Source organism: Amycolatopsis sp. TNS106 (genome assembly GCF_019330265.1).
Taxonomy (GTDB): domain Bacteria; phylum Actinomycetota; class Actinomycetes; order Mycobacteriales; family Pseudonocardiaceae; genus Amycolatopsis; species Amycolatopsis lurida.
In genome coordinates this window covers 8,316,762-8,373,058 of the sequence record NZ_CP024972.1, presented here as the reverse complement: position 1 = coordinate 8,373,058, position 56,297 = coordinate 8,316,762, and the positions used below count along the sequence as shown (strand labels likewise).

Genomic DNA, 56,297 nt, shown 5'->3' with positions numbered 1-56,297 from the left:
ACATCCCACGATCGTCGTGGGGTGACAACGAACACATCGCGAAGTCGCCCGTGAATGTGTCACCTTTCGCAGAAGAAACCGATTTCTTGTCACCATCGTGACAAAATCACGGGTCATCCCTGAATTTTGATGACAAGTGCCCGGCAAACGCCTCGCGCGGTACGTACGAACGGCCGATGAATACGGAGCGTCACTGCTTTCCGGTGAGCAATTCCCCGAGTGCTTCGAGCACCGGCTCCAGCACGCGGACCTCCGTACCGGCGCATTCGGTGATCCCCGCACCGACGACTTCGAACGCGCTCAGCCCGCGAAGCATCGCCACCAGGCTCTCGATCGTCAAGCCACCGGGCTCCGGATAGTTCAGCCCGTCGAACTCCGCCGGGTCGAGCACGTCGAGGTCGAGATGGACATAGACCTTGTCCGCGCCGGACAGCCCGGCGGCGACGTCGGCCGTCTCCACGACGAGCCCGCGGTCGACCACGGCTCGTTCGGCGTCGTCGAAAGCCCTCGTCCCCGCGAGGACGACACGTCCGGGTTCGACCGGCGGGTTCGCGGCGAACTCCGGGTCGCCCTCGCCGAGCAGCGACCGCAGCACCATGCCGTGGAACGCGCCCGACGGCGACGTCTCCGCGGTGTTGAGGTCGGAATGCGCGTCGAACCAGGCGACACCGAGGCCCGGCCCGAAGCGGTAGCGCGCGACCCCGATCGGGATCAGCTCGACGCCGCAGTCCCCGCCGATGGTGAGCACCGGCCCGCCCGGCGCCTCGAGGGCGGCGAGCTGCGCGGCCCGGTTCGCGCCGGTGAGCACGGCGCGGTTGGCGACGCCGTCGACCGCAGGCGACGTCTCGCGGGTCTGCCGGATGTGGTGCACCGGTACGCCCAGCACGTGGCCCGCCAGCTCGGCGAGCGCGACGCAGCCTTCGGGCAACTCCGGCGCGCGCTCGGTCAGAGCGCCCTGGAACTGGGGTACGGCGTTGATCAGCACCCGGTCCACGTTAGCGACGGCCGCAAGCGCGTGAAGGCCCCCTTCACGCGGCTGAGCCGAGTGAAGGGGGCCTTCACGCGCGAATCACTCCAGGACGAGCAGCAGGTCCCCGCCTTCCACCTGCTGGACGGCGTTGATCGCGCGCCGCGCCACCTTGCCGCCGGTCGCCGCGGTGATCGACGCCTCCATCTTCATCGCCTCGATGGTCGCGACCGTCGCGCCGGCCTCCACCTCGTCGCCCTCGGACACCTGCAGCGTGACCACGCCCGCGAACGGCGCGGCGATCTGCTTCGGGTCGCCCTTGGCGGCCTTCTCCGTCGCCGGGATGTCCGACGCGATCGAGGTGTCGCGGACCTGGATCGGGCGCAGCTGGCCGTTGAGCGTGGACATCACCGTGCGCAGCCCGCGCTCGTCGGCCTCACCGATGGCCTCCAGCTCGATCAGCAGCCGGACACCCTGTTCCAGATCGACCGAATACTCCTCGCCCGGCCGCAGGCCGTAGAAGAAGTCCTTGGACGGCAGGACGGAGGTGTCGCCGTACTGCTCGCGGTGCGCCTCGAAGTCCTTCGTGGGCCCGGGGAACAGCAGCCGGTTCAGCGTCGCGCGCCGGTTCTCGGCCAGCCCCTTGTGGTCCTCTTCGGACAGTTCTTGCACCGGCTTCGGCCGCGCCCGGCCTTCGAGGGCCTTGGTGCGGAACGGCTCCGGCCAGCCCCCGGGCGGGTCGCCCAGTTCGCCGCGCAGGAAGCCGATCACCGAGTCGGGGATGTCGAACTTGTTCGGCTCCGCCTCGAAGTCGGACGGCGAGACGCCCGCGCCGACGAGGTGCAGCGCGAGGTCACCGACCACTTTGGACGAAGGCGTGACCTTGACCAGGTGCCCGAGGATCTTGTCCGCGGCCGCGTACATGGCCTCGATGTCCTCGAACCGCTCCCCGAGGCCGAGCGAAATCGCCTGGGTGCGCAGGTTCGACAGCTGACCGCCCGGGATCTCGTGGTGGTAGACCCGCCCGGTCGGCGAGGAGAGCCCCGCCTCGAACGGCGCGTAGATCTTGCGCACGCTCTCCCAGTACGGCTCCAGGTCACCGATCGCCTGCAGGTCGAGCCCGGTCGGCCGGTCCGAGTGGTCGGTGGCCGCGACGAGCGCCGAAAGCGACGGCTGCGACGTCGTGCCCGCCATGGAAGCGACGGCACCGTCGACGGCGTCCGCCCCGGCCTGGATCGCGGCGAGGTACGTCGCCAGCTGCCCACCCGCGGTGTCGTGCGTGTGGATGTGCACCGGGAGGTCGAATTCCTTGCGCAGAGCGGAAACCAGCCGCACCGCCGCCGGCGCCCGGAGCAGGCCCGCCATGTCCTTGATGGCCAGGACGTGTGCCCCCGCCCCGACGATCTGCTCCGCCAGCTTGAGGTAGTAGTCCAGCGTGTACAGCTTCTCCGACGGGTCCGACAGATCCGACGTGTAGCAGAGCGCGACCTCGGCGACGGCGGTCCCGGTCTCGCGGACGGCTTCGATCGCCGGGCGCATCTGCTCGACGTCGTTGAGGGCGTCGAAGATCCGGAAGATGTCGATCCCGGTCGCCGTTGCCTCCTCGACGAAGGCGTTGGTCACCTCGGTGGGGTACGGCGTGTACCCGACCGTGTTGCGGCCGCGCAGCAGCATCTGCAGGCAGATGTTCGGCACCGCTTCCCGCAGCTTCGCCAGCCGCTCCCACGGGTCCTCCGCCAGGAACCTCAGCGCGACGTCGTAGGTCGCGCCGCCCCAGCATTCCAGCGAAAGCAGCTGCGGCGTGGTCCGCGCGACGACCGGCGCGACCGCGAGCAGGTCCTTCGTCCGCACGCGGGTGGCGAGCAGCGACTGGTGCGCGTCACGGAAGGTGGTGTCGGTGACGCCGATGGTCGGCGACTCCCGCAGCCAGCGGGCGAACCCGGCCGGACCGAGTTCGGTCAGCTTCTGCTTCGACCCGGGCGCCGGTTCGAGATCCTTCGGCAGCTTCGGCAGCTTGAGCTGCGGGTCGAGGGTGCGCGGACGTTCGCCGTGCGGTTTGTTGACCGTCTTGTCGGCGAGGTAGGTCAGCAGCCTGGTCCCGCGGTCGGCCGAATGGCGCGCGGTGAGCAGATGCGGGCGTTCCTCGATGAACGACGTCGTGACGCGGCCTTCGCGGAAGTCCGGGTCGTCCAGGACGGCCTGCAGGAACGGGATGTTCGTGGCCACACCGCGGATCCGGAACTCGGCGACGGCGCGGCGGGCGCGGCCGACGGCGGTCTTGAAGTCGCGGCCGCGGCAGCTGAGCTTCACCAGCAGCGAGTCGAAATGCGCGCTGATCTCGGTGCCGGCGAACGCCGTCCCGCCGTCGAGGCGGATACCGGAACCGCCGGGCGAGCGGTACGCGCTGATCATCCCGGTGTCCGGGCGGAAACCGTTGGCGGGATCCTCGGTGGTGATGCGGCACTGCAGCGCGGCGCCGCGCAGGTACACCTTGTCCTGCGACAGCCCCAGGTCGTCGAGTGTCTCGCCGGAGGCGATGCGCAGCTGAGACTGGACGAGGTCGACGTCGGTGACCTCCTCGGTCACCGTGTGCTCGACCTGGATCCGCGGGTTCATCTCGATGAAGACGTGGTTGCCGTCCCGGTCGAGCAGGAACTCGACGGTGCCGGCGTTGCGGTAGCCGATCTGGCGGGCGAACTTCACCGCGTCGGCGCAGATACGGTCCCGCAGTTCGGACGGCAGGTTCGGCGCCGGGGCCAGCTCGACGACCTTCTGGTGCCGCCGCTGGACCGAGCAGTCGCGCTCGTAGAGGTGGATCACGTTGCCCTCGCCGTCGGCGAGGATCTGGACCTCGATGTGGCGCGGCTCGACGACGGCCTTCTCGATGAACACCGTCGGGTCGCCGAAGGCCGACTCGGCCTCGCGCGCGGCTGCCTCGATGGACTCGCGCAGCTGCGCGGGGTCCTGGACGCGGCGCATACCGCGCCCGCCACCGCCGGCGACGGCCTTCACGAAGACCGGGAAGCCGATCTCCTCGGCGGCGGCGATCAGCGCGTCGACGTCGGAGGACGGTTCGGAAGAGCCCAGCACCGGCACCCCGGCGTCGCGCGCGGCCTTGACCGCGCGGGCCTTGTTGCCGGTGAGCTCGAGGATGTCCGCGCTCGGTCCGACGAAGGTGATGCCTTCGTCCTCGCACGCGCGCGCGAGGTCCGGGTTCTCGGAGAGGAAGCCGTAGCCGGGGTAAACGGCGTCCGCGCCCGCCTTCTTGGCGGCCGCGACGATCTCCTCGACCGACAGATAGGCCCGCACCGGGTGACCGGGTTCGCCGATCTCGTAGGCCTCGTCGGCCTTCAGCCGGTGGAGCGAATTGCGGTCTTCGTGCGGGAACACAGCCACCGTGCCCGCGCCGAGCTCGAATCCGGCGCGGAACGCGCGGATGGCGATCTCACCCCGGTTGGCGACCAGTACCTTGCGGAACATGCCGGTCCTTCCCATCATCGGATCGGTAGGTGAGGCACGTTACCTGTTCGCTCCCGCAGGGCGGGAGCTGTTGCCCAGGTGATGGACATCATCCCTGGCCGAGTTGCGCGCCCGGGCTCTGCAGCACCCGGTTCGCGGTGCCCTCGTGGACACCGGTCAGCACGTCGACCGCGGCGAGGTCCACGAGCGCCTTCGCGACGTCCGGCGCGGAGACCGCGGGGTGCAGGGACCGGTACAGCGCGGCCACCCCGGCGACATGCGCGGCAGCCGACGACGTGCCGCTGAGCACCCTGCCGCCACTGCCCCCGGCGTTAGGTCCCGGCACGTCGACGCCGGGAGCGAACAGGTCGACGACCTCGCCGTGGTTCGACGTCGACCCGACCTGATCGCTCGCGTCGGTCGAGCCGACGGTGAGCGCTTCGGTGACCCGGCCGGGCGAGAACTTGCCCGCGTCGGTGGCTTCACCGCCCGCGGGGAGGGCGACCGGGACGACCGCCGCGAGCGCGCGGACGGCGGCGTCGAGCTGGTCGTTGGCCGTGCCGCCGATACCGAGGACGGCGACGGCGGGCTGCTGTGCGTTCTGCGTCACCCAGTCGATACCCGCGATGATCTTGTCCGTCGCGCCGCCACCCTGTGCGTCGATCACCCGGACCGGGACGATCTGTGCCCCCTTCGCGACCCCGAAGGTCCTCGACGCGGCGACACCGGCCAGGTACGTGCCGTGACCGTTGGTGTCGGCGGTGTCCGTGCCACCGTTGAGGAAGTCCTTACCGGCCTTCACCCGGCCGCCGAAGTCCGGATGCGCCGCGTCGACCCCGCTGTCGATCACGTAGACCGTGACGTCCTTCGCTTCGGTCTCGTAGTGGTAGAGCTGGTCGAGACCCGTTCGCTGGTCGATCCGGTCCAGCCCCCAGTTCGGCGGGTTCTGCTGGACTTCCGTCGCGGAGGCGGGCGGCGCCACCAGCACCAGGAGCGCCAGCGCGGCCATGACCCGTACCAGTCGAATGATCATGCCTTGGCTCTACGCCTCCGCACCGGGGGCGGCAACCCCGGAGTGTCACCCGTTCGACTGGTCTTGGCCGATATGCCCGCTGACCGTCGACTTCGGGAAGCAGACCAGCGCATCGAAGGCATCGACGACGGCGACGGGGTTGAACAGATGCGCGTGCCGGATGCTCTGGGGTCCCGTGGTTCCCCGTCGTGCGCGGAGGTCGACCAGCCCGGGGCCTTCCGCCTCGACGCTGCCGTCCGCGGGCGCTTCCAGTTCTTGGCGGTACACGGTGAAGCCGAGCCGCGCGGCCGGATCCGGCTTGAGCCCGGTGGTCTCGCCTTCGACTGCGGTGAGCCCGAGCGCGAAATAGTCGTCGCCGAACTCGGCGGCCAGATGCGTGCCCGCCGACGGCGAGGTGAGCCCGGGGAACGGCGAGAACGGCACGCGCTGGAGGTGTCCGTTGTGGAGCATCACGACGATCTTCGTGTCGTCGCCGTGCAGCCGCCGGACCAGCCGGACCGTGTCGGCCATGTACGCGTCGCGCGAACCGCTCTGCAGGGCGGGCGCGTCGCCGGGCATCATCGCGGCGACTTCGGCGAGGTACGCGTCGAGGCGCAGTGCGCCTTCGACGTGGTGCTCCGCGACGGCGGTGTCCCCGTAGACGGGGCGCAACGAGGTCAGATGCGTTTTGAGCCGGGCGAGCGCCGCGGTCGCCTTGTCCTTCGCGGCCGCGTCGAGGGCGGCGTACTTGGCGGGCGCCTCCGCGCTGCTGACCGACGCGTACTCCTTGGTCGCCTCGATCGCCGCGTCGACCAGGCTCGTGGCGGCGCCGTCCACAGTGGACAGATAGGCGCGGACCGCGTCGAGCGACGGCATCGGCGAACCCGCGGAACTCGGCACGTCGAGGCCGTAATAGCGGACGTCGCCCCGCTCGCGGAGCCACGTGAGCATTTCGTGGGCCTCCGGCGACTCCCCGAGCGAGAAGGTGAGGCCGTCTCGGCCGATGTCGGCGACGTCGCCCGGGGCGCCCTTCAGCCAGTCCTCGACAAGCTTTCCCTCGGCGAAGCCGGATTCGAAGGCCACGACCCGGAAGCCGTGCTCCTCGACGAGATGCCGGAGCAAACGATTGCGCAGGTCGCCGAATTCGTGGATGTGGTGGTTGTTCTCACCGATGGCGACGATCTTCGCGTCTCCGATGAGTTCGGCGATCTTCGCTGGATCTGACATACTGCCCACACTAACGCAACAGGAGTAGCAATTGGCAACCTCCGGCACCCAGCGGCCCGGCGGCCGGACCGAACGGACCCGCCAGGCCGTCCTGCACGCCACCCTCGATCTGCTGGCCGAACGCGGGTTCGGCGAACTGACCGTGGACGCGGTCGCCGAACGGTCCGGGGTGCACAAGACCACGGTGTACCGGCGCTGGTCGTCGCCGGACGGCCTCGTCGCCGCCGCGCTGCAGATGGGCGCGGAGGACGACTGGACGGCGCCCGACACCGGTTCACTCGAAGACGATCTGTACGAAGTGGCCGCGGAGGTCGTGCGGTACTTCACCGAGCCCTCGCTGAAGGAACTGCCCACGGCGTCGGTGCTGGCTGCGTTCCAGTCGCCCCAAGCGGCCGAGGCCCTGCACGACTTCTACGCCGACCGGCACGTACGCATGGCGCCGATCGCGGAGCGGGCCGCCGCGCGGGGCGAGATCCCCTCCGGCACGGACGGCGACGAGCTGGTGCGGGCGGCGTGCGGGCCGATCTTCTACCGGTTGTTCCTGTCACGGGAAAGCGTCACGGTGGCGGAGGCGCGGGTCACGGCGCGGGCGGTGGCCGTCGCGGCGCGTGAAGGTGCTTTCGTGCGGTCACAGGATTAGGTTCCGCCTTGGCTACGCACCCAGCCCTCCTCGATGCGGGCGATTCGGGCGTGATCCCGGTCGCCGGTCCGTGAAGGCCCCCTTGAGGGACCCTGGGTCCCTCAAAGTTCCCCTCACAGTGGGATCCCTCAGGGGCGCCGCCAGTTGAAAGGGAGCGAGCTAAGGCCTTTCCTTGCGCCTAACGCAGGAAAGGGCCTTTATGCACTTCAATCACGGTCCATCCGCTGCGGGATCGTCACGTTGCCACAAAGGAGCGGGCAGGTGATGAAGGCCTCCTTCCCTACTCTCAGGGTAGGGAAGGAGGCCTTCACGGACCATTGGGCATGGCGAGGGGCCCGTCGCCGGTATGGCTGCGAGCTCCTCGGGGCTCAGCGGTGGAGGGTGTTGCGGCGGGGATGTCGGAGCGGATCCCGGTATTGCGGCGGGATGAATTCCGGTAGTCCGTCGGCGGCCATGCGGACTTCCCAGTCACCGTGATGAATCAACCGATGATGGAACCCGCACAGCAGCACGAGATTCCGGAGATCCGTCGGTCCGCCGTCTGCCCAGTGCACGATGTGGTGGGCGTGGCAGTTCTTGGGTTTCCGATGGCAGCCGGGGAAGGCGCAGCCTCCGTCGCGGATGTTCAACGCCCGCCGCTGGCCCGGTGTCACGAACCGTCGCAGTCGTCCCACGTCGAGGGGTTCTCCGGCGGCGCTCATCACGACGGGCAGCATCAGGCAGTCGCAGGCGGCCAGCCGAGCTTCCCTTGCGGTCATCGTGCCGACGAAATCCAGGCACGCGGTGCCGAGACCCGACTTCAACTCGTCAAGCCCGATGGTGACATGGACGAGGGTGCGGTAGCCGCTGGTGCCGGGCTGGTCGGGGCACGCGATCGCCAGATCGAGAATATCGACCCACGCATCACCCATCCGTTCGCACTTCATCCGCAGATCCGCTTGCCCGAACTCGTCGACGGGGCGGGGCTGGGCGTAGGCCTCCAGGGCGGCGGCGGTACGGGCACCGGTCTCGTCATCCAGGAGACCGGTCAGCTTCCAGAACCCGTCTTTGCGGCGCTCCAGCGTGATCTCCCGGCGCGGCTCCTTCGGTTCCGGATCCTTGGGCTCCTTGCCGTCAGGGTCCAGCAAGCCCAGCAGGTTCGCCTCGGCCTTGGCCAGCTGCCGCGGACCCGCGCTCGGGGCAAGGCCGGCGAGAATCTTCTCCGCGTTCGCCCAATCCTCGGCCGGAAGTTTCTTCAAGATCTCCAGGATCTGATCGATCCGTTCATCCCCGACCAGACCCTCGGCAGCGACGGCGGCGGTGGCGGGCAGCGCGGCCGGAACCTCGGTGCCGTCCAAGGCGCGGGTCGGGTTCAGCGCGATGGCCCGCTTCACCACGGCACCCGCTTCACCGACCGACAGTCCGGCGATATCGGCGAACCAGTTCGCGGTGCGGCCATAGCCGTACAAGTCTTTGATGCCCCGAGACTCGATCTCCGCCAAATACCGCCCCAAACCGGCGGTGGCCATGCGAATCACCCGCAGAGACTGCTGCACGCCATGGGCAAGCTCCAGCTTGCCAGCACGCCACAGTTCTTGCGGCAACTCGGGGAGAAAGGTCTCGGACACACCTCAATAATACCGCAATCCATCGAACAGGTGTTCGTAATTTTAGGTAACTGCTAATTGGCGCATTTACCACTGGCGGGTGATTTGAGCGGGAAACGGCGACTACGCCAAACAACTAGGCGCTATCCGGCAACTCACCTTCGCGGGCTTCGCGCCCAGATAGCCCTGACGGCCCGGGTGCCCCCGGTACGAGGCCACCTGGATCACGAAGCCCATCGAACAGACTCAAGGGACAGGCCAGCCGGGTGATCGAGCCCGAACGGGCCACTGCGCCCCGGAACTCCAGACACCGGCGGCCACCGCGGGGATGAGGACAGTTTTACCGTCAACGCCAACGCCTTCAGGCCCCAGACTGGTCTCTCCGCACCAAGAGAGGGGACCGTAATGACCGAGGAAGTCCGGAACCGGCCGGTGGAGATGCCGGGCAGGCTCAAGATCGTCCGCGGTTTCCTTTGGGTGCAAGCGGTCCTCAACGTTCTCGCGAGCGCGCTCGTGACCATGCTCGCGATCGACGAGCTCGACCACGGCAACGAGGAGGCGGGGCTCGTCTTGGCGCTGGGACTCCTCGGCTTCGTGGTCGCGGTCGCGTTGATCGCTTGCGCGATAAGGATTTCCCGCGGTTCGCCGTGGGTGCGGCCGACGGTCATCGGGGTGGAAGGGCTGGTCGTGGTCATGGGGCTGATCAGCCTGGTCAACGGCGGGGCGATCACCCAGCTGATCGGGATGGGCATCGCCGTCGGCGTCATCGTCGTCCTCACCAAACCCGAGGAAAGCGCCTGGTTCAGGCGCTGACGAGGTCGATCCGGTAGCGCACTTCGGAAAGCGGGACGTCCTCGCCGGGCATGGTGTCGGTCTTGGTCGCCCCGTCCGGCGCCCATCCCCCGGCCGCGTAGAAACGCCGGGCGCGCTTGTTGGTGTCGAGCACCCAGAGCGTCGCCTGGCGGTGTCCCGAATCCCGCAGCGCGGTGACGGCGGTGTCGAGCAACTGCCTGCCCAATCCCGTGCCCCAGCGCTCCGGGTCGAGGTAGATCGCGCGCAGTTCGCCGCGGATCCGGTCGACGGCGGTGAAGCCCAGGAGCGACCCGTCTTCGACCAGGACCAGGATGTCGCCCCGGTTGGCGGGATCGGCGAGGGTCCGCTGCCAGCGGGCGGCCCGGCCCTCGACGGAAAGATCGCGCAGGTAGAGCTCGGGCAGCAGGCCCTGGTACGCCGCCTGCCACGACCGCACGTTCACTTCGGCGATCGGCCAGGCGTCCTCGACGGTCGCGGGTCGGATCGTGGCCATCGTCAGCCGTTCCCCCTGCGGGCGGCGAAACCGGCCACGACGGCGAGCACGAGCACCATCGACAGCGCGATCCCCCAGCCGGCGCCGGTCACACTCGAACTGCTCGGCATCGCGTAGAAAAGCATGCACACCATCACGATGCCGCCTCCCGCCACGCCGCCGAGAAACGCGATCCCGAACGCCGCCGGCCGCAGAAGCACGCCGAACATCGTGCCGACGAGGAGCATGATCGCGACCACGACATAGATCGCCCCCTCGTCGGCCCGGCTCGACGAGTAGCCCGTGATCTCGACGGCCTCCATGACGAGGCCGAGCGCGCCGAGGAGCGCCGACACGATGGCCGCACCGGCCAGGGCGTCCCGCGGTTTCCCCAGCCCGAGCCGGAAACTCCGGTCACGCCGCACCGACACCAGCGCGCAGACGGCCGCGGCGATCAGGCAGCCGTCGGCGAGGACGAGAAGGACCGGGCCGGACGGGATCGCCGAGAGCAGCGTCAGTCCGCACAGCGTTCCCGGGCCCACCATTCGGCGCGTCTTCGGCGGGAACATCGCGATTCCCGCCCCGATCGCGAAGAGGACAAGCGGCAGGACGGCCCAGCCGCCGTCCTCGAAGAAGTCCTCCACGCTGCTGCTGAGCGCGAACGCGATGACCACCAGGTACACCGCCGCCGTGAAGGCGAGCAGTCCGGCGGCGACCGCGAACGGGTCGGGCTTCGGCCGCGCCGGTTCGGGCTTCGGAAGTACAGGTGGATCAGGGTTCCTGGAGGGTTCCGGGGTCGGCGCGGGCGTGTGCACCGGCCGCGGTTCCGGCACCGGTTCGGGTTCTCGGACGACCTGTCCTTCGACTCGCACCACCACCTCGCCGGTCGGCCCGGTCACGGTGACCCGCGCCTCGAACGCCCCGAGCTCCGCCTGGTCCAGAACGATCTCGGCCCCGTCGCCGTCTTCGGTCACCCGCAGCCAGGAATGCGAAGACGCGAACCGGCATGCCCGCGCGATCGGCGGACCCTCCAGCCGGATGCGCGCCACCGGCCGCGTTCCCCGGACGACCTCACCGAACCGGACCACCTCGGACCCGGCCCGTACCCGCGCGTCCCGCCGCGCCAGGTCGGCGGCCTCGGCGACGTGCCGGATGTCGGTCTGCGCCATCGTGGTGAGCACCTCGTGCGCGCCGATGGCGACGGAGAGGTTCTCGCTCGTCAGCCGCCGCTGGAGTTCCGTCACCGCGCCGAGGCGGGTGAACATGTTCTGGTCCTCGCTCGCCGCGCGCAGATCGGCCGGGACCGGCGACGGTTTGATCCGGCGGCGCCTGCTCCTGGCCAGGTACAGCTCGCCCTGCATCTCGATGTCGCGGCTGGGCGTCTGGTTCGGGTTCCGCTCACGGACGCTGTCGAACAGGTAGTCGTACAGTTCGCCGAGCGCGACCCAGCCGTCCTCGTCGCGGTCCGCGTCGCCGGTACGGAGCCCGTCGACCAGTGCCGACGTGAACACCGACGGGCGGACGTGATCGTCGGCGAGGTGATCGCCTTCGAAGGCGTACTCGATGGAGTTCGACGCGGTGATCACCGCACGGCCGCGGCCGCCGAAACCGCCGGCCGGGAACGCGTCGAGCACGTTGGCCTCACCGGTGGCACGTACGGCGACCCCTTGGCTGAACGCGCCGCCGTAGCAGCAATCCAGCAGGAGGACGATGCTCCGCGACCGGCTCATCCGCATACAGCGCTGGACGAAATCGGCGGGGACGGCGGTCGACGCGAGCCGCTCCGGCCGGGTGTTGCGGGCGGCGAAGAACAGCTCGCCCGACTCGCTTTTCAGTCCGTGGCAAGAGAAATGGACCAGCAGGACGTCGTCCGGCGCGCTGTCGGCGAACAGGTCCTCGACCCGGCCCGCGATCACGTGCGCGGTCTCGTCGCGCACCACCTGGACGTCGAATTCGCTGATGGTGCGATCGGCGAGGACCTCGGCGAGCGCCTCCGCGTCGGCCGCCGGGGATCTCAGCGCGCTCAACCCGGGGTTGTCGTACTCCCCGTTGGCGATGATCAAGGCACGCCGCTCGCCGGTCATGACGACGAATGCCTGCTCACGAAGAGGTCGACGAGCTTGTCCTGATCGGTGAGCGTGGCTTCGGACAGCTCCAGCACGTCGCCGTCGATCTCCAGCCGCACCGTGCGCTTCACCCGTCCGCCGCGCGAAAGCCACTCCCGCACGGCCGCGACGACAGAGCGCAGTCCCTCCGCGGACTGGCCGAGCGTGACCAGCAGTCCGCCCACCGTCGCGACATCGAAGGCTCGTGAACCGGGTGGCGCCGGACCGGCGGGCAGCGCCTTGACCTCGGCGACCCCGCGATCGATCAGTTCGCTTCGGAGGTACCCGGTGAGCTGGTCGACGCGCTCGGCGTCGGCCCCGTCCTCACCGAGCTGGACACGAACCGCTGACGTCATCCCCGGCCTCCCTCGCCCGTACGAAACGAGGAAACCCCGCGGCCCGCGCGGCGGCAAGGTCCGAACGGGCAGAGATGTTCACGTCAGCTTTTTTCCAGGTACTCCACGCGATCTTCGTCGACGACGTCGGCGATCATGTGCGCCAGCCCCAAGTAATTACCCAAGGCAGGGTCCTTTTCGACGATTTCCAACGCGCGGGCCCTCGCCTCGGCGATGACGTCCTCGTCGCGCAGCAGCGACAGCAGTTTCAAGGTGGACTTCTTCCCCGACTGCGCGGCACCGAGGATGTCGCCCTCGCGGCGCAGCTCCAGGTCCATTCTGGACAGTTCGAAACCGTCCGTCGTGGACTCGACGGCGGCCAGCCGCTCGCGGGTGGTCGTCCCGTCCAGGGTTTCGGTGACCAGCAGGCAAAGCCCCGGCACACTGCCCCGCCCGACCCGGCCGCGCAGCTGGTGCAGCTGGCTGATGCCGAACCGGTCGGCGTCCATGATCACCATCGCGGTCGCGTTCGGCACGTTCACGCCGACCTCGATCACGGTGGTGGCGACGAGCACGTCCAGATCGCCCCTGGAGAACGCCTGCATCACGGCGTCCTTGTCGTCGGGGGCCATGCGGCCGTGCAGGACCCCGATCTTCAGCCCCTTCAACGGTCCCTCGGCCAGCTCGGGCGCCACGTCGAGGACCGCGAGCGCGGGCCGCTTGTCGCCCTTGTCCGACGCCGGTTCGTCGCCGATGCGCGGACAGACGATGTACGCCTGGTGACCCTTGCCGCATTCCTCGCGGACCCGTTGCCACGCCCTGTCCAGCCAGGCGGGGCGCTCCGCGACCGGCACCACCGACGTCTTGATCGGCGACCGGCCGACCGGCATCTCGCGCAGCGCGGAGATCTCCAGGTCGCCGTAGACGGTCATCGCGACCGTGCGCGGGATGGGCGTCGCCGTCATGACGAGCACGTGCGGGCTGGTCTCGTCGGAGCCGCGGGAACGCAGCGCGTCCCGCTGCTCCACCCCGAAGCGGTGCTGCTCGTCGACCACGACCAGGCCGAGATCCGCGAACGACACCGTGTCCTGGATGAGCGCGTGCGTGCCGACGACGATCCCGGCCTCGCCGCTGACCGTCTCCAGCAACGCCTTCTTGCGTTCCTTGGCGCCCATCGAACCGGTCAGCAGGGTCACGCGCGTCGCGTTCTCCGCGCCGCCGAGCTCGCCGGCCTGCCCGAGGTCGCCGAGCATCTCGCGCAGCGACCGGGCGTGCTGCGCGGCGAGGACCTCCGTCGGCGCGAGCATCGCCGCCTGCCGCCCGGAATCGACGACCTGGAGCATGGCCCGCAGCGCGACCACGGTCTTGCCGGAACCGACCTCGCCCTGCAGCAACCGGTTCATCGGATGCTCGGTGGACAGATCCCCGGCGATCTCCTCGCCGATCTCCTGCTGGCCCGCGGTCAGCGCGAACGGGAGCCGTTTGTCGAAGGCGTCGAGGATGCCGCCCTCGGTGTGCGGACAGGCTTTCGCGGGCCGCGAGACCAAAGAATGCCTGCGCTGCGCGAAAATCAGCTGCACGGCCATGGCTTCGTCCCATTTGAGCCTGTCCCGCGCGGAGTTCAGCGCCTGCCAGCTCGACGGCCGGTGGATCCCGCGCAGCGCGCTTTCCAGGTCGGGCAGGCCGTACCGGGCCAGCAGCTCGATCGGCATCGGGTCCTCGTCGACCTCCAGCACGTCCAGCACCTGCCGGACGGCCTTGGCGATCACCCAGGTCGGGATTCCCTGCGCCGCCGGGTACACCGGGATGATCTCGGCGAGGAAGTCGTCCATCGCCTCGGCCTGGCGCTCGGCGTCGAACAGTTCGTACTCGGGGTTCGCCAGTTGCAGGACGTCGCGGAAGGCGGTGACCTTGCCCGCGAAGAGCCCGTTCTTGCCGGGCACGAGTTCCTTTTCGCGCCAGGCCTGGTTGAAGAAGGTGCACTGCAGGCGGCGTTTGCCGTCGGTGATCACCATTTCGAGCAGGGTGCCGCTGCGCGCCTTCATCCGGCGCTTGTTGACGCGCTCGATACGCGCCATCACGGTGGCGTGCTCGCCGAGTTCGAGCCCGGCGATATCGGTGAGCTGGCCGCGCTCGGCGTACCGGCGCGGGTAGTGTCGCAGGAGGTCGCTGACCGTCTCGATCTTGAGGCCCTTGGCGAGTGCCTTCGCCGTCGCCGCGCCGACGACCAGCTTGAGGTCCGCGCGCAGGTTGGTCATGCGGTCACTCCACCCCCATCAGCAGCACGGCGTCGGTTTGGCCGCCCGCGTAACTCGTCACTTCGACCTCGGGATGCTCCAGGCGCAGCCGGTCGGCCAGCTCACCGGGCAGCCGGACCGGCGCGTCCGGCCCGGTCAGCACGGTGACCAGCTCGCCGCCGAGGGCCAGCATCCGGTTCAGCACGCCGACCGCCGCCGCGACCAGGCTCGTCTCCGAGGCGGGCGCGGGCTCGATCAGCACGACCTCGCCGTCGACGAGACCGACGACGTCACCGGCCTGCGCCCGGCCCACCCAGGTTAGCGACTCCTCCTGCGCGATCCTCAGTTCGCCACGCCTCGTGGCGGCGGCCGCTTCGGCCATCGCGACCACGTCGTCGTTGGTGCGGCGGTCCTGGTCGTGGACGGCCAGCGCGGCGAGCACCTGGACGGGTGAAACGCACGGGATGACGACGACGTCGCGGTCCGCGGCCATCGCGTGCCCCGCGGCCGCGTCGGCCGCCGCGGTCAGCTCCTGTCCGCCGGGAAGCACGGTGACGTGATGCCCGGCGGCTTCGTTGATCAGGCCCAGCATCTCCTCGACCGTCGGCTGGACCCCGTGCGGGACCGCGAGCACCGCGACCCCCTCCGCGCGGAGGAGTTCGGCCAGCGGCCCGCCGTGGACCACGGCGACCACCGAACGGTCGATCCCTCCGCCGACCTCGACCGGGGTGGGCGTGATCAGCGGCTCGACCCGGACCCGGCGCGGGCGGCCGAGCTCGATCCCGGCCTCCAGCGCCGCGCCGATGTCCGCGCAATGGACGTGGACGGCATACGCGCCGGCGCCGTCCCCGGCGACCGTGACGCTGTCGCCGAGGCCGCTGAGGGTCTTGCGAAGCCCGGGAAGGCTGGTCTCGTCGACGCCGTCCAGCAGGTACATGACCTCCCAGGCCGTCGGCGCGTCGATCGTCGCGTGATGGTGATGCGCCTCGAGCGGGTGTTCCGGCTCGGTGAGACCGCCGGAAATCACGCCGGACAGGGCGTCGAGGACCGCGACGAGCCCGCGGGCACCCGCGTCGACCACACCGGCCACCGCCAGAACCGGCAGCTGCTTCGGGGTCTCTTCGAGGGCTTCGGCGGCGACGCTCGCCGCAGCGGCGGCCACCTCTTCGAGCGACCCTGTCGCGTCACGGACGGCGGCGGCGACGGTGTGGAGGACGGTCAGGATGGTCCCCGCCACCGGACGGCTCACCGCGCCCGTGGCGGCCCTGTCCGCGCACCCGAGCGCCTCCGCGAGCCCGGGCCCGTCGATTTCCCTGGCGGCCGCCGACTCGGCGATCCCGCGCACGACCTGCGACATGATCACGCCGGAGTTGCCCTTGGCCGCCGCGACCGCTCCCCTGGCGAACACCGACAGCGCCTCGGCGGCCGTCGCGGGCTCGGCCTCCGCCAGCGCGTCGCGGGCCGCGGTCATGGTGAACAGCAGGTTGGAGCCGGTGTCGGAGTCGGCGACCGGATAGACGTTGATGCCGTCGATCGCCGGCCGGAGCACCGCCAAGCTGTGCACACAGGCCGCCGACCAGGCCGACACCGCCGCCACGTCCAGCACCCGCACCCCGTAACCTCCTAGCTGTTCCAGCGAGGGTATCGACCCGGTGCCGGAGGGCTCTGAGCCACTGGTTACTATGGTCGAGTTGCCCAGCATGCTGGGCGCGTCATTCTTTGTCCCAGATCCAGAGGAGTTCGACGTGGCTGCCGTGTGCGACGTCTGTGGCAAGGGACCGGGCTTTGGCAAGTCGGTCTCGCACTCCCACCGGCGTACCAACCGCCGGTGGAACCCGAACATCCAGACCGTTCACGCCAAGATCGGTCTGTCCCAGCGCAAGCGCCTGAACGCCTGCACCTCGTGCATCAAGGCGGGCAAGGTCGTTCGCGGCTGAGCCGGGTTTTTGGGGAATGGCGGGTGCTCTTCGGAGCACCCGCCATTTTTTGTGGGTAGGTTCGGTGGTGGCTTCTGTTCCGACATTTCCCAGGCGACTCTGTAGCACCACCAGTCACAACGGCGGCGCGTGAAGGCCCCCTTCCCGAGTACATGAAGGACCCCATCCTTGCGCCTAGGTACAGGAAGGGGTCCTTCACGTACTCCGAAGCGCCCACCCCAGCCCAGGACGTAGTGAAGGCCTCCTTCCCTACCCTCAAGGTAGTGAAGGAGGCCTTCACGGACTGCGGCGAAACCTCAGGAGTCACACCGGTCACTGCTTTCACTGCTGCCACCGATGCGCGTGAAGGCCCCCTTCCCTCGGCTGAGCCGAGGGAAGGGGGCCTTCACGCGCAACACAAGAGGATCAGGGGAGCTTCCAGTCCACGGGGCCGGCACCCTGCTGCTCCAGCAGCTGGTTCGCCCGGCTGAAGGGCCGGGAGCCGAAGAAGCCGGCGTGCGCCGAAAGCGGGCTCGGGTGCGCCGACTCGATGCACGGCACCTTCCCCAGCATCGGCTTCAGGTTCCGCGCGTTGCGGCCCCACAGGATCGCCACCATCGGCTCGTCCCGGGCGGCGAGGGCCTTGATGGCCTGCTCGGTGACCGCTTCCCAGCCCTTGCCCTGGTGCGAGTTCGACTTCCCGGGCTGCACCGTCAGCGACCTGTTGAGCAGCAGGACCCCTTGGTCGGCCCACGGCGTCAGGTCGCCGTTCGACGGCAGCGGGTGCCCGAGGTCCTCGCAGTACTCCTTGTAGATGTTGATCAGGCTCTTCGGGATCGGCCGGACGTCCGGCGCCACCGAAAAGCTCAGCCCGACGGCGTGCCCGGGCGTCGGGTACGGGTCCTGGCCGACGATCAGCACCCGCACCTCGTGGAACGGCTGCTGGAACGCCCGCAGCACGTGTTCACCCGCCGGGAGATAGGTCCGGCCCGCGGCGATCTCCGCGCGGAGGAATTCCCCCATCGCGGCGACCTGCGGCGCCACCGGTTCGAGGGCCTGCGCCCAGCCTGCTTCGACGATGTCCTGCAGCGGTCGTGCGGTCACGGCGTGCGAGCTTACTCACGTCCGTCGAGCCGCCGGAGCTCGACCCGGAACCTCGCGGCACGCTCGACGTACCCGTCGACGACGAGCTTGATCTTGTCCGGCCCGAACGAAGTGTTCGGCCGCGTCTTCGCCGGGACACCGAGCGCGATCCGCCCACTGTCCACATAGGACCCATAGGAGAGGACCGCGCCCGCGCCGACCATCCCGCCGTCCTCGACGACGGTTCCGTTCAGCACCACCGATCCCGATGCGATCAGGCAGCCATCACCGATCCGCGCGCCTTCGATGTGCACCGAATGCCCGACGGCGGAGGATTTCCCGATGATCGTCGGCTCCCTGCGGGTGCAGTGCAGCACGCAGCCGTCCTGGACGTTGGACCGCTCGCCGATCTCGATGTGGCCGTGGTCGCCGCGCAGCACGGTCTGCGGCCACACCGACGCGAACGCCGCGATCCGGACATCGCCGATCACCGTCGCGTCGGGGTGGACGTAGGCGTCCGGGTGGATCGACGGTTCGAGGTCGCCCAGTGCGTAGATCGGCATGCGTTCTCCTAGACCAGCGGCTTGCCGAAGCAGATGCTCTCCGGTTCGTCCTTGTAGTACCCGAAACCCGGGATTTCCCGGTACCCCGCCGACAGGTACAGCGCGATGGCTTCCGGCTGCTTGTCCCCGGTCTCCAGCACCATACGGAGCCGCCCGGCCTCGGCGGCCGTCCGCTCCAGGTCGGCGAGGATCGCTCGCGCTAGTCCTCGGCCCCGCGCCGAAGCCATCACGAACACCCGTTTCATTTCGGCATCGCCCGGCAACAGGGGTTCCGGCCCGTCGTGCGCCCGCCAGGCACCGCAAGCGACCGGGGCGTCGTCGAGATAGGCGGCGATGAACAGCCCCCTCGGCGGGGCGAACTGCGCCGCGTCCATCGGCGTCTCGTCTTCGCTGCCGTACCGGGCGGCCAGTTCGAGCTGCGCTTCGGCCAGCAGCTTCACCGCGTCGGGGTGGTCGTAGGCCAGCACACGAAGGTCCATGGGCGCGAGATTAGCGAGAAGACTCGCCGATCCCCAAAGTAGATTGCGTCCATGTCGATCGAGACCTCCCTGCGCCAGGCACGGAATTCGGCCGCGTTCTGGGCCGCGACCGGCCGGGCCCGCGGCCACGAGGTGATCCGGCGTCGCGGCTTTCTCGCCGTCGCCGGTGACGAGCGCGCGGGGCTGCGCGTCCTGATCCAGGAGCCCGGCCTCACCGACGGCGAACTGGCGGAGATCACCGAGCTCGCGGCGCGGGCGACGGGGCCGGTGGAGGCCGAGGATCCTTTCAGCAGCACCGATCTGAACCATCTCGGGGATATGCGCAGCTGGCAGATGCCCGTCATGCTGCGCCCGCCCGCCCCGGTCGCCGAACCCGCGATGGAGGTGGTCCGGGTGCGCGAGGAAGCCGGCCTGCGGGCGGCCGAACGCGCGGTGATCGAAGGTTTCGAACTCACGCGGTTCCGGCCGGGTGAGATGTTCCCCACGGCCATCCTCGACCAGCCGGGCGTCGCCGTGTTCGTCGCGCGGCTCGATGGCGAGGTCGCCGGGGCGTGCGTCACGGTCGTCGAAGACGGCTTCGGCAGCCACTACTGGGTCGGCACGCCGGACGCCTTCCGCTCGCGCGGCGTGGGACGAGCCGTGATGCTCGGCTCCCTCGCCCCGCTGGCGGATCTGCCCGTCACCCTCACCGCGTCCCGGCTCGGCAGGCCGCTGTACGAATCCCTCGGTTTCACCGTCGCCGCGCCCGCGACCTGGTGGGCCTCACGCTCCTAGCGCCAGTGCTGCCAGCCGCTGTCGTGCCCGTACCGCTTCCCGTCCACCGTCACCCCCGAATCCGGCATGGTGACGACGCCGATCTCGGTCCAGCCCTCCGGCAGCTCGGCGAAGGACGGGAAGGTGGCCGCGAACGCGTGGTCCTCGCCGCCGGTGAGGACCCATTTCAGCGGGTCGGCGCCGAGCGCGGTGCCGACCTCGGTCAGCCTGCTCGACACGTCGAGGTCCGCCGTCCGCACGTCGATGCCGACGCCTGAGGCCTCGGCGATGTGGCCGAGGTCGGACAGGAGCCCGTCGGACACGTCGATCATCGACGTCGCGCCTCCGTCGGCCGCGCGGATACCCGCCTCGTAGTCCGGTTCGGGGCAGCGCTGCGCGTTGACCACGCTGACCGGTGAGCGGAACCCCCGCCCGAGCACGGCGAGCCCGGCGGCCGCCCAGCCGAGCCGCCCGCAGACCGCGACGACGTCGCCGGGACGCGCGCCGGACCGGGTCACCGGTTCCCGGCCGCCGAGGTCACCGAGGGCGGTGACACTGATCACGATCTGATCGGCGCGCACCATGTCGCCGCCGACGATCCCGATCCCCGCCCGGTCGGCTTCGAGCCACATGCCCTGGGTGAGTTCGGTGACGAGCGACGTCGGCGTGTCCGAGGGACACGCGAATCCCATGAGGACGGACGTCGGGCGCGCGCCCATGGCGGCGATGTCGGTGAGGTTCACCGCGACCGCCTTGCGCCCCACCTGCTCGGCGCTGGACCAGTCGAGCCGGAAATGGACGCCCTGCACGAGGACGTCGGTGGACGCCACCGTCCGCCCGTCCGGGCTGGCCACGACGGCCGCGTCGTCCCCCGGCCCGAGCAGTGTCGTCTCCGGCTGTTTCCGGCCGGCGGTCACCGCCTCGATCAACCGGAATTCACCGGTCCCGGCGACCGTGCCGTCGTTCGGTGACACCCGTCACCTCCACTTTCCCTTGTCCGGACAAATAGCGATCACCGATAGTCGGAAGCCCTAGGTTTTTCCCGGGGCTGGCGATACGTTGCTACAACGTTCCTACCTTGAGCCGACTTTTACGAAGGGGCGCGCCGTGGTCCACGCATACATCCTCATCCAGACCGAGGTCGGCAAAGCCGCCGCGGTCGCCGCGGAGATCTCCACCATCCCCGGTGTCACCAGTTCGGAGGATGTCACCGGCCCGTACGACGTCATCGTCAAGGCCGCGGCCGACACCGTCGACCAGCTGGGTCAGCTCGTGGTCGCCAAGGTGCAGAACGTGGAGGGCATCACGCGGACGCTGACCTGCCCGGTCGTGCATCTCTGACGAGTGGTGTAGTTGTCCGGTGGCTGACACGGACACCGGCGCACCGCCGAAACCTCTGCTGATCGCGGCCGCCTGCCTGGCGATCCTGCTCGTCGCGGGCGTGGCCGTCTTCGGGCTGACCCGCGGCGCGGAATCCGACGCCCCGGCCGCCGACGGTCCGCTTCCGCTCGTCCCGGTCCCGGCGCCTCAGTCGGGGTCACCCGAATGCGCGAAACTCATCGGCGCGCTCCCCCACGAGCTCACGTCGTCCGGGAACACGCTGGTCCGGCGGAAGCTGGCCGATCCCGCCCCCGAGGCGACGATCGGCTGGGGCACCGGCGACCCGGTGGTCCTGCGGTGCGGCCTCGGCAAACCGCCGGAACTCACCCGGACCTCGCAGCTGCGGACGATCAACGGCGTCCAGTGGCTGCAGGTCGTGGGAGAGGGCACCGCGACGTGGTTCGTGGTGGACCGCCCCGTCTACACGGCGCTCACCGTGCCGGACACCGCGGGGACCGGGCCGCTCCAGACCGTTTCCGAGGTCGTCGCCGCCAATCTCCCCGCGGTGCCGCTGCGGTTCTGAGCACTCACGGCAGGAGCAGGCTCTTGCCGGTGTATCGCCGCGCCTCGATGTCCGAGTGCGCGGCGGCCGCCTCCGCCAGCGGATACGTCCGGCCGATGACCGGCGTCAGCTTCCCGCCGGCCGCCTGCCGCAGCACTTCCCGTACGCGGCGCGGGTTGTCGGGCCAGAACCCGACCAGCTGTGCCATGTCCACAACGGACAGCCGGGCGCGGTCTGCGTCGCCGATCACGGTCTCCGCGCCGCTGGACATACCGTAGCCGGAGAAGCGGCCGCCGTTCCTCAGCAATGCCAGCGAGGCGGCGCCGAGTTCGCCGCCGACGCCGTCGAAGACCACGTCCAGCCGGTGACCGCCGGTGAGGCCGAGGACGTCGCCCGTCCAGTCCGCCGCCGAGTAGTCGACCGGCTCGGCCCCCAGTTTCCGCGCGATCGCCGCCTTTTCGCCGCCGCGGACCGCCGCGAAGACGGTCGCGCCCGCCGCGCGGGCGAGCTGCACCAGAACGCTGCCGAGCCCGCCGACGCCCGGCGCCACCAGAACGCGCTCCCCGGCGGTGACCGGGCTCTTCTCCAGCAACGCCAGCGCGGTACTGCCGTCGTCGAACAGGGCCACCGCGTGCCGGGGATCCAGCCCGTCCGGAATGGGGAACGTGTCGTCCGGCAGCGCGACGACCGTGTCCGCGTAACCCCCGCCGTACCCGCCGGGCGAGTGGGTGAGGACCTGCTTTCCCAGCCAGGTTTCGTCGACTCCGGCTCCCACCGCGTCGACGGTGCCCGCCACCGACCCGCCCGGCACGTACGGCGGCTCGACCGCGAACACGCCGGGACCGTCACCCCGCCGGATGAGGGCGTCGAGCCAGCCGACCCCGGCCGCCGTCACCGTGACGCGGAGTTCGCCCTCCGCCGGTTCGGGGGTGGGCACTTCGACCTGCTCCAGGACGGCCGGATCGCCGAACCGGGACACTCTGATCTCACGCATGATCGCAAGCTAGGACCTCCAGTTCGCTGGAGGTCAAGCGAGCACGGCGATCAGCGGTTCGAGCGCGGAGTGCAACGCCTCGCGCGAGCAGCCCGCGTAGCCGATGAGGTTCCCGAACACCGTCGGCGTCCCGGCGAAATGCCGGGCCAGCCCGTCGAGCCGGATCCCGGCGCGTTCCGCCGCCGCCATCCGCGCCGCCTCGTCCGCGGCCGATCCGCACGGGACGACCAGATGCGCGCCCGCGTCGTCGCCGAGCACCGGGATCCCGGCCGACGTCAGCGCGGCCGAAACCAGGGACCGGCGCTCCGACAGCTCCCGCCGGAGCTTCCGCAGATGCCGCCCCAGATCGCCGTGCCGCGCCAGTTCGGCGAGCACCCGTTGCCCGGCGGGCGAAGGACGCGTCCCCGTCGCTTCTCGGTACTCCAGTACCGCGGCCGCCACCTGGGACGGCGCGACCATCCAGCCCGCGCCCAGCGCCGGTGTGAGGATCTTGCTCGTGGTCCCGAGATGCGCGACGACGTCGGGCGCGAGCGCGGCCAGCAGCGGCAGCGGCGCGACGTCGAACCGCAGCTCGCCGTCGTAGTCGTCCTCGATCACCAGCATGCCGTTGGCGCGCGCGAGTTCGACCAGCTCGACGCGACGGGACGCGCTCATCCGGCTGCCGAGCGGGTACTGGTGGGCGGGCGAGCAGTACACCGCGCGCACGCCGGCGGGGACGGCGTCCGGGCGCAGGCCTTCTTCGTCGACCGGAACGGGCACGACCTCCATCCCCGCCCGCCGGAACGCCTGCACCGCGCGCTGGTAACCCGGCTCCTCGATCGCGACCCGGTCACCGCGCGAGAGCAGCGCGCCCGCGAGTTCGATCACCGCGGCCGTCGTTCCGCCGGTCGCGAGTACCGTTCCGGCCGCGAGGCCGCGGTGCCGCAGCAGATGTTCGGACACGGCGTCCCGGTACGCGGGCAGACCGGCCCTGTCCTCGCGATAGGTCGGGCGCGGGTCGGCGGCGGCCCGCCACGCACGGCGCCAGGCGGCCTTCTCGATGCCGTCGGCCCACGGGACGCCCGGCGTGAGGTCGACCAGCGTGGGCGGCTTGGCGGGGATACCCGGCGCGGGCCCTTTCGATGGCCGGTCCGCGGGCGGCGTGGTGGTGACGTACGTGCCGGAGCCGTGGCGGCCGGCGATCCAGCCCTCCGCGTGAAGCTGTTCGTACGCGGCCGACGTCACCGTGCGGCTGACGCCGAGACGGCTCGCGAGCGCCCTGGTCGAAGGCAGCCTGTCGCCGCCGCGCAGATGTCCGTCACCCGCGGCCGCGCGCAACGCGTCGGCCAGCTGGACCGCGAGCGGGACGAGCGAATCGCGGTCGAGACTGACCGGCAGAGCGGTGTCGGACATGGTGTACTCCGCACTTCCCGAAGTGGCCTTCTCAAGTATAGGAGAATTGGACATTATTACAGGCCACTCTCCTGGGTGAGACTGCTCGCATGTCCATGCCGCTCTCTCCCACCGACCGGACCACCCTCGGCCGCAAGAAGAACCGCGCCCTCACCGACCGCTCGGCGCTGTACTCGGTGCTCGACGAAGGCCTGGTCTGCCATCTCGGGGTCGTGCGCGACGGCGTCCCGCTGGTCATCCCGACCGGCTACGGACGCGACGGCGACACGCTCTACCTGCACGGATCGACCGGCGCGAGGAGTATGCGCGATTCCGACGGCGTCGAGGTCTGCGTCACGGTGACCCTGCTCGACGGCATCGTCTACGCGCGCTCGGTCAACAACCACTCGATGAACTACCGCAGCGCGGTGATCCTGGGCAGGGCGGCCGCGGTGACCGATCGCGAACGCAAGATGCACGGCCTCCACGTGCTGACCGACCACCTCGCGCCCGGCTCGTGGGAGCACGCGAGGGAGATCAACGCGAAGGAGTTCGCGTCCGTTTCGGTGCTGGAGCTGGACCTCACCGAGGCTTCGGTGAAGATGCGCGGCGAAGGTCCCGACGATCCCGAGGACGAGGTCGCGGCCGATCTGTCGTGGGCGGGGGTGCTGCCGGTGCGGACCGTGTTCGGTGAGCCGGAGCCGTCGGCGGATCTCGTGGGTGAGTGGACGGTGCCGGACCACGTGAAGCGGCGGGTCGGGTAGCGCGCGAGAGAGGGCTACGGGCGGTGGCGCGGCAGCCGCACGGTGAACGTCGTCGCCCCCGGCACGCTCTCGACCTCGATCGTCCCGCCGTGCGCCGAAACCAGCGAGAGCACCACCGAAAGCCCGAGCCCGGTCCCGCCGTTGCCGCGCGTGCGGGCGGTGTCGACCCGGTAGAACCGGTCGAAGATCCGCTCCCGCGCCTCCGGCGGTATCCCCGGGCCGGCGTCACTCACCCGCAGGGCGACCTCCGAGTCCGAAGCCGAAGCCGACAGCGTCACCGGCGTCCCCGGCGGCGTGTGCACCGCGGCGTTGGCGAGCAGATTGTCCAGCACCTGCCGCAGGCGCACCGGATCCGCTTGCAGGACGACACCTTCCGGGAGCGCGCCGATACTCAGCGGATGATCCGGGCGGCCGGCGGTGAAGGCCTCCCCCGCGTCGGTGATCAGCTCGGCGACGTCGACGTCGACCAGCCGCAGCGGCGCCTCGGTCTCCGGCGCGTCGAGGCGCGCGAGGAGCAGGAGGTCGTCGACGAGCACGCTCATCCGCTGCGTCTCTTCCCGGATCTTCGCCAGGTGCGCGTCGCGTTCGGCGGGTTCGTTCGCCGCGGCGTAGCGAAAAAGCTCGGCGTAGCCCCGGATCGACGTCAGCGGCGTGCGCAGTTCGTGGGAGGCGTCGGCGATGAAGCGCCGGAGCCGCTCGTTCGCCTCCCGGCGCGCGACCAGCGAGGAATCGAGGTGCGCCAGCATCACGTTGAACGCCGTCCGCAGTTCCTCGACCTCGGCACCGCCGCCGCTCGCCTGCGCGCGCACCGGGAGATCGGCGTTCGCCGTGAGGTCGTGCGAAGCGATGTCGTGCGCGGTCCCGGCCATGTCGCTCAGCGGCCGCAGCCCGCGCCGCAGCACCAGCCGTCCCGCGATCACCAGCACCGCCAGCGCCAGCAGGAACGCGACGACCTCGACCATGATCAGCTGGCTGACCGTCCGATCCAGATCGGCCTGCGGCGCGGCGCTCACCAGCACGATGTTCCGCGCCGGTTCGATCGGGCAGGCCCGGACCCGGTAGGTGCCCTTGTCCTCGATGTAGACGGTGCGCAGGACCTCGGTCCGCGTCGCGTCTTCGGCGACCTTTTCGAGCGCCTTCGTGTCCGGCGGCAGGGAACCGCCCGCCTGCGGCAGCGCGTCGCCGTCCCGCACCGCGAAAACGGCGGAGAACCAGCCGTAGGCCTGCTGCGGTTTCCCGCCGTGCGTGGTGCGCAGCGACGGCACCTGGCTGATCTGGGTCTTGGCGAGCTGTTCGTCGAGCCGGTCGTTCAGGTAGCCCTTCATGATGCCGACCATCACGGTCCCGACGACGGCGAACACGACCAGCGCCAGCGCGCCGAGCCCGAGCGCCAGCCGGGTGCCGAGCCTCGACCGGCGCCAGGCGTCGAACCACCGGCGCAGCATTTTCATCTCGCCGCCTGCCGGACGACATAACCGACACCGCGCACGGTGTGGATCAGCGGTTCGCCGCCCGTGTCGAGTTTGCGGCGCAGATGTGAGATGACGAGTTCGACCACATTGGACCGGCCGCCGAAATCGTATTCCCAGACGTGGTCGAGGATCTGCGCCTTGGTCAGCACCGAAGGCGAACGCCGCATGAGGTAGCGCAGCAGTTCGTACTCGGTCGGGGTCAGCTCGGCGGGCACGCCGGCGCGCGCGACCTCGCGGGTGTCCTCGTTCAGGGTCAGGTCACCGACCCGTAGCACCGCCGCCTTGGCCTGGTTGGTGCTCCGCCGCAGAACGGCGCGCAGCCGGGCCATCAGTTCCTCGACGGAGAACGGCTTAACGAGGTAGTCGTCGCCGCCGCGGGTGAGCCCGGCGACCCGGTCCGCGGTCGCGTCCTTCGCGGTCAGGAAGACCACCGGCACGGCGGTCCCGGACTCGCGGAGCTTGTCCAGCACGGTGAACCCGTCGATCCCGGGCAGCATCAGGTCGAGCACGACGATGTCGGGCCCGAATTCGGCGGCCTTGGCCAGCGCGGCCTCCCCCGATCCGGCGGTGACGGCCTGCCAGCCCTCGTAGCGGGCGACGGTGGCCACCAGGTCGGCGATATGCGGCTCGTCGTCCACCACCAGCAGGCGGACGGGGTTCTCGGTGTGCACAACGCCATCCTCCGTGAACGCGCGCGCGAGGGCGAGGCGGGAGCGCACACGACAGGAAGCCGACAGCTTCCGCCAAGAAAGGTCACAGGTTGGCACAGCAGGCTCCGTACTTGAACCGGACCGGAAGGAACCACGTGTGACCACCATGACGCAGACCGCCGCGAGACCGCGCCCGGCGATCCGTCCCAGGATCGCCGCGCGCGCCGGGCTCTTCCTCTTCCTCGGCGCCAACGTGGCCGCCGTGACCATGCTCTTCTTCGCCGCCGGGCCGTCGGACAACGTGCTCATCAGCATCGGCAGGCTCGCCGGGCTGTACGGGGCGCTGGCGATGGCGTTCCAGCTGCTGCTGGTCGCCAGGCTGCCGTGGTTCGACCGCCGCCTCGGCATGGACCGGCTCACCGGCTGGCACCGCTGGACCGGGTTCAGCCTCCTGTGGACCCTGCTCGCCCACTTCGTCTTCATCGTCTTCGGCTACGCGCAGGTCGAGGACACCGGCGTGGCCGAGGAGTTCGTCACGATGGTGACCAAACTGGAGGGGATCCTGCGCGCGGTCGTCGCGTTCGCGCTGATCCTGCTCGTCGGCGCCGTCTCCGCCCGGTTCGCCCGGCGCCGTCTGGCGTACGAGACCTGGCATTTCCTCCACCTCTACACCTATGCCGCGGTCGTGCTGGCGTTCAGCCATCAGATCGCGCTGGGCGGATCGTTCGCGTCGTCGCCGGGGGCGCAGGTCTACTGGTGGGCGGTATGGGGTGTCGCTCTCGGCTCCGTCGTCGCCGGCCGGGTGGTGCTGCCGCTGGCGCGTAATCTGCGTCACCGCTTGAAGGTCGTCGCCGTCGTCCCCGAATCCCGCGACGTCGTCTCGGTGTACATCTCCGGGAAGCATCTCGACAAGATGCCCGCGCGGGCAGGCCAGTTCTTCCTATGGCGCTTCATGACCCGGGATCGCTGGTGGCAGGCGAACCCGTTCTCGCTGTCGGCCGCGCCGGACGGCCGCACCCTGCGCCTGACCGCGAAGGCCGCCGGTGACGGCAGCGCGTCCCTGCGGTCGCTGAAGGTCGGCACCCGGGTGTTCGCCGAAGGCCCGTACGGCGCGTTCACCACGATGCACCAACAGAAACCCGACGCGTTGCTCGTCGCGGGCGGTGTCGGGATCACCCCGATCCGCGCGCTGCTGGAGGAAATCTCCGGACACGTCGTGGTGCTCTACCGCGTCCGCGACCAGCGCGACGCCGTCCTCCTGCCCGAGCTGATCGGGCTGGCGCGGGCGCGCGGTGCGGTCGTCCGGGTCCTCAGTGGACCGTCCGATCAGGCCGGTCCGGTCCTCGGCGCGCCCAACCTGCGACGGATGGTGCCGGACATCACGGACCGGGACGTCTTCGTCTGCGGTCCGCCGGGGATGACGTCGGCGACGCTGCGCAGCCTGCGGGAGCTGCGGGTGCCGTCCCAGCAGGTCCACGCCGAACGCTTCAGCCTCGCCGCCTGAGTCAGGGAGTCCCGATCATGAAGAAGACCATCGTCGCCGCCACGGTCGCCCTTTCGGCCGCCGGCTTCCTCGGTGTCTGGCTGTACGAACCGGGCCCGCTCGGCTCGGAAACCGTCGCGGTCGCGGCGCCGAGCACGTCCATTTCGGACGGTGGCGCGTCCGAAGGCGCCGAGCGCACCATCGACGGTTCGGTGGAGAGCAACCGGTACGGCACCGTCCAGGTCCGGCTGGTGCTCTCGGCCGAGGACAGGATCTCGGAAGTCCGCCTGCTGCAACGGCCGACCAGCGGCCGCGGGGTCGCTGCGATCCCCATCCTGCAGGAGGAGACGCTGACCGCGCAGAGCGCCGACATCGACACCGTCTCCGGGGCCACGTCGACGAGCGAGTCGTACGTCAAATCGCTGCAGGCGGCGCTGGACGCCAGATGAACCGCGTCGAACAGGTGATGGGGCTGCCGGTCTCGGTCGACGTCCGGGCGGGCGGTGACCTCGTCGACCACGCAATCGACGGCGTTTTCGGCTGGTTGCGGGAAGTCGACGCGCGGTTCAGCCCGTTCCAGGCGGGCAGCGAGGTCTGCCGCTACGACCGCGGCGAACTCACGCCGTCGGAGCTGAGCGACGACCTCCTGGAGATCCTCTCGCTGTGCGATCACTACGAACGGTTGTCCGGCGGGGCGTTCACCGCCCGGCTCCCCGGGCGCCGGCTCGATCCGAACGCGGTGGTGAAGGGCTGGGCGGTGCAGCGGGCGGCGTCCCTGTTACTGGCCGAAGGCTTGGACGTGTTCTGTCTCAACGCCGGCGGGGACGTCGTCACGGCCGGCGAACCTGAACCCGGCCGCGCCTGGCGGGTCGGCATCCGGCATCCCGAACGGCCCGGCGCGGTGTGCGCCGTGGTCGAATCGTCCGGCGGTGCCGTCGCGACTTCGGCGGAATACGAACGCGGCGCGCACATCCTGGACGGCAGGACGGGGCGCCCGCCCGTCGGTCTGCTGAGTGTCACGGTCGTGGCAGGCGACCTCGTCACCGCGGATTCCCTCGCCACGGCCGCTTTCGCGATGGGGACCGAGGGGATCGCCTGGGTCGCCTCGCAACCGGGCTGCCAGGTGCTGGTCATCGACGCGGAACGGCAGGTGCACCGGTCGCCTGGGCTGCGGCTCGCTTAAACCGTTGGCCGGGCTTCGCGAGCTCAGGCAGACTGCGGCGTCATGACCTCTGTCGTACAGAACTTCTTCTTCGACTGCGCCGACGCCTACGAACTGGGCCGGTTCTGGAGCGGCGTCGTCGGCAAGCCGATGGCCGACGACGACGTGCCGGGCGATCCCGAAGCGATCATCGAGATGGACAACGGAGTCACGCTGTTCTTCGGGCAGGTCCCGGAGCCGAAGACGGTGAAGAACCGGATCCACCTCTGCCTCACGCCGGACATCCCGCGCGACGAAGAGGTGGAGCGCCTGCTCAAGCTCGGCGCGACCCTCCTGCACGACCGGCGCAACCCGGACGGCACCGGCTGGGCGGTCCTCGCCGACCCCGAGGGCAACGAATTCTGCGTGCTGCGCAGCGCCGCCGAGAAGGCCGCCACCGCATGACGGACTACCTGACCGTCAACCGGGCGAACTGGGACGAACGCGCTCCGGCGCACGCCGCTTCGGCGGACTACGGCTACAAGAAGTTCGTCGCTGACCCGGCGCACCTCAGCGGCGTGGTCACCTTCGACCGGCCGCTGCTCGGTGACGTCTCCGGCGCCCGGGGAGTGCACCTGCAGTGCCATATCGGCACGGACACACTTTCGCTGTCGCGCCTCGGCGCACGGATGACCGGCCTCGACTTCTCCGCGCCCGCGCTGGAGATCGCGCGGGGGCTGGCCGCCGAGACCGGCGCGGAGATCGATTATCACGAGTCCGATGTGTACAGTGCCGCCGACGTGCTGGGCGCCGGGGAATTCGACCTCGTCTACACGGGGATCGGCGCGCTCTGCTGGCTGCCCGACATCGCCCGCTGGGGACAGGTTGTCGGCGCGTTGCTGCGGCCGGGCGGCCGCCTGTTCATCCGGGACATGCACCCGATGCTGGGCACCCTCGACGAGACGCAGCCGCACATCTCGCCGCGCTACCCGTACTTCGAGCAGGCCGAACCGCTGGTGTTCGACGAACCGGGGACCTATGTGGACACCGACGTTTCGTTCCAGCACAACCGGACGCACGAATGGAACCACGGGCTCGGCGAGATCGTCACTTCGCTGCTCGACGCGGGGCTGACCCTGACGCGGCTGGTGGAACACGACAGCGTGCCGTGGAACGCGCTCCCTGGGTTCATGACCCTGAACGAGGCGACCGAGGAATGGCGGCTGACCGACGAGCCGCGGCGGCTGGCGGCCAGTTTCACCATCGAGGCCGTGAAAGGGCGACGGTGAGCGTTGGGTCTCGTGAGTGGTAAGGACGGTTAGAACCGTCTTCACCACTCACGAGTTTTTGGAAGAATGCCCTCATGAGCGTCTCCCCTGAGAAACGGCCCCTGGTCGCCGTCGCCGCCTTGGGCGGCACCATCTCGATGGTCCCCGGCGACGGTGAAGACCACGCCGTCCCCCGGCTCACCGCCGCCGACCTGCTCGGCGATCTGGGCGAGAACCTCGAGATGGACGTCCGCGCGGAGACGCTCGCGGGGATTTCCAGCGCCTCGATGGATTTCGCGACCCTGATCAGGACGCGGGAGTGGGCGGCCAGGGCGGTCGACGAAGGCGCTGAAGGTGTCGTCGTGGTCCAGGGCACGGACACGCTCGAAGAGACCGCGTACTTCTTCGAATTGACGTGGGCTTCGGAGGCGCCGATCGTGATCACCGGCGCGATGCGCAATCCCAGCCTGCCCAGCGCCGACGGCGCGGGGAACCTGCTGGCCGCGCTGACCGTCGCCGCCGATCCCCGCAGCCGGGGCCGCGGCTCGCTGGTCGCGTTCAACGACGACGTCCACGCCGCGCGCTGGGTGCGCAAAACGCATTCGAGCCATGTCGAGGCGTTCTCGTCGAATCCCGCCGGTCCGCTCGCGCTGCTCAGCGAGGGCCTGGTGCACTACTTCCACCCGGTCGCCGCCCGCCCGGCGGCGTTGTCCTTGGCGAACGCGGACTTCTCCGGGCTGGTGCCGATCGTCGAGAGCGGGGTCGAGGACACCGGCGAGCTCCTGGAAACGCTGGTCAAAGCCGGGGTGAAGGGCGTGGTGCTCGCCGCGAACGGTGCCGGGCACGTTTCGGCGGGGTCCGCCGACGTGATCGAGCGGGTCCTGCCCGAGGTGCCGATCGTGGTCGCCGGCCGCACCGGCGCCGGGCCGACGTTCCGTGGCACCTACGGCTTCCGCGGTTCCGAAGCGGATCTGATCGCGATGGGCGCGACGATGGCGGGCTGGCTGGATCCGCGCAAATCCCGGCTCCTGTTGCACACCCTGCTCGCCACCGGCGCTTCCCGAGACCGCGTCGAGGCCGAATTCCGGCTCCGGGGCGACCTCGCCTGAGCCGCGTTTCGCCCTGGGTGATCAGTCCCGGACCGGGCCGGAAACGGGGTCCAAGTGGTACGGCCGCATCGCGCGGGGCCGGTGCCGGTAGACGTGCACGCTGACCGCGGGATCCGGGCCGTCGTTGCGCACTTCGTGGACGTAGCCGGGGCCGAAGACGCGAGACTGGCCCTCGGACAGCGAGTGGAGCTCGGTCACGGCGCGCCCGTCCACGGCGCGCCGGGCGACGGTCTCGCTCAGCTTCCCGCTGACCACGGTGAACGCGCCCGCGGCGAATTCGTGGTCGTGCAGGTCGGTGCGCTGGCCGGGCAGCCAGCTCATGAGCCAGATCTCCTGCAGTTCGTCCGCGTCGACGAGCGCGGAGAAACGCTCCTCGGGGTCGTAACGCAGCAGGTGCCGCCAGCGGTCACGGTCCGCGGCGAATTCGAGCGCGACGCGCACCGGGTGGCGCAGCGCGGGGTTTTCGGGAATGACGAGCGTGTTGTCCGGGACGGCGAACATGAAGGGGTCCTCGCAGAAGGAAGTGGGTGTCGAGCTGGGCCGGGGCTGAGTTCACCGACAACAGCGACACGACGCACACGGGACGGCGCCAAGACCGGAGAGGCCCCGCGACACAGTCATCCCACGTGCGAACATGCGCTCAGCGAACCAGCATGGAGCCCGGCGGTCAACCGATCCCACTCAGTGGACCGATCAGGACCACTCGTGTTTCTGCGAACGTCCGAGCAGCTCGGCTCCCGCACGCCGCGGGTCGACCCCTTCGTGGCACACGCGGTGCATCGCGTCGGTGATCGGCATGTCGACACCGAGGCCCATCGCGAGTTCCCGGATCGACGTGCACGATTTGACGCCCTCGGCGACCTGACCGCCGGTGGCCGCGAGCGCCTGCTCCAGCGTCTCACCCCGGCCGAGCCGCTCGCCGAAGGTCCGGTTCCGCGACAACGGCGACGAGCAGGTCGCCACCAGGTCGCCGACGCCGGCGAGCCCGGCGAAGGTCAGCGGGTCGGCGCCCAGTTTCGCGCCGAGGCGGGCCATCTCGGCCAGCCCGCGGGTGATCAGGGTGGCCACGGTGTTGGCGCCGAGCCCGAGCCCGGCCGCCATCCCGCAGCTGAGCGCGATGACGTTCTTGCAGGCCCCGCCCAGCTCGCAGCCGACGACGTCGGTGTTGGTGTACGGCCGGAAGTACTGGTTGAAGCTCGCCCGCTGGATCGCCTTGGCGTTGTCGTGGTCGGTGCAGGCCAGCACCGCCGCCGCCGGCTGCCCCAGCGCGATCTCCTTCGCCAGGTTCGGCCCGGACACGACCACGATCTGCCCGGCGTCGACGCGGGCGATCTCGGCGATGACCTCGCTCATCCGCTTGAGCGTGCCCAGCTCGACACCCTTCGCGAGGCTCACCAGGATCGCGTCGGACGGCAGCAGACCGGACCACTCCGACAGATTGGTCCGCAACGTCTGGCTCGGCACCGCGAGCACCACGGCCTGCGCGCCGTCGAGGGCCTCGGCCGGGTCCGCCGTCGCGGTGATCCGCTCCGGCAGCTCGATATCGGGCAAATAGGACGTATTGCGATGCCGTTCCCGGATGTCGGCCGCGACCTCGGGCCGCCGGGCCCAGATGGTCACGTCCCGTCCGGCGTCGCCGAGCACCTTCGCGAACGCCGTCCCCCACGATCCGGCGCCGAGCACGGTCACCCGCTGGACCTCGGCCATCAGGCGTCGTCCTCCGGTTTCTTCGCGGGCGGTTCCTCCTGGCGGATCTCCGCGAGCAGGGCGGTGATCTCGGTCATCATCAGCTCGGTGACCTCGCGCAGCTTGGACGCGCTGCGGGTCGAACCGTTCTTGTAGGCGGAAAGATCCAGCGGCTCGCCGACCAGGTGCGTGATCGTCTTGCGCGGGAAGGGCGTGAACTTCTTCGTGTAGCCGTTGAAGATGTGGTTCGTGCCCCAGCGCGCGATCGGGATCACCGGCACGTCGGTCTCCAGCGCCAGCCGCGCGGCACCGGTGAACGGCTTCTTCGGCCAGCCGTCCGGATCCTTGCTGATCGTCCCCTCCGGATAGATCACGACGACCTTGCCGTCCCGCAACGCCTGGTGGGCGGCTTTGAGGCTGTCGCCGGCGGCGGCCGAACCGCGCGAGACCGGGATCTGGCCTGCGCCGACGAAGATCTTGCCGAAGAGCGGTGTCCTGGTCAGGCTCTCCTTGCCGAGGAACCGCGGCACCCGCTTCTGTCGGTGCACGAAGACCGCGTCCACCGCCGGGTCCATGTGGGACACGTGGTTGAGCAGGAGCAGCGCGCCGCCTTCGCGGGGGATCCGCTCGGCGTTGCGGTAGACCCGCTTGCCGATGGCCGTCGCCGGGTAGAACAGTGCGGCGGCGATGCCCACCCAGATGCCGCCCTTCTCACGCCGGGCCAATTCGTCCTCCTCGAAGTCACACGTGTCGTCCCAGGCCACTGATCCTGCCGCGCGCATCCGAGCGCGGTCCAGGGAGGGTCGGGTAAGAAGTGAGATGTGGATGTGGACCTGATCGTGCCGATGAAACGCCCGGCGGAGGGCAAGTCGCGGCTTCGCGGCGCGGTCGTGCCCGAGCGGCACGCCGAACTGGTGCTGGCGCTGGCCTACGACACGCTGTCCGCGGCGATCTCGGCGGACGGGGTCCGGCGGGTGCTGGTGGTCGCCGCCGACCCGGCGTCGGTGGCGGATCTCACCGAACTGGGCGTCGAGATCGTCACCGAACCGTCGCGTGGCGGTTTGAACGCGGCCCTGCGCCACGGCGAAGAGCTGCTGCGCCGGGACACGCCGTCCGGTCTCGTCGGCGCGTTGCAGGCCGACCTGCCCGCGCTGCGGACCGAGGACCTCACCGCCGCCCTCGCCGAGGCCGCCGGAAAGCGGGCGTTCGTCGCGGACCGGCAGGGAACGGGCACGACCCTGTTGCTCGCGGGGGCGGGCCGCGCGCTGGCGCCCCGGTTCGGCACCGGTTCCGCGCGGGCGCACACCGCGTCCGGTGCGACCCCGCTCACGATCGCCGCGGAATCGCTCAGGGCCGACGTGGACACCTCGGATGATCTCGCTCACGTTCGCACCCTGGGTGTCGGAAAGCGCACTTCAACGCTGTTGGGAACACCCTGCGTGGTGATGTGACGAGAGTTCACCCTGGCGACCCGCGCGCGGCGCACATAATCGCCCCGAGTGGTGAACAATGAAGCCCGTGAGCACAAATGACGGCGGCACCCCGAACTCGGCAAGGAGGCGGAAGACCTCCGCCGCGAAACCGGAACCGGACAGCGGCACGGCGAAACCCGCCAGGCCGAAAAAGAACAGCAGCCCGGCGCCGCGCACGGCCGTCCGCGCGACGCGCGGCGGTTCGGCGAGCCGTCCCGCGCAGGAGTTCCGCGCGCTGCCCGCCGCGCCGCCCGCGGTGACGTCGGCGCCCACGGCCGTCGAAACCCTGCCCGACGACCGGTACTTCAACCGCGAGCTGTCATGGCAGGACTTCAACGCGCGCGTGCTCGCGCTGGCCGAGGACGAGTCGCAGCCGCTGCTCGAACGCGCCAAGTTCCTGGCGATCTTCGCGTCCAATTTGGACGAGTTCTACATGGTGCGGGTCGCCGGGCTGAAACGCCGCGACGAGACCGGGCTCCCGGTCCGCAGCGCGGACGGGCTCACCCCGCGCGAGCAGCTGGCCTACATCGCCAAACGCAACCAGGACCTGGTCGAGCGGCACACGAACGCCTTCGAACTGCACCTGCGGCCGCGGCTGGCGGAAGAGGACATCCGCATCGTCGGCTGGAACGACCTGACCGGCGCCGACCAGCTCCGGCTCTCCAACTACTTCAGCGAGCAGATCTTCCCGGTGCTCACACCGCTGGCCGTGGATCCCGCGCACCCGTTCCCCTACATTTCCGGTCTTTCGCTCAACCTGGCCATCACCGTCCGGGACCCCGAAGCGGGCACGGAGCGGTTCGCGCGGGTCAAGGTGCCGAGCAACGTGCCGCGCCTGATGCGGATCGAGCAGCAGCCACGGGAGAGCCGCACCGCGACGTTCCTTCCGCTGGAGGAGCTGATCGCCGCCCACCTCGGCGAGCTGTTCACCGGTATGGAGGTGACCGAGCACCACGCGTTCCGGGTCACCCGCAACGCGGACTTCGAGGTCGAAGAGGACCGGGACGAGGATCTTCTCCAGGCGCTGGAACGCGAACTGGCCCAGCGCCGGTTCGGCCCGCCGGTGCGGCTCGAAGTGGCGCAGGACATGAGCGAGCACATGCTCGAACTGCTGCTGCGCGAACTGGAGGTCGACCCGCGCGACGTCGTCGAGGTCCCCGGTCTGCTGGATCTCACCTGTCTGCACCAGTTGTCGGGGGTCGACCGGAAGGAACTCAAGGACCGCCCTTTCGTTCCCGCCACGCATCCGGCGTTCGGTGAGCGCGAGACGCCGAAGTCGGTGTTCGCGACGCTGCGCGAGGGCGACGTCCTCGTGCACCACCCGTACGACTCGTTCTCCACCAGCGTCCAGCGGTTCATCGAACAGGCCGCCGCGGACGACAAGGTGCTGGCGATCAAACAGACGCTGTACCGCACCTCCGGCGACTCCCCGATCGTCGACGCGCTGATCGACGCCGCCGAGGCGGGCAAACAGGTCGTCGCGCTGGTCGAGATCAAGGCGCGGTTCGACGAACAGGCCAACATCACCTGGGCCCGCACACTGGAACGCGCGGGCGTGCACGTGGTCTACGGGCTCGTCGGGCTGAAGACGCACTGCAAGATTTCGATGGTGGTGCGCCAGGAGGGTTCGACCATCCGCCGCTACTGCCACATCGGCACCGGCAACTACAACCCGAAGACCGCGCGCCTGTACGAGGACCTCGGCATCCTGACCGCCGACCCGACGATCGGCGCGGACCTGACGGATCTGTTCAACGTGCTGACCGGGTACTCCCGTCAGGACACCTACCGCAACATCCTCACGTCGCCGCACGGGATCCGCCGCGGCATCGTGCGCGCGATCGGCGAGGAGATCGAACTCGCCCGCGCCGGCCAGACCGCCGGGATCCGGATCAAGTGCAACTCGCTCGTCGACGAGCAGGTGATCGACGCGCTGTACCACGCTTCGCAGGCCGGGGTGCCGGTCGACATCGTGGTGCGCGGGATCTGTTCGCTGAAGCCGGGTGTGGAGGGGCTGAGCGAGAACATCCACGTGCGGTCCATCCTCGGCCGCTTCCTGGAGCACTCGCGCGTCTTCACCTTCCTCGCGGGCGGTACGCGGTGGATCGGCAGCGCGGACATGATGCACCGCAACCTGGACCGCCGGATCGAGGCGCTGGTGCGCGTCAAGGATCCGAAGCTGACGGCGCAACTGGACTACATCTTCGAATCCGCGCTGCACCCCTCGACCCGATGCTGGGTGCTGAACTCGACCGGCGAGTGGAGCCCGTTCCCCGCCTCCGGCGACGACGTCCGCGACCACCAGGTCGAGCTGGCGAAACGGCACGGGGCGGCGGGATGAGCGGGGTCATCCGAGCGGCGGGAGCCGTTCTCTGGCGTCGTGACGGGGACCGGATCGAGGTCGCGCTGGTCCACCGGCCGCGCTACGACGATTGGTCGCTGCCGAAGGGAAAGCTGGATCCGGGCGAGACCATCGCGGGCGCGGCGGTCCGGGAGATCGCCGAGGAGACCGGATTCGACGCGGTGCTCGGCCGCTATCTGGTCCGGACCGAATACACCGTGGCGGGCGCGCCCAAGACGGTCGACTACTTCTCCGCGCACGCCGTTTCCGGTGCTTTCGAGCCGAACGAGGAAGTCGACGAGCTGCGCTGGCTCGACGCGGAGGCGGCGGAGAAACTGCTGACGCGGCCCGAGGACGTCCGGGTGCTGCGCGAGTTCTCCGCGCTGCCGTCCGAACTCACCACGGTGATCCTGGTGCGGCACGCCAAAGCGGGTAAACGCGACGAGTGGAACGGCGACGACGACCTGCGGCCGCTGTCGGACGCGGGCCAGCGCCAGGCCGAAGCGCTGCGCTCGCTGCTGCGGCACTACGCGCCCGGCAGGGTGCTCTCGGCGCCGCGGCTTCGCTGTGTCCAGACGGTGAACGGGCTCGCCGAAGACCTCGGGGTCGAGATCCGGCACGAGCCGCTGCTGTCGGAAGAGGGCTACTGGCCGGACCCGGTGCTCGGTGTCGCCCGGCTGCTGGCCATCGCCGGTGACGGTGGCACGCCGGTGATCTCCAGCCAGGGCGGGGTGATCCCGGACGTCGTCAGCGCGCTGGCCGACCGCGACGGCGTCGACCTGACCGCCGCGCGCGGTGGCGTGGTTCCGTCGAAGAAGGGTTCGTTCTGGGTGCTGTCGTTCCGGGCCCCGACCGAACAGGACGGGCCGGTACTGGTGGCCGCGGACTACTTCGCGTCGCCTTTGCCCACGCCGGCTCCCGCGCATCCCTGAGGCTTTGTAACGCGTGAAGGCCCCCTTCCCTCGGCTGACCCGAGGGAAGGGGGCCTTCACGCGCTGCAGGGCGATTTGGGGACTTGCTGGGCCTCTCTGTCCGGCGCGGGGGTGTCCCGAAAGTGGCCTTCGCGCCCTCACGTCAGGCTTGGCCCCGCAAGGAAATCCGAAGCGCCACTCCCCCACGTGGGTGACGCGCCTACTCCGGCTGTGTCGATGCGGACCCGCACCCATCGCTCCACTGTGGAGCCACCCACCGGGAAGGCGCGTCCATCGGAGTGACAGGGAAACCCCCGGCCGAAGCGGATTCTTTTCCGGAACTTCGCCCACCGGCACGAGAATCGCGTCACATACGCCACTGGGCGGCCGCGGATCCGTAGCGGCCCCCAAGGATCCCGGAGACCGCGCGCGAGCGCGTCAGGGCAAGACAGGGGCTTCCTCGGTGGCCGGAAAATGCGGCAGGGCCCCGCGCCGTGCGCGGGGCCCTGCCGTTGGCTCTCTCCTGAGGAGGGAGCTTACTTCTTCTTCGCGGCAGCCGAAGTCCGCTTGGCCGGAGCCTTCTTCGCGGGAGCCTTGGCAGCGGTCGCCTTGGCGGCCGGCTTCGCGGCGGCCTTGGTGGCGGTCGCCTTCTTGGCCGTGGTGGCGCGAGTCGTCGCCTTGGCGGCGGTCTTCGGCGCGGCCTTGGTGGCGGTCGTCTTGGCCGCTGCCTTGGTCGCGGTCGCCTTGGCGGCCGGCTTCGCGGCGGCACGCGTCGTCGTGGCAGCGGCGCGGGTCCGCGTGGTCGTGGAACGCGTCGCGGCCGGGCGGCTGGCGGCCGTCCGGGTCGTCGTCGCGCGGGTGGTGGTGGCGCGGGTGGAGGTGCCGGCGGTCGCGCGCTTCACAGCGGTGGCCTTCGGCAGCTTCTTCGAACCACTGATGACGTCCTTGAAGGTCGTGCCGGCGCGGAACGCGGGCACGTTGGTCTTCTTGACGCGAACGGTCTCACCGGTGCGCGGGTTCCGCGCGGTGCGGGCGGCGCGGGCGCGCTTCTCGAACACACCGAAGCCGGTGATGTTCACCTTCTCGCCCTTGTTGACCGTCCGGATGATGATGTCGACAAGGCCATCGACGGCCTCCGACGCGACCTTCTTGTCGCCCAGGCGCTCCGACAGCGCCTCGATCAGCTGGGCCTTGTTGGCCATTCCAGTCCTCCAAGAAGAACTACTTGTACACGGCCCCGTCGGCCGACTTAGCGCACACGGTATTACCAATGCAGCACAAATTCCAAACGACGCGCGGAAATTTCCCTTGTCTCGGGGGCTGTTCCGCCTCCCGAGGGACCCCTTCAGGGCCTCTCGAGGTGCCGTTCGGTGTGGTTTCGGGGCGGTCGTGGAGGACCCCGGCCGGGGTGCGGATTCCCTGCTCAGCAAGGGAATCCGCCCCCTTCGGCCGGCCTTAGGAGGAGACCGCCGGGAGGGTCACCGGCTTCCAGGAGGGGCGCCGGGTCTCGAAAGTGTCGATCTCCTCCGCGTGGCGGAGTGTCAGGGCGATGTCGTCGAGCCCTTCGAGGAGCCGCCAGCGGGTGTAGTCGTCGATCTGGAAGGGCGCGGTGAAGTCCTTGGCTCGTACCGTCTTCGACTCGAGGTCCACCGTGACCTCCGTCCCGGGCTCGTTTTCGAGCAGCTTCCACAGCAGTTCGACGTCCGCCTGCTCGACCTGAGCGGCCACGAGACCCTGCTTGCCCGAGTTGCCGCGGAAGATGTCCGCGAACCGGGAGGAGATCACGGCCCGGAATCCGTAGTCCATCAAGGCCCACACCGCGTGCTCGCGGGAGGACCCGGTGCCGAAGTCCGGGCCCGCGACCAGGACCGACCCGTTCTTGAACGGCTCTTGGTTGAGGATGAACGACTCGTCGGAACGCCAGGCGGCGAAGAGCCCGTCTTCGAAGCCGGTGCGGCTCACGCGCTTGAGGTAGACCGCCGGGATGATCTGGTCAGTGTCCACGTTGGACCTGCGCAGCGGGACCCCGACGCCGGTGTGGTGGGTGAACGCGTCCATGGGTGGGAACTCCTTCGCGGATGTCAGCGATGTCAGTGCCGTCAGCGCCGTCAGTGGGCGACGGCCGGCTGCAGGTCTTCGGGGCTGGACAGCGTGCCCCGCACGGCCGTGGCGGCCGCGACGAGCGGTGAGACCAGGTGCGTACGGCCGCCCTTGCCCTGCCTGCCTTCGAAGTTGCGGTTCGAGGTCGACGCGCTCCGCTCGCCCGGCTTGAGCTGATCCGGGTTCATGCCGAGGCACATCGAGCAGCCCGCCTGACGCCATTCCGCGCCGGCTTCGGTGAAGACCCGGTCCAGCCCTTCGGCTTCCGCCGCCTGGCGGACGCGCATCGAGCCGGGGACGACGAGCATGCGGACCGAGTCGGCGACCTTGTGCCCGCGCAGGACGTCCGCGGCGGCCCTCAGATCCTCGATACGGCCGTTCGTGCACGAGCCGAGGAAGACGGTGTCCACCGCGATCTCACGCAGCGGCGTGCCCGGCTTCAGGTCCATATAGGACAGGGCCTTCTCAGCGGCGATGCGCTCGTTCTCGTCGCCGATCCGCTCCGGGTCGGGCACCTCGGCGCCCAGCGGGAGCCCCTGGCCCGGGTTCGTGCCCCAGGTCACGAAAGGCGTGAGCTCGTCGGCGTTCAGGCGCACCTCGGCGTCGAAGACGGCGTCGTCGTCGGTGCGGAGTTCGCGCCAGTTTTCGACGGCGGCGTCCCAGTCGGCGCCCTGCGGAGCGTGCGGACGGCCCTTCAGATACGCGAACGTCGTCTCGTCCGGCGCGATGAGCCCGGCGCGCGCGCCCGCTTCGATGGACATGTTGCACACCGTCATCCGGGCTTCCATCGACAGCTTTTCGATGGCCTCGCCGCGGTACTCGAGGACGTAGCCCTGCCCTCCGCCGGTGCCGATCTTCGCGATCACCGCGAGGATGACGTCCTTGGCCGTGACGCCGGGGCGCAGTTCGCCGTCGACCGTGATCGCCATCGTCTTGAATGGACGGAGCGGCAGGGTCTGGGTCGCCATCACGTGTTCGACCTCGGAGGTGCCGATGCCGAACGCCATCGCGCCGAAGGCCCCGTGCGTCGAGGTGTGACTGTCGCCGCACACCACGGTCATCCCCGGCTGCGTCAGGCCCAGCTGCGGGCCGATGACGTGCACGATGCCCTGCTCGGCGTCGCCCATCGGGTGCAGCCGGACGCCGAACTCCTTGCAGTTGGCGCGAAGGGTGTCGACCTGGGTGCGGGACACGGGATCCGCGATCGGCAGCTCGATGTCGATCGTCGGGACGTTGTGGTCCTCGGTCGCGATGGTCAGGTCGGGGCGGCGCAGTTTCCGGCCGGCCAGGCGGAGTCCGTCGAACGCCTGCGGGCTGGTGACCTCGTGCAGCAGGTGGAGATCGATGTAGAGCAGATCGGGCTCGGCCCCCTCCCCGCGCCGCACCAGGTGCGACTCCCACACTTTCTCGGCCAGTGTCCGGGGCATTTCCGGCTCCTCACATGCGGTGAAATCGGTACTTCCCACCATCTGGACATCTCAAACTTCGGGAAGATAGTATCGGCTTGTGGGACAGCATAGCGGTATCGGAGTACTCGACAAGGCCGTGGCCGTGCTTCAGGCCGTGGCCGAAGATCCTTGTGGCCTGGCGGAACTGTGCACGCGGACCGGTTTGCCGCGCGCGACGGCGCATCGGCTCGCGGTCGGCCTCGAAGTGCATCGCCTGTTGCGCCGCGGCCCCGACGGGCGCTGGCGCCCGGGTACCGCGCTCGCGGAACTGGCGGGCGGTTCGACCGACCCGCTGCTCGACGCGGCGAGTTCGGTGCTGCCGAAATTGCGCGACATCACCGGCGAAAGCGTTCAGCTGTACCGCCGCGACGGCGTCCAGCGCGTGTGCGTTTCGACCGCGGAGCCGCCGAGCGGGCTCCGTGACACGGTGCCGATCGGTTCACGGCTGCCGATGACCGCGGGCTCCGGCGCGAAGGTGCTCGCCGCGTGGTCGGATCCGCACACCCAGCGCACGATCCTCACCGAGGCCGTGTATGGGGAGCGCACCCTGCTCGAAGTCCGCCGCCGCGGCTGGGCCCAGAGCGTGGCGGAGCGGGAACCCGGTGTGGCGAGTGTCTCGGCGCCCGTCCGGGATTCGACGGGCACCGTCGTCGCCGCGGTGTCGGTTTCCGGCCCCATCGAACGTATAGGGCGTAAACCGGGGGCGCGCTGGGCCGCGGACCTGCTCGCCGCCGCGGACGCGCTACAGGAGCGCCTCTGAGCCCCCCTCGAAACGAGTGAAGGCCCCCTTCACTGCGTCCAGCGCAGTGAAGGGGGCCTTCACGTACTTCCGAAGGGTCCTATCAGAACTCGTCGGCCTTGGTGAGCTCGTGTTCGAAGGTGTCGGCACGCGTGACGAGCGCGTTCAGCGGGTGTTCGAACTCGTTGACCAGGTTCAGGTCGATCAGCGGGATCGTGTGCTTCAGCAGCGCGACACCGTCGACCACCGCCGCGCCGCCGACCGAGTCCCCGCCCGCCAGTTCGAGCAGGCGCCGCAGATCGATCTTGTCGGCCCAGCCGACCGGGGACGAGATCTCCACCCACTCCGCGCCGTCGTGGTCGGGCAAGTGGTGCAAGGAGACCTGCTGACCGCGGCCGTCGCCGGTGTCGACCCGGAACCGGAGCCAGTCTCCCCGCTCTTCGAGCACCTCGTACCGCGCCCGGACGAAATTGATCACGCCTGCCCAGATGGACACCCTCGTCACCTCTCGGTTTCGCCGCCTCGTGCGCTGTCGAGCATGGCACATCCGGGGCGGAAGAGTGTCGATGGTCTCGGCGAGGCCAGGTGCGGGACCAGCCGGCTGTGGACGGGAAGGCCCCTCGGCTCACTGCCAGGTGTCGTCCTCCAGCAGTTGCAGCGATCCCGTGTCCGACTCGGCCCGCCGGTGACCAGGGATGGTGAAGCCGGTCCCGTCACCGTCGACGGCTCTGCCCCGCAATGCCGCCACCACACCGTCGGCTCCCGAAGCGGGCCTCGGCGCCTCTTCGGAACGCTCGTGCGGGTGCTCGGCCGCTCCCGGTCGCACCGTTCCGGCCGTCCCCGCGGCGTGCTGCGGCATCCCCGGCGGCATCATCCCGCCTCCGGCGCCCTTCGCGGAACCGATCGTGCCGCCCGGCGGGATCTCCGCCATCGAACCGAGGGCGCGCTTTCCCGAACCCGCCCGCGATGCCGCCGGAACCCCGCCGAGGCCACCGGCGGCGCCGAGCGTTCCCAGCGGTATGGGCGGCAGCGCCCCGAGGCCGCTCGACGGCAGGCCGCCACCGGACAGGGCGCTCAGCGGGGCACCCGGGAGATTGCCGGACGCCAAGGCGTTCGGCGCCAGCCCGGCCAGCGTCGGCCCGTTCCCCGCGGACGAGGCGAGGCCGGACGCGGACGGCGCTTCCGACCCGTTCCAGCCGTCGAGAAGGCCGGACGAGTCCGGCAGCTTCCCGCCCGCCCCACCACCGAGGGATTCGCTCAGGCTCTGCACCTCGGTGAGCAGGTTCATCGCCGCGTCGGCCGTTTTCACCGCGTCCGCGGCGGAACCGGTGACCTGGGGGAAACCGGGCAGGAGATCGGCCGGATTCGCGATCCCGGCGGCCGCGCACATCGACAGCATCGTCGTGTCGAAGCGAGTACCCAATCCGCTCAGGAAGACGCCCGCCTTCTGCTGCACCCCGAACGCTCCCGGGAAGTTGAGGCTGAGCATCATGGCCTCGTATTCGGCGGCCATCCCGAGCACGATCCCCTGTGCCTCCGGCAGGGCGGCCGCCAGCGAGGCCAGTTTCTCCGACACCTGGGAGTCGTCGATCCGCTGACCCCACATCGTCAGGTCGGCCAGTGACAGCTTGGTCTTCTCCTCGAACGCCCGGCCCGCGTCGTCGGTCCAGTCCGGGGCGAGGTCGTTGGCGCGGGTCTGCAACTCCACCTTGGCCTCTTCGACCCAGGCGCGCGCCTCCTTCCACATCGTCGACTTCTGCATGAGGACCGGGACACAGGCCTGCGTCTGCGTGATGCACCCGACCATGACTTCCATCGGAAGTACGCCATACGGGAACAAGAGAGGCTCCTTAGGTCGTCTGCGGCGAGCCGTCGCCCGCGGCCGTCTGGGTGGGATCCGTCGTGCCGGACTGCGAGCCCGCGGCCCCGGACACCTGCTTCGCGACGCCGACCACCTTCTGGCCGAGCTTGACCCCGGACGTGGCCAGGTCGAGCGCGCTGGTGATGTCGGCGAGGGAATAGGTCGCGGCAGCTTGCTTGACCTTCGCGCCGTAAGTGACCATGTCGGCGGTGATAACGCCCAAATAAGCGTTGATCTCGGCGGTGACGGCCATGTCCAGCACCGACAAGAGCGCGCTCTCGACCATCCCGGACAGATTCGCCGGTGTCGCGAGGCCCGCGGTCACCGAGGCCGGTATCGGTGGTGCCTTGAGCTGCTGGGAATAAGCGAACATCGAACTGGGGTCGCCGTCTACGACGTCGGACATGAGCCCCTCCTTCTAGTATCGGGTGCGGTATTTCGGTTGATCGGTGGCCGGGTCGAGTTGCCACAGGTCTTCGTCGAGCACGTGCACGACGTCGTTTTCGACGGCCGGGCGCTGCCTGGTGACCGGCGGGCGCGGCGCCGCTCCCGCCCTGCCTCGCAGTGCCACGCCCGGTTCGCCCTCGGGTTTGCGTGAACGGACCGCGTTGACGTGTTCGGCGGCTCCCGGCCTGATGTCGCCGCCGCCCGCTCGCCCGCCCGCGCCGTTCTGCGGATACATCGGCATCATCCCCGGGCTTCCGCCGAGTCCTGCCGTTCCGCCGGCCGACCCCGCCGCGGCGGAGGTTCCCGGCACCGCTGCCCCGAAGCCCGCCACGCCGGCCGCCGGTGACGCGGTGCCTGGCATCGGCGAAACGCCGCCGCCCGAACCGATTCCGCCCGCCCCCGGGCCGCCACCGATTCCCCCGCCACCGTCGCCGAGGCCCGCGAGGGTCGGCAGGCCCAGCGGATTGTCCGGGGACGAGAGGCCGCTCAGCGACGGAGACTCGCCGGGCTTCCAGCCTTCCAACGGATTCGGCACGGTCGCCGGATCCGGCACGTCCACCGATCCGGCCCCACCCGAGCCGAGCAACTGTTCGGCGACCTTTCCCCCGAGGTCGACCGCCTTGCTCGCGACGTCGAGCCCCGACGAGGCCAGATCCAGCTGTTCCTGGAGGGTGAGCGGCTTCTGTTCTTCGGGGGTCTCCGGGGTGTCGGCGGGATTCGGTTCCTGGGTCTCACCGGGGTTAGCCGCTCCCGGGTCTCCTCCGGTGCTGCTCGGATTCCCGCCTCCACCGGGGTCGGTCGCCGGTGAATCGGATTTCACCGTCGGGACGACGTCACTGCGCGGGCCGGTCCACGCCAGCCCCCTGGCGTCGGGCAACGCGTTGTCCGAGACATCCCGGTAATGGCGCGCGAGGTTGTCGAGTGCGAGGCCCGCCTTCACCCGGTAGTCGTTCTCGACCGCCTTCCTGTCCTCGGCCTGGACACCCGGCCTGTTGTCGAACAGGGCGTGATAGTCGCGGTACAGGGTGTCCACATAGTCGAACGTCCTCTTGATGTCGTCGGCCAGCGCGCGAAGCCGGTTGGCCACATTGGACATCGTGATGCCGTGCGAAGGGCGGCTCAGTGGCGACTGGACCGTACTCGGCAGCATCGGGAGGGTGAACCCGTTGGTCACCGGGATCTGTGCGTCCGGTGTCTGCACCCACGAACGCAGGGTGTCGATGTCCTGCTTGGCCACGGCACCGAAGGCGGCGCCCGCCCCGTCCGGCCAGTTCGAGACCAGGTTCTCCACCTGCTGGTGAAAGGCGACGGCCTTGTCCGCGATCCAGGTGGCCGCTTCGTCCCACATGTCCGCCGCCGCGTGGAGCCCCTTGATATGCGGGAGTTCGGCCGTGATCTTTTGGTGCTGCTCCTTGAGTCCCAAGGTGGAGTACCCGAACAGGCCCCCCAAGAGTCCGCCCATACTGGCTCTCCTATTTCGTCTGCGGCGCGACGGCCACCCCTGGCGGGAGCGCCTTGGTGATATCCGGAAGCCCGGTACCTTGATCGGCCCGCCAGTCCTGGAGAATTCCCGCCGCGGCCGCTTCGTCCGCGTCGCGGTACTCGATTCCGGAGCGCTGGGCGAACTTCCCGTACGCCGCGATGCCGTACCTGACGTTCTGGACGAACGTCTGCAGTGTCTTGGTCGCGTAGGCGTCGGCCTGCACGAGCGGACCGCATTCGGCGAGGCCGTTGCCGCACGCGGCGTCGACGGAACGGCCCATCAGCTTCGGGACGTCCTGCACGATGTTGTTGAAACTCTGCGCGGCCTGCATCATCACCGCGACGTCACCGTCGACGGAATCACCGGATCCCATTGTCCGCTCCTCGTTTTTTCGGTCTGGTGAAGGCAACCACGCCGACGGCGTGGCGGGCGGGCCGCGACAGGAAGCGGCCACCGGTCATTCCTTGGGCGGCAGCCAGGCGACCTGGGTCAGGCTCTTGGTCCCGCGCCGGTCGATGAGCCAGCCACGGCCGGGCGGGAGCACCTGGGCACGCATTCCGCCGAGCAGTGGCCCTTCGTCCCGGTCACCGGACATCATCAGGCCGGACGCGCCGACGTCGCGCAGCCTGGCGAGGAACGGCTCGCCGAGGCCGAGACCCGCGCCACCGCTGCGGCGGGCCAGCACGACGTGCAGGCCGATGTCCGAAGCCTGTGCGATCAACGGGAAGAGCGCGAACAGCGGATGGTCCTTGTGCGTCGCCACCAGGTCGTAGTCGTCGACGAGCACGAAGATCTCCGGACCGGTCCACCAGCTGCGGTTCCGCAGCTGGTCGGTGGTGACGTCCGGGCCCGGCAGCCGGGCGGTGAGCCGCTCGGCCACCTGTGCCAGCAACTCGGAGCTGTGGGAATCGTTGACACCCATGCCGATCAGGTACTCGCCGTCGACCTCACCGAGCAGTCCCCTGCGGTGGTCGACGAGGACGATCTGAGCCTCTTCCGGCGTGTACGCCTGGCAGATCCGCCTGGCGAGCACCCGGAGGAAGTTGGTCTTGCCGCTGCGGATGTCCGCCAGCACCAGGAAATGCGGGTCGTCGGCGAAGTCGAGGCGCAACGGGCTGAGGTCGCGCTCGTGGATGCCGACGGCGAAGCCTGCGTCCGATCCGGACAGTTCGTCGGTCGCGGGGAGCTCCAGGTAGGGCAGGACCGGCGGCAGCAACCGGACCGAGGGAGCGGGCGCCCCCGGCCATGCCTTCTTGACCGCGTCCACCAGCGTCGCCACCCCGGTCGCCAGATCCTCGGTGCCGGACACGCCGTCCACCCTCGGCAGCGAGACGAGCATCTGGTGCCCGCTCATCGCGACGCCTCGTCCCGGTGAATCGGGCGGCACACTCATCGCGGCCCGCCGGTCGATCACCGAATCGATCGGGTCGCCGATCTTCAGCTCCAGCGTGCTGACGAAGAGATCCCGGACGTTCATCCGCAGATCGAAGGCACGTGTGGCGCCGGCGATGACGTGGACACCGAAGGCGAGGCCACGCACGATGATGTCGTTGACCGTCTCTTCGAGATCCATGAAGTCGTTGCGCAGCGTCAGCCAGCCGTCGATGACGAGGAACACGTCACCGTGGAGGTCTTCGGCGAATCCACCCTCGGCCCGGAGCTTGCGATAGGTGGCCATCCCGTCGATCTGATGCTGGGCGAACAGCCGTTCCCGTTGCGCGAGCAGGGTCGCCACTTCGGCGATGGTGCGCCGGACCGCGCCCGTGTCGAGACGGCCGGAGACACCGCCGACATGCGGCAGGCCGGCGACGGAGCCGAGTGCGCCACCACCGAAATCGAGGCAGTAGAAGGTCGTTTCCCGCGGTGTGTGGGTGAGCGCGACACTGGTGATGATCGTGCGCAGCGTGGTGCTCTTGCCCGAACGAGGTCCCCCGAGCACCAGCACATGCCCGGCACCACCGGACAGATCCAGCATCAGCGGGTCGCGTCGTTGCTCGTACGGCCGGTCGACGATGCCGAGCACCGGGCGCAGCGCACCCACCGCCTCTGCCGAATTCGAGGTCACCCCGCGCTGCGGATGGATGACCAGTGAGGGCAGCAACTGGTCCAGGGTCGGCGAGTCGCTCAACGGCGGCAGCCACACCTGATGCGCGGCTCCCCGCCCTTCCAGCCGGTCGACCAGGATGTCCAGCAGGGTCTCGCCGGCGCCCAGGTCCGGATCGTCGTTTCCGGCGTGCTCCTCCGGCGGATCGTCGAGGTCCGGGGCGAGGTACGCGGTGGTGTACTCGTGCAGTGCGAACGCCTCGGCGGACGCCGAGGCCGAGCCCGCCCCGGTGGCGCGCTGGTACACGCCGGACACGTAGGCGGACCGGAAGCGGTCCATCGGTTCGGTACCGACCTTGAGGAAGCCGTGCCCCGGAGCCCTCGGCAGTTTGAACGCGTCCGGTACCCCGAGCACCGCGCGGCTGTCCATATCGGAGAAGGTGCGCAGCCCGATCCGATACGACAGGTGGGCTTCGAGACCACGCAGCCTGCCTTCGTCCAACCGCTGGGAGGCGAGCAGGAGATGCACGCCGAGCGACCGGCCGACCCGTCCGATTTGGACGAACATGTCGATGAAGTCGGGCTTGGCGGAGAGCAGTTCGGAGAACTCGTCGCAGATCACCAGGAGCGTGGGCACCTCCGGGAGCGGCGCACCCGCCGCCCTCGCCTTCTCGTAGTCGCGCAAGGACGAGAAATTCCCCGCCGCGCGAAGCAGTTCCTGACGGCGGATCAGCTCACCGTTGATCGCGTCGGCCATCCGGTCGACCAGGTGCAGCTCGTCGGCGAGGTTCGTGATCACGGCACTGGTGTGCGGGAGTTTGTCCAGCCTGCTGAAGGTGGCGCCACCCTTGAAGTCGACCAAGGCGAAGTTCAGCGAGTTCGGCGGATGGGTGACCGCCAGCGCCAGCACGAGCGTGCGCAGCAGTTCCGACTTGCCCGAGCCGGTCGCACCGATCAGCAGGCCGTGCGGGCCCATCCCGTCCTGAGCGGATTCCTTCAGGTCGATCTCGATCGGCGTCCCGTCCTCCTTGATCCCCAGCTTGATCCGGAGCCGGTCGCGATTGGGCCGGGGCACCCAGGTGTCATCGGGGTGGAAGTCGTAGGGGTCACCCAGTTCCAGCAGTTCGGCGAGACCGAGTTCACCGCTCATCGGCGCTTCCCCCGGCAGGCCCGAGGTCAGCCTCAACGGCGCCAGCTGCCTGGCGAGGCCTTCGGCGGCCACCGCGCCGAGCCGGTCGGCCCGGCCGAGTGGGACCGCGCCGTCGACGGTCTCGCTGAGCAGATCGCCGTCCGCGGAGACGTCGAGGAGCACGGTGGTCCGGTCGAAAGCCCTCGGCGGCGCGGTGCTCAGGTCCACCACGGTCACCCCTTCGACACCGCCACCGGTCATCAGATGGTCGGAACCGGCGACCGCGCCGCCGTCCAGGACCACCACCAGATGCGGGCCGGGCAGGCGCGTCGCCGCCTCCGGATCGAACCGGGGCCGTTTGGTGAGCTCCTCTTCGAGCATCGACTCCAGCGCGGGAATCGTCGTCGCGACCAGGCGCAGCGGGCCGAGTGCGTCGGTGCGCTCCGGATGCAGAACGTGCGGAAGCCACTTGACCCATTCCCAGTCGGCGCGGCGATCTTCGCTGACGCAGACCGCGACGCGCAGATCGTCCGGGGACTGCATGACGGCCAGCTGGGCCAGCAGCGCGCGCACCATGCCCAGTACGGCGTCGCGATCGCCGCGCGCGTGGATCCGGCTGAACCCGTTGACCGCGATGGCGATCGGCAGCCGGTCGATCGTGGCGTAGGTCGTGACGAACCGGCGTAACGCCAAGGCGGACAGCGGTTCGAGCTCTTCGAGCGGCTTCGTGTCCGGGGCGACCACGGTGAGCGCGGGGCGCTGCCGTCCGCGAGCGATGCGGGCGACGGCGAAGTCGGGGTCTTCCTTGCGCCGTTCCCAGAGCCGGTAACTGACGGCCAGCGACCACAACGAGGCCGGGTCCGGGTGCAGGTACTCCATCGCCGCGCGCTGTTTGCGGGCCGAACGGCGCAGCCGCAACCGATGCTGTGAAAGGTGGCGCAGGTACTTCCGCCTGGCGTGGCCCATCTCCCGTTTACTCGGGCCGCCGCCCTGCAGGAAACCCATGGCGACCATGCCGAGCATGCCGACGCCCATCAGGCCGTAGACGACGAAGCGCATGGATCCGCCGATGGAGCCCGAGTACATCAGCAGCATCGCCGCCATCATGGCCACCATCGGCAGCACCATGAAGATCTGCGCCCACTGCCTCGACGGCGGTGGCGGGATCTCCGGCGGCGGCTGCAGAAGCAGCTCTCCGGCGGGCATGTCCGGAGCGGGCCGTCGGGCCGGCCTCTTCACGACGACTGTCGACATACCCGAATCGTCCGCGCCCACACGGCCTTCGCGACGGCGATGGCAGGAAGATGCCGGGCGGCCGAGCGAGGGCGCCACACCGCCTACCTTCGCTGAAGAAGGACAGTGATCGTCGATCCGACGAAGGAAAGGAGAGCCCCTTGACGCATCCAGAAGTCGATCTCGATCTCGTGAGGGGTCAGCGCCAGGTTTCGTTCATCACCGAGTCGGTCGGCCAGATCAACGACGGCCAACAGCGGCTGAACGGCACCACCCAGGCGATGATCGCGCACAACAGCGGCCGGATGAACATCGCGGCCAACGACGCCTACGACAACCTCGGGACGCAGGTCACCAAGGTGGGCACCCACTACAGCGATACCGCCGACGGAATCCACTACGGCCTGCAGGCTCACGAGTCCGCCGACGGGGAGGCCGCGGGCGGATTCAACTACGGAAGGTAGAAAGATGGCGTACAACTCGGAAAGGGTCACCGTCCATGTGGGCCAGACCCTCGATACGGCTCAGGCCACCAAGAAGACCGGCGCCGAAGCGCGCGACAACACCGATCTCCTGCACCAGCGCGCTCAGAACTTCAGTTATGAAGGCGCCCAGGGCGAATACGGCCAAGCCGTCTTGGAGAAGGACCGCTTGAACAAGGCTCTCGCCAATGAGCAGTGGGACGGTCACGACCGGACGAGTAACTCCCTGACCAACGGGGCCCACACGATGGTGAACGCGCGGGACATGTCGATCAATCGCCTGCTCTGATCCCGTTTCAAGTACGTGAAGGCCCCCTTCACCGCGCCTAGCGCAGTGAAGGGGGCCTTCACGTACTTAGTCACCACGGCTTCGTGGTGAAAGGCTCCTTCCCTACCTTCAGGCCAGGGCCCCGGCGAAGTCGCAAAACCGCTGGTCGAGTTGGTGCCGAGTGATGATTCTGGTGCGTTCTTCACTGTCTAGAAGGGACGCCAGTCAGGTAACGGTTTCGGGTTGGTAAGTGAATCGTTGCGTGTGAGGCGGGCGTGGCTGGTGGTGCAGGTGGTAGCGCCTGCCACGGCTTAAGACCGTCCACAAAGGACACTCTCGGGATTAAACTGTCCGATCCGCCCGGTATGGATGCCTCTCGACGGTGCTGGTGTGACTGGGGTGGCGGGTGTGGCGTCGGTGCAGGTGGTCGTGTGTGGCGATTCGGGTTCTAACCCGAATCGCCACACACGACCACCTGCACCGGCCGCCCGCTCCCACCGGACAGTCGACGACGATGTCCCGTTCGAGTCCCAGGAGCGACACCGGCCGACGGTAATGCGACTTTGCCGGGACCCTGACCCCCTCAGAGTAGGCAAGGAGGCTTTCACGGCCAGGTAAGTGCGTAGTGACCCATACGCCACCTTCGCCTTATCTCTTCCGAGAAACGGCCTGTACCACTCACGAGGACTGGGCGCGATGGCTGCTTTGCTACCGGCCGTGCCGGCGTCCGCCCCGGAACCTCGGGTGCGCCCAATGTGGCATTGGGCGCACCACGCGAGGCACCGGCCAGATGAGGGTGCGGCGCCGGAGCATCAAGAGGGTCACCGTCGGGGGATCAGGAAAACCTGCTCGGGAGGTTCCACCACGCGCGGCCCGGCGGGCACCGAAGCCACCTTTCCCGGCCGCCAACGTCGCCTGTTCCCCCTCGGGACGAGCGCCGCCACCAGCCCGGCCAGCACCAGCGCGCCGATCGCGGCCACGGTCAGCCCTTTCGCCGTGTTCCCCGCTTCCTCGATCCGCGCGGCCTTCTCCAGTCCGGCGAGGTCCGGAGGGGGCGGCACGAAAACGGGCATCGCCGCGGGTTTCTCCGGATCGAGGCCGTCGGTCACCGCGCGATACGGGTCGACCAGTCCGGTGCCGTAGGCGTCGCTGCCGAGTCCGCCTCGCGCCGGATCCGCCGTGGCCTTGAGTCGCTGGATCACCTGCGCGGCGGACAATCCCGGCCACGCGGAGCGCACCAGCGCCGCGGTCGCGGCGACGAAGGGCGCGGCGAAACTGGTTCCGTCGACCTGTGTGTGACCGTCCTCTCTCGTCGTGGTCAGCACCTCCTCGCCAGGCGCGACGATACCGACGTACGGGCCGATCTGCGAGGTGCCCGTCCGTGCGCCCGCCCGGTCCACCGCGCCGACGCCGAGCACACCGGGGTACGCCGCCGGATAGGACGGCATTCCGGCGGGCGCGTTCTGCTGCGCGTTGCCTGCCGCCGCCACCACGACCACGTCCCTGGCCACCGCGTGGGCGACCGCCGCCCGGATGGCGGGGAAGTCGTTGAACGCCGCCAGCGACAGGTTGAGCACCCTGGCACCTTGATCGGCCGCGTACCGGATGCCCGCGGCCACCGCGTCCGGGTTGATCCGCAGCGAATCCCCCCGGTCGCTGATGTCCCGGTCGGTGATCCGCACCGGCAGGATCTCCGCGTCCGGCGCCAGGCCATGGAAGCCGACGCCGGGCAACGGATCGGCGGCGATGATGCCCGCGACCCCGGTCCCGTGTGACACGCAGTCGAACGAGCCGGGCAACCCACCGGGCAGGTAGAAGTCACGACCGGTGCGCACTTTGCCCGGCCTGCGCAGCTGGGGATGGTCTGCGTCGACGCCCGAATCGACCACCGCGACCAGCACCCCCGCGCCCCGGGTTCGCGGCCAGACCCGTTGCGGATCCAGGGTTTGCTGAGGCCAGGGAAGGGCTCGGACCCGTTCGTGAGCCGGTTCGGGATCGTGACACACCCCTGCCGGTGGAGCCGCGGACGCCGGAACGGCCCCGCCGACCAGATGTACCGCGGCCAGCGCACCGGCCGCCGCGAGTGCCGGAAGTCGTCTCATCTCGGCAATCGTCGGGCAGGACGGGCCCGGTCTCGCCGGTGTGGCCGCAACCTGTCACGCCGTCTCGCGATTCCTTCGTTCCGGCGACACTCGTACCGACCGAACGAGGAGGCACGGTGGAAACCTTCGCCGACAGGAAAGCCGGATACCTGAGGACGGAACAGGGTCTGCGCGAGCAGCAACGGCGGATGGCCGAGATCCGGGCCACCGCCGAATCCGACGACGGGCTGATCGGCGCGACGGTCGGCGGCTACGGCGAATTGATGGAACTGCGCCTCGACCCGCGGGTCTTCCGCACTCCCGATTCGACGGGCCTCGCGCGGGAGATCACGAAGACCGTCCACCGCGCGGCCGAACTCGCTCACGAGGAAGGTTTCGCCCTCGTCTCGGAACTGTTCCCGGCCGGTACCACCGCCGCGGAAGCCGATCTCCGCCTCGGTCCCGCGCTGCACGAACTGGACCGGCGGATCGCGGGAGGCGAGCGATGAGCACGGACGACGGAGTCCGCATGGACGGTGACGGTCTCGTCGACATGTACACCGGTGGCACCGCCCAGCAGATGAACGCGATGTCCGCGGAAGGAGATCGCCTCCAGGAGGCCTGGAACACCATCAGGGCCACGCTGCCGGCACCGGGGACGTTCGGCCATGGTCTGATCGGCGAGGCGTTCAACATCCGGACGAGCGACGTGGACGACTCGATCCGCAAGGCGGCGGATTCGGTCCCCGTCTTCTACCGTGATCTCTCGGTCGCCGGTCAGAACCTGGTGAAGGCGTACGTGGCGCACGACGCCGAGGCCGCCAACTTCATCCTCGTCCAGCTCTCCTGACAGGTTCCGGCGAGTATGGCTGACGGCGACGTCCCGGAACCGAACTGCGACCTGTGGCGCGCGGTCCGCGCGCTCCTGCCCGCCCACGAGGGCTGGCCCCCGGACAGTGAGACCCTCGCGAGAGAGCAGGCCGCGCGCTGGCGCAAGGCCAAGGACACTTTCGAGGCCTCTCTGAACGTCGTGGACGGTGTCGCCGGGAAGATCCACCAGCCGGGCGGGGGCGGCACCTGGCCGGACGCGGCCGGCGGCTACATGCGGAACTTCATCACGAGGACGAACGGCGACCAGGGATTCCGCCAGATCATCGCCTCGATGGAGGGTATGGCCGGCGAATACGAGTACTACGCCGCGGTTCTCGAAAGCGCCAAGTCCACCATCAAGGACTACGTCGAGGATCTGAGCTGGCAGTACACCGCGCTCGGTTTCGACATCCCGTCACACGCGAGGCGGAAGAAGGCGGACTTCGCCCGGAACGTCGCCGAGAACGTCCAGAAGACGGTGATCGACCACGCCGGATGGGTCAAGGATCCGTCCACCCGCCCGCAGCCCGAGGCCGTGAGCAACAACCTTCTCAGTGGGCTCTGGAAATCCGCGAAGGACCAGGGCAAGGCGCTTTTGGGCCTGTTCGGCCGCGGCGAGGACGGCAGTTGGTCGGTGTTCAACGCCCAAGTCGCGTGGGGCCATATGACGAAGCTGCTCGGTGCCTTGGCGCTGTACTCCATGCCGAACGATCTCGACCGGCAGATCGACGACATGCTGTTCGACGGCGTGCTCGGGGAAACCCTGACCGAGGCGGGAAAGGCCTTCATCGACTACGACAACTGGACCGATGAAGGCGGCGCGGCCCGTTGGCACGCCGCGGGCTACACCGCCGGAATGGTCATCGGCCTGCTCGGTCCCACCCGCGGCGCGGGTGCCGCCCTCAAGCTGGCGGGGAAGGTCGCGAACGCGCCGAAGATCATCAAATTCGGTGACCGCGTCGGGAAGTTCACCTTGACGCATGGGGCGATCAAGGTCATCGACAAGCTCGGTGACACCGCCAAACCCAAGCCCGGTGTGCTGCCTCCCTCGGTCACTCCCGACGTCGCGCGTGCGATCCACGACCGTCCCGCCGAGGTTCCCGCCGCCGGCTCGCGCGGCCCCGGCGCTCCCGAACCGCACGGACCCGGCCCCACCAAACCGCCGACACCACAGACGCCGCATCCCGAAGCCCTGCCCGAGCCGAAACCGCCGCACGACGGGCCTCCGCCGACGCGGGAACCTTCGCCTCCGTCCGGTGGTCGTGGTGAACGGCTTCCCGACGGAACCCCGGTGCCACCGCGCACCGAGCCGACGCCGGTGTCCAAAGCAGACGGTCCCGAAAGCCTCAGACGAGATCCGGCCCCGTCCTCCGCCGAACCGCCCCCTGCCCGCCATGACCCCTCCCCCGGTTCTTCTGAGCCGCGGCAGCCGCAACCACACCAGGACACCCCCGGAGGCACGCCGCCGTCGTCGCCTGCCGCGGACCACGCGCCCGCCATCAGGGCCGACGGTCAGCACGGCAACAGCGGTCAGCCGTCGGGACACGGCGCCGAGGCCGCGCAGACCCGGAGTGCCGACGCACCGGCGAGCACACCGGGCAGGGAAGCACCCGCGGCCGCGGCACCGATGCACACGACCGCGGGCGACGCGGCGAAACGAGCCGACACCCCAGGGGCGGAGCGCGGGACGCCGCCCAAGCCGTCCGCCGAGGAACTCAGGCGGCTGTACGAAAACCGCGAACTGGCCCGGATGGAACGGAAGTTCTACGAGGAAGCGCAGCGGGCCGCCGGTGGCGTCGTCTACCCGGACCACGTCGTCAAGGCGTGGTCACAGCACGCGGCGTTCGCCGAATCCGTCCGGGGCGGGCACGGGTCACCCGGCGACGCGGCCACCCGACCACGCGGCGGCCCCCGATCGACCG

At 69.7% G+C, this 56,297-nt stretch carries 53 protein-coding genes (1 of these 53 only partly in view); 22 read left to right on the top strand and 31 right to left on the bottom strand.

Annotated elements, in window-relative coordinates:
- Positions 1-190 precede the first annotated feature (190 nt).
- From CVV72_RS38860 to CVV72_RS38845, 4 genes are all read right to left on the bottom strand, one after another.
- On the bottom strand, positions 191-985 hold the full coding sequence (locus CVV72_RS38860) for an arginase family protein (RefSeq protein ID WP_219149536.1): 795 nt from the start codon (positions 983-985) through the stop codon (positions 191-193).
- An 84-nt stretch (positions 986-1,069) separates the two neighbouring features.
- Positions 1,070-4,447 carry a pyruvate carboxylase gene (locus CVV72_RS38855; protein ID WP_219149534.1) on the bottom strand — a complete coding sequence of 1,126 codons (3,378 nt, stop codon included), beginning with the start codon at positions 4,445-4,447 and terminating at the stop codon, positions 1,070-1,072.
- An 88-nt stretch (positions 4,448-4,535) separates the two neighbouring features.
- Entirely contained in the window at positions 4,536-5,435 is a 900-nt protein-coding gene (locus CVV72_RS38850; protein ID WP_219154400.1) for a S8 family peptidase, read from the bottom strand.
- Positions 5,436-5,504: 69 nt separating this feature from the next.
- Complete coding sequence (locus tag CVV72_RS38845) at positions 5,505-6,665, bottom strand: erythromycin esterase family protein (protein ID WP_219149532.1); 1,161 nt, start codon at positions 6,663-6,665, stop codon at positions 5,505-5,507.
- Positions 6,666-6,696: 31 nt separating this feature from the next.
- On the opposite strand from CVV72_RS38845, the gene CVV72_RS38840 reads away from it, so the two are divergent.
- Positions 6,697-7,305 carry a TetR/AcrR family transcriptional regulator gene (locus CVV72_RS38840; protein WP_219149530.1) on the top strand — a complete coding sequence of 203 codons (609 nt, stop codon included), beginning with the start codon at positions 6,697-6,699 and terminating at the stop codon, positions 7,303-7,305.
- A 368-nt stretch (positions 7,306-7,673) separates the two neighbouring features.
- Here CVV72_RS38840 and CVV72_RS38835 read toward each other — a convergent pair whose 3' ends face one another.
- Positions 7,674-8,912 (bottom strand): HNH endonuclease signature motif containing protein, encoded by a 1,239-nt coding sequence (locus CVV72_RS38835; protein ID WP_219149528.1) that lies wholly within the window; start codon positions 8,910-8,912, stop codon positions 7,674-7,676.
- A gap of 384 nt (positions 8,913-9,296) precedes the next feature.
- Here CVV72_RS38835 and CVV72_RS38830 point away from each other — a divergent pair, with 384 nt between their 5' ends.
- Positions 9,297-9,704 carry a hypothetical protein gene (locus tag CVV72_RS38830; protein WP_219149526.1) on the top strand — a complete coding sequence of 136 codons (408 nt, stop codon included), beginning with the start codon at positions 9,297-9,299 and terminating at the stop codon, positions 9,702-9,704.
- Here CVV72_RS38830 and CVV72_RS38825 read toward each other — a convergent pair.
- From CVV72_RS38825 to CVV72_RS38805, 5 genes are all read right to left on the bottom strand, one after another.
- The gene (locus CVV72_RS38825; protein ID WP_219149524.1) at positions 9,694-10,197 is read right to left on the bottom strand and encodes a GNAT family N-acetyltransferase; all 504 of its coding nucleotides are present in this window, start codon (positions 10,195-10,197) and stop codon (positions 9,694-9,696) included. The genes CVV72_RS38830 and CVV72_RS38825 overlap by 11 nt on opposite strands.
- Before the next feature lie 2 nt (positions 10,198-10,199).
- Complete coding sequence (locus CVV72_RS38820) at positions 10,200-12,260, bottom strand: caspase family protein (RefSeq protein ID WP_219149522.1); 2,061 nt, start codon at positions 12,258-12,260, stop codon at positions 10,200-10,202.
- Complete coding sequence (locus tag CVV72_RS38815; RefSeq protein WP_219149520.1) at positions 12,257-12,637, bottom strand: hypothetical protein; 381 nt, start codon at positions 12,635-12,637, stop codon at positions 12,257-12,259. The genes CVV72_RS38820 and CVV72_RS38815 overlap by 4 nt, the downstream gene beginning before the upstream one ends.
- 83 nt (positions 12,638-12,720) lie before the next feature.
- On the bottom strand, positions 12,721-14,874 hold the full coding sequence (recG, locus tag CVV72_RS38810; protein ID WP_219149518.1) for an ATP-dependent DNA helicase RecG: 2,154 nt from the start codon (positions 14,872-14,874) through the stop codon (positions 12,721-12,723).
- A gap of 4 nt (positions 14,875-14,878) precedes the next feature.
- Positions 14,879-16,465, bottom strand: coding sequence for a DAK2 domain-containing protein (locus CVV72_RS38805; RefSeq protein ID WP_219149516.1), 1,587 nt, complete (start codon positions 16,463-16,465; stop codon positions 14,879-14,881).
- A gap of 133 nt (positions 16,466-16,598) precedes the next feature.
- On the opposite strand from CVV72_RS38805, the gene rpmB reads away from it, so the two are divergent.
- Entirely contained in the window at positions 16,599-16,790 is a 192-nt protein-coding gene (gene rpmB, locus CVV72_RS38800; protein ID WP_007031450.1) for a 50S ribosomal protein L28, read from the top strand.
- Positions 16,791-17,195: 405 nt separating this feature from the next.
- Here rpmB and CVV72_RS38795 read toward each other — a convergent pair whose 3' ends face one another.
- From CVV72_RS38795 to CVV72_RS38785, 3 genes are read right to left on the bottom strand one after another with little or no spacing between them, the layout of a single operon-like run.
- Positions 17,196-17,873: a uracil-DNA glycosylase gene (locus CVV72_RS38795; RefSeq protein WP_219149514.1), complete on the bottom strand. Its 678-nt coding sequence runs from the start codon at positions 17,871-17,873 to the stop codon at positions 17,196-17,198.
- An 11-nt stretch (positions 17,874-17,884) separates the two neighbouring features.
- Positions 17,885-18,415, bottom strand: a complete 531-nt coding sequence (locus CVV72_RS38790) for a gamma carbonic anhydrase family protein (protein WP_219149512.1) — start codon at positions 18,413-18,415, stop codon at positions 17,885-17,887.
- Between the two features lie 8 nt (positions 18,416-18,423).
- Positions 18,424-18,894 carry a GNAT family N-acetyltransferase gene (locus tag CVV72_RS38785; protein ID WP_219149510.1) on the bottom strand — a complete coding sequence of 157 codons (471 nt, stop codon included), beginning with the start codon at positions 18,892-18,894 and terminating at the stop codon, positions 18,424-18,426.
- A gap of 51 nt (positions 18,895-18,945) precedes the next feature.
- Between CVV72_RS38785 and CVV72_RS38780 the strand changes: the two genes are divergently transcribed.
- Positions 18,946-19,668 carry a GNAT family N-acetyltransferase gene (locus CVV72_RS38780; protein WP_219149508.1) on the top strand — a complete coding sequence of 241 codons (723 nt, stop codon included), beginning with the start codon at positions 18,946-18,948 and terminating at the stop codon, positions 19,666-19,668.
- Here the strand turns inward: CVV72_RS38780 and CVV72_RS38775 are convergent.
- Complete coding sequence (locus CVV72_RS38775; RefSeq protein ID WP_034320373.1) at positions 19,665-20,621, bottom strand: thiamine-phosphate kinase; 957 nt, start codon at positions 20,619-20,621, stop codon at positions 19,665-19,667. The genes CVV72_RS38780 and CVV72_RS38775 overlap by 4 nt on opposite strands.
- Positions 20,622-20,754: 133 nt before the next feature.
- Between CVV72_RS38775 and CVV72_RS38770 the strand changes: the two genes are divergently transcribed.
- Positions 20,755-20,988 carry an Lrp/AsnC family transcriptional regulator gene (locus tag CVV72_RS38770; protein ID WP_007031456.1) on the top strand — a complete coding sequence of 78 codons (234 nt, stop codon included), beginning with the start codon at positions 20,755-20,757 and terminating at the stop codon, positions 20,986-20,988.
- A 19-nt stretch (positions 20,989-21,007) separates the two neighbouring features.
- Positions 21,008-21,550: a DUF3515 domain-containing protein gene (locus CVV72_RS38765; protein ID WP_219149506.1), complete on the top strand. Its 543-nt coding sequence runs from the start codon at positions 21,008-21,010 to the stop codon at positions 21,548-21,550.
- 4 nt (positions 21,551-21,554) lie between these two features.
- Here CVV72_RS38765 and CVV72_RS38760 read toward each other — a convergent pair whose 3' ends face one another.
- Together CVV72_RS38760 and CVV72_RS38755 are read right to left on the bottom strand one after the other, a co-directional pair.
- Positions 21,555-22,523, bottom strand: coding sequence for a zinc-binding dehydrogenase (locus tag CVV72_RS38760; RefSeq protein ID WP_219149504.1), 969 nt, complete (start codon positions 22,521-22,523; stop codon positions 21,555-21,557).
- A gap of 33 nt (positions 22,524-22,556) precedes the next feature.
- Positions 22,557-23,915, bottom strand: a complete 1,359-nt coding sequence (locus tag CVV72_RS38755; RefSeq protein WP_219149502.1) for a PLP-dependent aminotransferase family protein — start codon at positions 23,913-23,915, stop codon at positions 22,557-22,559.
- 89 nt (positions 23,916-24,004) lie between these two features.
- On the opposite strand from CVV72_RS38755, the gene CVV72_RS38750 reads away from it, so the two are divergent.
- A complete protein-coding gene (locus CVV72_RS38750) occupies positions 24,005-24,658 on the top strand; it encodes a pyridoxamine 5'-phosphate oxidase family protein (RefSeq protein ID WP_219149500.1) in 654 nt (217 codons plus the stop codon).
- A gap of 14 nt (positions 24,659-24,672) precedes the next feature.
- On the opposite strand, the gene CVV72_RS38745 is transcribed toward CVV72_RS38750, so the two are convergent.
- Together CVV72_RS38745 and CVV72_RS38740 are read right to left on the bottom strand one after the other, a co-directional pair.
- Positions 24,673-26,109 carry a cell wall metabolism sensor histidine kinase WalK gene (locus CVV72_RS38745; protein ID WP_219149499.1) on the bottom strand — a complete coding sequence of 479 codons (1,437 nt, stop codon included), beginning with the start codon at positions 26,107-26,109 and terminating at the stop codon, positions 24,673-24,675.
- Complete coding sequence (locus tag CVV72_RS38740; RefSeq protein WP_219149497.1) at positions 26,106-26,801, bottom strand: response regulator transcription factor; 696 nt, start codon at positions 26,799-26,801, stop codon at positions 26,106-26,108. Before CVV72_RS38740 ends, CVV72_RS38745 begins: the two co-directional genes overlap by 4 nt.
- A gap of 136 nt (positions 26,802-26,937) precedes the next feature.
- Here CVV72_RS38740 and CVV72_RS38735 point away from each other — a divergent pair, with 136 nt between their 5' ends.
- The 6 genes from CVV72_RS38735 (at position 26,938) to CVV72_RS38710 (ending at position 31,781) form a co-directional block, all read left to right on the top strand.
- Positions 26,938-28,284: a ferric reductase-like transmembrane domain-containing protein gene (locus CVV72_RS38735; protein ID WP_219149495.1), complete on the top strand. Its 1,347-nt coding sequence runs from the start codon at positions 26,938-26,940 to the stop codon at positions 28,282-28,284.
- Between the two features lie 17 nt (positions 28,285-28,301).
- Positions 28,302-28,712 (top strand): FMN-binding protein, encoded by a 411-nt coding sequence (locus CVV72_RS38730; protein ID WP_219149493.1) that lies wholly within the window; start codon positions 28,302-28,304, stop codon positions 28,710-28,712.
- The gene (locus CVV72_RS38725) at positions 28,709-29,446 is read left to right on the top strand and encodes an FAD:protein FMN transferase (protein ID WP_219149491.1); all 738 of its coding nucleotides are present in this window, start codon (positions 28,709-28,711) and stop codon (positions 29,444-29,446) included. Before CVV72_RS38730 ends, CVV72_RS38725 begins: the two co-directional genes overlap by 4 nt.
- Positions 29,447-29,488: 42 nt before the next feature.
- Entirely contained in the window at positions 29,489-29,869 is a 381-nt protein-coding gene (locus CVV72_RS38720) for a VOC family protein (RefSeq protein WP_219149489.1), read from the top strand.
- On the top strand, positions 29,866-30,693 hold the full coding sequence (locus tag CVV72_RS38715) for a bifunctional 2-polyprenyl-6-hydroxyphenol methylase/3-demethylubiquinol 3-O-methyltransferase UbiG (protein ID WP_219149487.1): 828 nt from the start codon (positions 29,866-29,868) through the stop codon (positions 30,691-30,693). Before CVV72_RS38720 ends, CVV72_RS38715 begins: the two co-directional genes overlap by 4 nt.
- A 74-nt stretch (positions 30,694-30,767) precedes the next feature.
- Positions 30,768-31,781 carry an asparaginase gene (locus CVV72_RS38710; RefSeq protein ID WP_219149484.1) on the top strand — a complete coding sequence of 338 codons (1,014 nt, stop codon included), beginning with the start codon at positions 30,768-30,770 and terminating at the stop codon, positions 31,779-31,781.
- Between the two features lie 21 nt (positions 31,782-31,802).
- Here the strand turns inward: CVV72_RS38710 and CVV72_RS38705 are convergent, their stop codons facing one another.
- The 3 genes from CVV72_RS38705 to CVV72_RS38695 all read right to left on the bottom strand — a co-directional run bounded on the left by CVV72_RS38705 (position 31,803) and on the right by CVV72_RS38695 (position 34,231).
- Complete coding sequence (locus tag CVV72_RS38705) at positions 31,803-32,282, bottom strand: cysteine dioxygenase family protein (RefSeq protein WP_034320344.1); 480 nt, start codon at positions 32,280-32,282, stop codon at positions 31,803-31,805.
- A 192-nt stretch (positions 32,283-32,474) separates the two neighbouring features.
- Entirely contained in the window at positions 32,475-33,488 is a 1,014-nt protein-coding gene (locus CVV72_RS38700; RefSeq protein WP_219149482.1) for an NAD(P)H-dependent glycerol-3-phosphate dehydrogenase, read from the bottom strand.
- Positions 33,488-34,231 (bottom strand): 1-acyl-sn-glycerol-3-phosphate acyltransferase, encoded by a 744-nt coding sequence (locus CVV72_RS38695; protein WP_219149480.1) that lies wholly within the window; start codon positions 34,229-34,231, stop codon positions 33,488-33,490. Before CVV72_RS38695 ends, CVV72_RS38700 begins: the two co-directional genes overlap by 1 nt.
- 57 nt (positions 34,232-34,288) lie before the next feature.
- Between CVV72_RS38695 and cofC the strand changes: the two genes are divergently transcribed.
- From cofC to CVV72_RS38680, 3 genes are read left to right on the top strand one after another with little or no spacing between them, the layout of a single operon-like run.
- Positions 34,289-34,918 carry a 2-phospho-L-lactate guanylyltransferase gene (gene cofC, locus CVV72_RS38690; RefSeq protein ID WP_219149477.1) on the top strand — a complete coding sequence of 210 codons (630 nt, stop codon included), beginning with the start codon at positions 34,289-34,291 and terminating at the stop codon, positions 34,916-34,918.
- Between the two features lie 58 nt (positions 34,919-34,976).
- Entirely contained in the window at positions 34,977-37,280 is a 2,304-nt protein-coding gene (locus tag CVV72_RS38685; RefSeq protein ID WP_219149475.1) for an RNA degradosome polyphosphate kinase, read from the top strand.
- Entirely contained in the window at positions 37,277-38,212 is a 936-nt protein-coding gene (locus CVV72_RS38680) for an NUDIX hydrolase (RefSeq protein WP_219149473.1), read from the top strand. Before CVV72_RS38685 ends, CVV72_RS38680 begins: the two co-directional genes overlap by 4 nt.
- A 515-nt stretch (positions 38,213-38,727) precedes the next feature.
- Here the strand turns inward: CVV72_RS38680 and CVV72_RS38675 are convergent.
- The 3 genes from CVV72_RS38675 to leuC form a co-directional block, all read right to left on the bottom strand.
- Positions 38,728-39,393 carry an HU family DNA-binding protein gene (locus tag CVV72_RS38675; protein WP_126733599.1) on the bottom strand — a complete coding sequence of 222 codons (666 nt, stop codon included), beginning with the start codon at positions 39,391-39,393 and terminating at the stop codon, positions 38,728-38,730.
- 253 nt (positions 39,394-39,646) lie between these two features.
- Positions 39,647-40,249: a 3-isopropylmalate dehydratase small subunit gene (gene leuD / locus CVV72_RS38670; RefSeq protein WP_219149471.1), complete on the bottom strand. Its 603-nt coding sequence runs from the start codon at positions 40,247-40,249 to the stop codon at positions 39,647-39,649.
- A 50-nt stretch (positions 40,250-40,299) separates the two neighbouring features.
- A complete protein-coding gene (leuC, locus tag CVV72_RS38665) occupies positions 40,300-41,718 on the bottom strand; it encodes a 3-isopropylmalate dehydratase large subunit (RefSeq protein WP_219149469.1) in 1,419 nt (472 codons plus the stop codon).
- Positions 41,719-41,797: 79 nt separating this feature from the next.
- On the opposite strand from leuC, the gene CVV72_RS38660 reads away from it, so the two are divergent.
- Positions 41,798-42,499 carry an IclR family transcriptional regulator gene (locus CVV72_RS38660; RefSeq protein ID WP_007031477.1) on the top strand — a complete coding sequence of 234 codons (702 nt, stop codon included), beginning with the start codon at positions 41,798-41,800 and terminating at the stop codon, positions 42,497-42,499.
- 82 nt (positions 42,500-42,581) lie between these two features.
- Here CVV72_RS38660 and CVV72_RS38655 read toward each other — a convergent pair whose 3' ends face one another.
- The 6 genes from CVV72_RS38655 to eccCa form a co-directional block, all read right to left on the bottom strand.
- Positions 42,582-42,974 (bottom strand): CesT family type III secretion system chaperone, encoded by a 393-nt coding sequence (locus tag CVV72_RS38655; RefSeq protein ID WP_219149467.1) that lies wholly within the window; start codon positions 42,972-42,974, stop codon positions 42,582-42,584.
- A 129-nt stretch (positions 42,975-43,103) separates the two neighbouring features.
- On the bottom strand, positions 43,104-44,294 hold the full coding sequence (locus CVV72_RS38650) for a hypothetical protein (RefSeq protein WP_219149465.1): 1,191 nt from the start codon (positions 44,292-44,294) through the stop codon (positions 43,104-43,106).
- Positions 44,295-44,328: 34 nt separating this feature from the next.
- Positions 44,329-44,745, bottom strand: a complete 417-nt coding sequence (locus tag CVV72_RS38645) for a hypothetical protein (protein ID WP_219149463.1) — start codon at positions 44,743-44,745, stop codon at positions 44,329-44,331.
- A gap of 12 nt (positions 44,746-44,757) precedes the next feature.
- Positions 44,758-46,248 (bottom strand): hypothetical protein, encoded by a 1,491-nt coding sequence (locus CVV72_RS41890; RefSeq protein WP_219149461.1) that lies wholly within the window; start codon positions 46,246-46,248, stop codon positions 44,758-44,760.
- Between the two features lie 10 nt (positions 46,249-46,258).
- Positions 46,259-46,642 (bottom strand): hypothetical protein, encoded by a 384-nt coding sequence (locus tag CVV72_RS38635; protein ID WP_219149459.1) that lies wholly within the window; start codon positions 46,640-46,642, stop codon positions 46,259-46,261.
- Between the two features lie 84 nt (positions 46,643-46,726).
- Positions 46,727-50,695: a type VII secretion protein EccCa gene (gene eccCa / locus CVV72_RS38630; RefSeq protein ID WP_219149457.1), complete on the bottom strand. Its 3,969-nt coding sequence runs from the start codon at positions 50,693-50,695 to the stop codon at positions 46,727-46,729.
- A gap of 140 nt (positions 50,696-50,835) precedes the next feature.
- Between eccCa and CVV72_RS38625 the strand changes: the two genes are divergently transcribed.
- Together CVV72_RS38625 and CVV72_RS38620 are read left to right on the top strand one after the other, a co-directional pair.
- Positions 50,836-51,138: a hypothetical protein gene (locus CVV72_RS38625; protein WP_219149455.1), complete on the top strand. Its 303-nt coding sequence runs from the start codon at positions 50,836-50,838 to the stop codon at positions 51,136-51,138.
- Between the two features lie 4 nt (positions 51,139-51,142).
- On the top strand, positions 51,143-51,445 hold the full coding sequence (locus tag CVV72_RS38620) for a hypothetical protein (protein WP_219149453.1): 303 nt from the start codon (positions 51,143-51,145) through the stop codon (positions 51,443-51,445).
- 800 nt (positions 51,446-52,245) lie between these two features.
- Here the strand turns inward: CVV72_RS38620 and mycP are convergent.
- Positions 52,246-53,526, bottom strand: coding sequence for a type VII secretion-associated serine protease mycosin (gene mycP, locus CVV72_RS38615; RefSeq protein WP_219149451.1), 1,281 nt, complete (start codon positions 53,524-53,526; stop codon positions 52,246-52,248).
- Positions 53,527-53,642: 116 nt separating this feature from the next.
- Here mycP and CVV72_RS38610 point away from each other — a divergent pair, with 116 nt between their 5' ends.
- The 3 genes in view from CVV72_RS38610 to CVV72_RS38600 are tightly spaced (at most 15 nt apart) and all read left to right on the top strand, a layout consistent with a single transcriptional unit that may run on beyond the window.
- Positions 53,643-54,014 (top strand): YbaB/EbfC family nucleoid-associated protein, encoded by a 372-nt coding sequence (locus tag CVV72_RS38610; RefSeq protein ID WP_255632398.1) that lies wholly within the window; start codon positions 53,643-53,645, stop codon positions 54,012-54,014.
- The gene (locus CVV72_RS38605; protein WP_219149449.1) at positions 54,011-54,355 is read left to right on the top strand and encodes a hypothetical protein; all 345 of its coding nucleotides are present in this window, start codon (positions 54,011-54,013) and stop codon (positions 54,353-54,355) included. The genes CVV72_RS38610 and CVV72_RS38605 overlap by 4 nt, the downstream gene beginning before the upstream one ends.
- Before the next feature lie 15 nt (positions 54,356-54,370).
- A protein-coding gene (locus CVV72_RS38600; protein ID WP_219149447.1) for a toxin glutamine deamidase domain-containing protein crosses the window boundary here: on the top strand, positions 54,371-56,297 show its 5' portion. The gene runs 7,922 nt beyond the window's last position; only the first 1,927 of its 9,849 coding nucleotides appear in the window; its start codon is at positions 54,371-54,373; the stop codon falls past the right edge of the window.

What these genes read in the sequence shown, in the direction of transcription:
- CVV72_RS38855 (WP_219149534.1), bottom strand. Translation starts at nt 4,447, where the DNA reads ATGTTCCGCAAGGTACTGGTCGCCAACCGGGGTGAGATCGCCATCCGC.
- CVV72_RS38850 (WP_219154400.1), bottom strand. Translation starts at nt 5,435, where the DNA reads ATGGCCGCGCTGGCGCTCCTGGTGCTGGTGGCGCCGCCCGCCTCCGCG.
- CVV72_RS38845 (WP_219149532.1), bottom strand. Translation starts at nt 6,665, where the DNA reads ATGTCAGATCCAGCGAAGATCGCCGAACTCATCGGAGACGCGAAGATC.
- CVV72_RS38830 (WP_219149526.1), top strand. Translation starts at nt 9,297, where the DNA reads ATGACCGAGGAAGTCCGGAACCGGCCGGTGGAGATGCCGGGCAGGCTC.
- CVV72_RS38825 (WP_219149524.1), bottom strand. Translation starts at nt 10,197, where the DNA reads ATGGCCACGATCCGACCCGCGACCGTCGAGGACGCCTGGCCGATCGCC.
- CVV72_RS38820 (WP_219149522.1), bottom strand. Translation starts at nt 12,260, where the DNA reads ATGACCGGCGAGCGGCGTGCCTTGATCATCGCCAACGGGGAGTACGAC.
- CVV72_RS38815 (WP_219149520.1), bottom strand. Translation starts at nt 12,637, where the DNA reads ATGACGTCAGCGGTTCGTGTCCAGCTCGGTGAGGACGGGGCCGACGCC.
- recG (WP_219149518.1), bottom strand. Translation starts at nt 14,874, where the DNA reads ATGACCAACCTGCGCGCGGACCTCAAGCTGGTCGTCGGCGCGGCGACG.
- CVV72_RS38790 (WP_219149512.1), bottom strand. Translation starts at nt 18,415, where the DNA reads ATGCCGATCTACGCACTGGGCGACCTCGAACCGTCGATCCACCCGGAC.
- CVV72_RS38785 (WP_219149510.1), bottom strand. Translation starts at nt 18,894, where the DNA reads ATGGACCTTCGTGTGCTGGCCTACGACCACCCCGACGCGGTGAAGCTG.
- CVV72_RS38780 (WP_219149508.1), top strand. Translation starts at nt 18,946, where the DNA reads ATGTCGATCGAGACCTCCCTGCGCCAGGCACGGAATTCGGCCGCGTTC.
- CVV72_RS38760 (WP_219149504.1), bottom strand. Translation starts at nt 22,523, where the DNA reads ATGCGTGAGATCAGAGTGTCCCGGTTCGGCGATCCGGCCGTCCTGGAG.
- CVV72_RS38755 (WP_219149502.1), bottom strand. Translation starts at nt 23,915, where the DNA reads ATGTCCGACACCGCTCTGCCGGTCAGTCTCGACCGCGATTCGCTCGTC.
- CVV72_RS38750 (WP_219149500.1), top strand. Translation starts at nt 24,005, where the DNA reads ATGTCCATGCCGCTCTCTCCCACCGACCGGACCACCCTCGGCCGCAAG.
- CVV72_RS38745 (WP_219149499.1), bottom strand. Translation starts at nt 26,109, where the DNA reads ATGAAAATGCTGCGCCGGTGGTTCGACGCCTGGCGCCGGTCGAGGCTC.
- CVV72_RS38730 (WP_219149493.1), top strand. Translation starts at nt 28,302, where the DNA reads ATGAAGAAGACCATCGTCGCCGCCACGGTCGCCCTTTCGGCCGCCGGC.
- CVV72_RS38725 (WP_219149491.1), top strand. Translation starts at nt 28,709, where the DNA reads ATGAACCGCGTCGAACAGGTGATGGGGCTGCCGGTCTCGGTCGACGTC.
- CVV72_RS38720 (WP_219149489.1), top strand. Translation starts at nt 29,489, where the DNA reads ATGACCTCTGTCGTACAGAACTTCTTCTTCGACTGCGCCGACGCCTAC.
- CVV72_RS38715 (WP_219149487.1), top strand. Translation starts at nt 29,866, where the DNA reads ATGACGGACTACCTGACCGTCAACCGGGCGAACTGGGACGAACGCGCT.
- CVV72_RS38710 (WP_219149484.1), top strand. Translation starts at nt 30,768, where the DNA reads ATGAGCGTCTCCCCTGAGAAACGGCCCCTGGTCGCCGTCGCCGCCTTG.
- CVV72_RS38705 (WP_034320344.1), bottom strand. Translation starts at nt 32,282, where the DNA reads ATGTTCGCCGTCCCGGACAACACGCTCGTCATTCCCGAAAACCCCGCG.
- CVV72_RS38700 (WP_219149482.1), bottom strand. Translation starts at nt 33,488, where the DNA reads ATGGCCGAGGTCCAGCGGGTGACCGTGCTCGGCGCCGGATCGTGGGGG.
- CVV72_RS38685 (WP_219149475.1), top strand. Translation starts at nt 34,977, where the DNA reads ATGAAGCCCGTGAGCACAAATGACGGCGGCACCCCGAACTCGGCAAGG.
- CVV72_RS38680 (WP_219149473.1), top strand. Translation starts at nt 37,277, where the DNA reads ATGAGCGGGGTCATCCGAGCGGCGGGAGCCGTTCTCTGGCGTCGTGAC.
- CVV72_RS38675 (WP_126733599.1), bottom strand. Translation starts at nt 39,393, where the DNA reads ATGGCCAACAAGGCCCAGCTGATCGAGGCGCTGTCGGAGCGCCTGGGC.
- leuD (WP_219149471.1), bottom strand. Translation starts at nt 40,249, where the DNA reads ATGGACGCGTTCACCCACCACACCGGCGTCGGGGTCCCGCTGCGCAGG.
- leuC (WP_219149469.1), bottom strand. Translation starts at nt 41,718, where the DNA reads ATGCCCCGGACACTGGCCGAGAAAGTGTGGGAGTCGCACCTGGTGCGG.
- CVV72_RS38650 (WP_219149465.1), bottom strand. Translation starts at nt 44,294, where the DNA reads ATGGAAGTCATGGTCGGGTGCATCACGCAGACGCAGGCCTGTGTCCCG.
- CVV72_RS38645 (WP_219149463.1), bottom strand. Translation starts at nt 44,745, where the DNA reads ATGTCCGACGTCGTAGACGGCGACCCCAGTTCGATGTTCGCTTATTCC.
- CVV72_RS41890 (WP_219149461.1), bottom strand. Translation starts at nt 46,248, where the DNA reads ATGGGCGGACTCTTGGGGGGCCTGTTCGGGTACTCCACCTTGGGACTC.
- CVV72_RS38635 (WP_219149459.1), bottom strand. Translation starts at nt 46,642, where the DNA reads ATGGGATCCGGTGATTCCGTCGACGGTGACGTCGCGGTGATGATGCAG.
- eccCa (WP_219149457.1), bottom strand. Translation starts at nt 50,695, where the DNA reads ATGTCGACAGTCGTCGTGAAGAGGCCGGCCCGACGGCCCGCTCCGGAC.
- CVV72_RS38620 (WP_219149453.1), top strand. Translation starts at nt 51,143, where the DNA reads ATGGCGTACAACTCGGAAAGGGTCACCGTCCATGTGGGCCAGACCCTC.
- mycP (WP_219149451.1), bottom strand. Translation starts at nt 53,526, where the DNA reads ATGAGACGACTTCCGGCACTCGCGGCGGCCGGTGCGCTGGCCGCGGTA.
- CVV72_RS38605 (WP_219149449.1), top strand. Translation starts at nt 54,011, where the DNA reads ATGAGCACGGACGACGGAGTCCGCATGGACGGTGACGGTCTCGTCGAC.